The 41,974-nt window shown below is 36.0% G+C and carries 37 protein-coding genes, 9 tRNA genes, 1 rRNA gene and 1 pseudogene (1 of these 48 only partly in view); 6 read left to right on the top strand and 42 right to left on the bottom strand.

What is annotated here, in order from left to right:
- The 11 genes from BN1242_RS02625 to BN1242_RS02575 all read right to left on the bottom strand — a co-directional run.
- Positions 1-127 (bottom strand): 16S ribosomal RNA (locus BN1242_RS02625); the annotation flags it as partial.
- Positions 128-206: 79 nt separating this feature from the next.
- Positions 207-280 (bottom strand) — tRNA-Gly (locus BN1242_RS02620).
- Between the two features lie 288 nt (positions 281-568).
- Positions 569-642, bottom strand: a tRNA-Pro gene (locus tag BN1242_RS02615).
- A gap of 13 nt (positions 643-655) precedes the next feature.
- Positions 656-732, bottom strand: a tRNA-Arg gene (locus BN1242_RS02610).
- Positions 733-797: 65 nt separating this feature from the next.
- Positions 798-880 (bottom strand) — tRNA-Leu (locus tag BN1242_RS02605).
- Positions 881-947: 67 nt separating this feature from the next.
- A tRNA-Lys gene (locus tag BN1242_RS02600) sits at positions 948-1,023 on the bottom strand.
- A gap of 83 nt (positions 1,024-1,106) precedes the next feature.
- Positions 1,107-1,181: transfer RNA gene (locus BN1242_RS02595), tRNA-Gln, on the bottom strand.
- A gap of 70 nt (positions 1,182-1,251) precedes the next feature.
- Positions 1,252-1,323: transfer RNA gene (locus BN1242_RS02590), tRNA-Glu, on the bottom strand.
- Positions 1,324-1,339: 16 nt separating this feature from the next.
- Positions 1,340-1,431: transfer RNA gene (locus BN1242_RS02585), tRNA-Ser, on the bottom strand.
- A 3-nt stretch (positions 1,432-1,434) separates the two neighbouring features.
- Positions 1,435-1,509 (bottom strand) — tRNA-Asn (locus BN1242_RS02580).
- A 729-nt stretch (positions 1,510-2,238) separates the two neighbouring features.
- Positions 2,239-2,697, bottom strand: a complete 459-nt coding sequence (locus BN1242_RS02575) for a SprT family protein (RefSeq protein WP_062350891.1) — start codon at positions 2,695-2,697, stop codon at positions 2,239-2,241.
- Between the two features lie 205 nt (positions 2,698-2,902).
- Here BN1242_RS02575 and cmpA point away from each other — a divergent pair, with 205 nt between their 5' ends.
- Positions 2,903-3,016 (top strand): cortex morphogenetic protein CmpA, encoded by a 114-nt coding sequence (gene cmpA / locus BN1242_RS13460; protein WP_087941714.1) that lies wholly within the window; start codon positions 2,903-2,905, stop codon positions 3,014-3,016.
- Positions 3,017-3,419: 403 nt separating this feature from the next.
- On the opposite strand, the gene BN1242_RS02570 is transcribed toward cmpA, so the two are convergent.
- From BN1242_RS02570 to acpS, 14 genes are all read right to left on the bottom strand, one after another.
- Positions 3,420-5,567: a Tex family protein gene (locus BN1242_RS02570; RefSeq protein ID WP_203226031.1), complete on the bottom strand. Its 2,148-nt coding sequence runs from the start codon at positions 5,565-5,567 to the stop codon at positions 3,420-3,422.
- 126 nt (positions 5,568-5,693) lie between these two features.
- Complete coding sequence (locus BN1242_RS02565; RefSeq protein ID WP_062350885.1) at positions 5,694-6,296, bottom strand: PP2C family serine/threonine-protein phosphatase; 603 nt, start codon at positions 6,294-6,296, stop codon at positions 5,694-5,696.
- A complete protein-coding gene (sigB, locus tag BN1242_RS02560; RefSeq protein ID WP_062350882.1) occupies positions 6,293-7,087 on the bottom strand; it encodes an RNA polymerase sigma factor SigB in 795 nt (264 codons plus the stop codon). Before sigB ends, BN1242_RS02565 begins: the two co-directional genes overlap by 4 nt.
- Positions 7,062-7,541 (bottom strand): anti-sigma B factor RsbW, encoded by a 480-nt coding sequence (rsbW, locus tag BN1242_RS02555; RefSeq protein ID WP_062350879.1) that lies wholly within the window; start codon positions 7,539-7,541, stop codon positions 7,062-7,064. Before rsbW ends, sigB begins: the two co-directional genes overlap by 26 nt.
- Positions 7,538-7,870 carry an STAS domain-containing protein gene (locus BN1242_RS02550; protein WP_062350877.1) on the bottom strand — a complete coding sequence of 111 codons (333 nt, stop codon included), beginning with the start codon at positions 7,868-7,870 and terminating at the stop codon, positions 7,538-7,540. Before BN1242_RS02550 ends, rsbW begins: the two co-directional genes overlap by 4 nt.
- 58 nt (positions 7,871-7,928) lie before the next feature.
- A complete protein-coding gene (locus BN1242_RS02545) occupies positions 7,929-8,939 on the bottom strand; it encodes a PP2C family protein-serine/threonine phosphatase (protein WP_062350874.1) in 1,011 nt (336 codons plus the stop codon).
- A 74-nt stretch (positions 8,940-9,013) separates the two neighbouring features.
- Positions 9,014-9,409: an anti-sigma regulatory factor gene (locus tag BN1242_RS02540; RefSeq protein ID WP_062350871.1), complete on the bottom strand. Its 396-nt coding sequence runs from the start codon at positions 9,407-9,409 to the stop codon at positions 9,014-9,016.
- A gap of 3 nt (positions 9,410-9,412) precedes the next feature.
- Positions 9,413-9,769, bottom strand: a complete 357-nt coding sequence (locus BN1242_RS02535; RefSeq protein WP_062350868.1) for an STAS domain-containing protein — start codon at positions 9,767-9,769, stop codon at positions 9,413-9,415.
- Positions 9,766-10,599 (bottom strand): RsbT co-antagonist protein RsbRA, encoded by an 834-nt coding sequence (locus BN1242_RS02530; RefSeq protein ID WP_062350864.1) that lies wholly within the window; start codon positions 10,597-10,599, stop codon positions 9,766-9,768. Before BN1242_RS02530 ends, BN1242_RS02535 begins: the two co-directional genes overlap by 4 nt.
- A gap of 160 nt (positions 10,600-10,759) precedes the next feature.
- Entirely contained in the window at positions 10,760-11,110 is a 351-nt protein-coding gene (ndoA, locus tag BN1242_RS02525) for a type II toxin-antitoxin system endoribonuclease NdoA (RefSeq protein WP_062350861.1), read from the bottom strand.
- 4 nt (positions 11,111-11,114) lie between these two features.
- A complete protein-coding gene (locus BN1242_RS02520; protein ID WP_062350858.1) occupies positions 11,115-11,396 on the bottom strand; it encodes a CopG family ribbon-helix-helix protein in 282 nt (93 codons plus the stop codon).
- 353 nt (positions 11,397-11,749) lie between these two features.
- Complete coding sequence (gene alr, locus BN1242_RS02515; protein ID WP_062350856.1) at positions 11,750-12,895, bottom strand: alanine racemase; 1,146 nt, start codon at positions 12,893-12,895, stop codon at positions 11,750-11,752.
- A 233-nt stretch (positions 12,896-13,128) separates the two neighbouring features.
- The gene (locus tag BN1242_RS02510; protein ID WP_062350853.1) at positions 13,129-14,148 is read right to left on the bottom strand and encodes a LolA family protein; all 1,020 of its coding nucleotides are present in this window, start codon (positions 14,146-14,148) and stop codon (positions 13,129-13,131) included.
- Between the two features lie 102 nt (positions 14,149-14,250).
- The gene (gene acpS, locus BN1242_RS02505; RefSeq protein WP_062350850.1) at positions 14,251-14,607 is read right to left on the bottom strand and encodes a holo-ACP synthase; all 357 of its coding nucleotides are present in this window, start codon (positions 14,605-14,607) and stop codon (positions 14,251-14,253) included.
- A gap of 152 nt (positions 14,608-14,759) precedes the next feature.
- Here acpS and BN1242_RS02500 point away from each other — a divergent pair, with 152 nt between their 5' ends.
- The gene (locus BN1242_RS02500) at positions 14,760-15,338 is read left to right on the top strand and encodes a rhomboid family intramembrane serine protease (protein WP_062350848.1); all 579 of its coding nucleotides are present in this window, start codon (positions 14,760-14,762) and stop codon (positions 15,336-15,338) included.
- A gap of 272 nt (positions 15,339-15,610) precedes the next feature.
- Here BN1242_RS02500 and BN1242_RS02495 read toward each other — a convergent pair whose 3' ends face one another.
- From BN1242_RS02495 to BN1242_RS02460, 8 genes are all read right to left on the bottom strand, one after another.
- The gene (locus tag BN1242_RS02495; RefSeq protein WP_062350845.1) at positions 15,611-17,167 is read right to left on the bottom strand and encodes a PH domain-containing protein; all 1,557 of its coding nucleotides are present in this window, start codon (positions 17,165-17,167) and stop codon (positions 15,611-15,613) included.
- On the bottom strand, positions 17,157-17,639 hold the full coding sequence (locus BN1242_RS02490) for a PH domain-containing protein (RefSeq protein ID WP_077216078.1): 483 nt from the start codon (positions 17,637-17,639) through the stop codon (positions 17,157-17,159). Before BN1242_RS02490 ends, BN1242_RS02495 begins: the two co-directional genes overlap by 11 nt.
- A 96-nt stretch (positions 17,640-17,735) precedes the next feature.
- Positions 17,736-18,704 carry a UV DNA damage repair endonuclease UvsE gene (gene uvsE, locus BN1242_RS02485; protein WP_062350842.1) on the bottom strand — a complete coding sequence of 323 codons (969 nt, stop codon included), beginning with the start codon at positions 18,702-18,704 and terminating at the stop codon, positions 17,736-17,738.
- A gap of 261 nt (positions 18,705-18,965) precedes the next feature.
- Positions 18,966-20,396, bottom strand: a complete 1,431-nt coding sequence (gene cshA, locus BN1242_RS02480; RefSeq protein WP_062350840.1) for a degradosome RNA helicase CshA — start codon at positions 20,394-20,396, stop codon at positions 18,966-18,968.
- 285 nt (positions 20,397-20,681) lie between these two features.
- Positions 20,682-21,452 (bottom strand): alpha/beta hydrolase, encoded by a 771-nt coding sequence (locus tag BN1242_RS02475; RefSeq protein ID WP_071435409.1) that lies wholly within the window; start codon positions 21,450-21,452, stop codon positions 20,682-20,684.
- Between the two features lie 161 nt (positions 21,453-21,613).
- Positions 21,614-23,002 (bottom strand): UDP-N-acetylmuramoyl-tripeptide--D-alanyl-D-alanine ligase, encoded by a 1,389-nt coding sequence (locus tag BN1242_RS02470; RefSeq protein WP_062350837.1) that lies wholly within the window; start codon positions 23,000-23,002, stop codon positions 21,614-21,616.
- A gap of 90 nt (positions 23,003-23,092) precedes the next feature.
- Positions 23,093-24,169 carry a D-alanine--D-alanine ligase gene (locus BN1242_RS02465; RefSeq protein ID WP_062350835.1) on the bottom strand — a complete coding sequence of 359 codons (1,077 nt, stop codon included), beginning with the start codon at positions 24,167-24,169 and terminating at the stop codon, positions 23,093-23,095.
- Between the two features lie 665 nt (positions 24,170-24,834).
- Positions 24,835-25,599: a hypothetical protein gene (locus BN1242_RS02460; RefSeq protein ID WP_062350832.1), complete on the bottom strand. Its 765-nt coding sequence runs from the start codon at positions 25,597-25,599 to the stop codon at positions 24,835-24,837.
- Positions 25,600-25,812: 213 nt separating this feature from the next.
- On the opposite strand from BN1242_RS02460, the gene mgtE reads away from it, so the two are divergent.
- Positions 25,813-27,171: a magnesium transporter gene (gene mgtE / locus BN1242_RS02455; protein ID WP_062350829.1), complete on the top strand. Its 1,359-nt coding sequence runs from the start codon at positions 25,813-25,815 to the stop codon at positions 27,169-27,171.
- Positions 27,172-27,498: 327 nt separating this feature from the next.
- Here the strand turns inward: mgtE and BN1242_RS02445 are convergent, their stop codons facing one another.
- On the bottom strand, positions 27,499-28,743 hold the full coding sequence (locus BN1242_RS02445; protein ID WP_062350066.1) for an ISL3 family transposase: 1,245 nt from the start codon (positions 28,741-28,743) through the stop codon (positions 27,499-27,501).
- 365 nt (positions 28,744-29,108) lie between these two features.
- On the opposite strand from BN1242_RS02445, the gene BN1242_RS02440 reads away from it, so the two are divergent.
- Both BN1242_RS02440 and BN1242_RS02435 read left to right on the top strand, forming a co-directional pair.
- Positions 29,109-30,461 (top strand): hemolysin family protein, encoded by a 1,353-nt coding sequence (locus BN1242_RS02440; RefSeq protein WP_062350823.1) that lies wholly within the window; start codon positions 29,109-29,111, stop codon positions 30,459-30,461.
- A 525-nt stretch (positions 30,462-30,986) separates the two neighbouring features.
- Complete coding sequence (locus BN1242_RS02435) at positions 30,987-32,162, top strand: FtsW/RodA/SpoVE family cell cycle protein (protein WP_062350821.1); 1,176 nt, start codon at positions 30,987-30,989, stop codon at positions 32,160-32,162.
- Between the two features lie 37 nt (positions 32,163-32,199).
- On the opposite strand, the gene BN1242_RS02430 is transcribed toward BN1242_RS02435, so the two are convergent.
- The 6 genes from BN1242_RS02430 to BN1242_RS02405 all read right to left on the bottom strand — a co-directional run bounded on the left by BN1242_RS02430 (position 32,200) and on the right by BN1242_RS02405 (position 40,530).
- Positions 32,200-33,096: an HAD family hydrolase gene (locus BN1242_RS02430; protein WP_062350818.1), complete on the bottom strand. Its 897-nt coding sequence runs from the start codon at positions 33,094-33,096 to the stop codon at positions 32,200-32,202.
- 390 nt (positions 33,097-33,486) lie between these two features.
- Entirely contained in the window at positions 33,487-34,311 is an 825-nt protein-coding gene (locus BN1242_RS02425; RefSeq protein WP_062350816.1) for a carbohydrate ABC transporter permease, read from the bottom strand.
- Between the two features lie 262 nt (positions 34,312-34,573).
- Positions 34,574-35,551, bottom strand: coding sequence for a carbohydrate ABC transporter permease (locus BN1242_RS02420; protein ID WP_062350813.1), 978 nt, complete (start codon positions 35,549-35,551; stop codon positions 34,574-34,576).
- A gap of 50 nt (positions 35,552-35,601) precedes the next feature.
- Positions 35,602-36,873, bottom strand: coding sequence for an ABC transporter substrate-binding protein (locus BN1242_RS02415; RefSeq protein ID WP_062350810.1), 1,272 nt, complete (start codon positions 36,871-36,873; stop codon positions 35,602-35,604).
- A gap of 1,029 nt (positions 36,874-37,902) precedes the next feature.
- The gene (locus tag BN1242_RS02410) at positions 37,903-39,555 is read right to left on the bottom strand and encodes a hypothetical protein (RefSeq protein WP_062350807.1); all 1,653 of its coding nucleotides are present in this window, start codon (positions 39,553-39,555) and stop codon (positions 37,903-37,905) included.
- A gap of 192 nt (positions 39,556-39,747) precedes the next feature.
- The gene (locus BN1242_RS02405; protein WP_062350804.1) at positions 39,748-40,530 is read right to left on the bottom strand and encodes an ABC transporter ATP-binding protein; all 783 of its coding nucleotides are present in this window, start codon (positions 40,528-40,530) and stop codon (positions 39,748-39,750) included.
- Between the two features lie 232 nt (positions 40,531-40,762).
- On the opposite strand from BN1242_RS02405, the gene BN1242_RS02400 reads away from it, so the two are divergent.
- Positions 40,763-41,110: a hypothetical protein gene (locus tag BN1242_RS02400; RefSeq protein ID WP_062350801.1), complete on the top strand. Its 348-nt coding sequence runs from the start codon at positions 40,763-40,765 to the stop codon at positions 41,108-41,110.
- A gap of 271 nt (positions 41,111-41,381) precedes the next feature.
- Here the strand turns inward: BN1242_RS02400 and BN1242_RS02395 are convergent.
- Positions 41,382-41,576 (bottom strand): annotated as a pseudogene (locus tag BN1242_RS02395) (zinc ribbon domain-containing protein); the annotation flags it as partial.
- 57 nt (positions 41,577-41,633) lie between these two features.
- Positions 41,634-41,974 carry the 3' end of an acyl-CoA synthetase gene (locus BN1242_RS02390; protein ID WP_238985071.1) on the bottom strand. Its footprint extends 1,156 nt past the window's final position, so the window shows 341 of its 1,497 coding nt (coding positions 1,157-1,497); the start codon falls outside the window, past its right edge — the gene reads right to left on this strand; the stop codon is at positions 41,634-41,636.

The following is a 41,974-nucleotide window of genomic DNA, read 5'->3' as shown; positions in this document are numbered from 1 at the left end:
TTGCCCACGTGTTACTCACCCGTCCGCCGCTAACCAGTAAAACCGAAGTTTTATTGGTTCGCTCGACTTGCATGTATTAGGCACGCCGCCAGCGTTCGTCCTGAGCCAGGATCAAACTCTCCAAAAAGTGTTTGATTTGCTCATTTAAAATACTAGCATGTTTAACGCTTTGTCTTGTTCAGTTTTCAAGGTTCAAGTTACTGTTTTGGAGCGGGTGATGGGAATCGAACCCACGACAACAGCTTGGAAGGCTGTGGTTTTACCATTAAACTACACCCGCATTATAAAATTATGGATATTTTTTAAGTATTTGTTCTTGAGAACGGACAGCCTTCCTTGTCATGCCTCTTCCTCTGATAGCTTATTCGAAGAGGATGGATGCGTCGAGGCAACTCGTAGATGATTCACGGATGCGTCGCTCGTGGCTGTGGTTTTACCATTATGCCCCTGCATCTTCTAGCTTTTTCAGAGGTGATGGGTGCTTCGGGGCAACTCGTCGTATTTTCAAAGATGCTTCGCTCGTAACTACACTCGCATTATATGTTATAATATTTTTTGGAGTCACAAATCGGGAAGACAGGATTCGAACCTGCGACCCCATGGTCCCAAACCATGTGCTCTACCAAGCTGAGCTACTTCCCGTTAACTGACATAATGGCGCGCCCGAAAGGAGTCGAACCCATAACCTTCTGATCCGTAGTCAGACGCTCTATCCAATTGAGCTACGGGCGCTCGAGAAGCGAACTATTATATTATAGTAGAAATCAAATCAATTGTCAACTGCTTTTTATTTTTTATGCGGCCGAGAGGACTTGAACCTCCACGGGGTTGCCCCCACTAGGCCCTCAACCTAGCGCGTCTGCCATTCCGCCACGACCGCTAATTTTGACAGCGACAATATAATAATATCAAATTCATAGATTAATTCAAGTGCAAATTATTACCAATGGTGAGCCATGGAGGATTCGAACCTCCGACCCTCTGATTAAAAGTCAGATGCTCTACCGACTGAGCTAATGGCTCGTAATAAGTATTAATATAGGCGGTTGTAAAATATCAACCTTGCTTCTCCTAACAATAGTGTGAAAAAAGCAAAAAGAAAAAAGTGGCTGGGCTAGCTGGATTCGAACCAGCGCATCACGGAGTCAAAGTCCGTTGCCTTACCGCTTGGCTATAGCCCAATAATGTTAGCTCCCCGATAGCAGGAGAGTTTATCTTACCACTGTCAAAGTGAAATTATAAAATTAATAATGACCCCTACGGGATTCGAACCCGTGTTACCGCCGTGAAAGGGCGGTGTCTTAACCGCTTGACCAAGGGGCCATAGTTCAATTAAACGTGGCGGAGAAGGCGGGATTTGAACCCGCGCACCCTGAAATAGGGTCTAACGGTTTAGCAAACCGTCCTCTTCAGCCACTTGAGTACTTCTCCAAATGGCTCCGCAGGCAGGATTCGAACCTGCGACCGATCGGTTAACAGCCGATAGCTCTACCACTGAGCTACTGCGGAATAATAATTTTCTTAATTGGACTCTTAGAATTATAATAAATTTTATTTTGCTTGTCAAATACTTTTTTAGTCGTTCTTTATTTTTTGAGGTACTCATTACAAAGTCCAATTCAACCATTCATGACGACAACTCTCTTTAAACTAACCTCATAGTTTATACATTCGTAACTGTCCAATAACGTATTGTGTTCAAATTAAAACTCATTATACATCACTTCGCAAAATTTATCTTAAAGACCATTTTCCATTGAATTGATAATTTAAGAAAAGCTCTCTACCACTTTAGCAGATGAGACAACTCAACTTACATATTCTGAACAGTCAATCCCAACCGATAAATGATTATACTCACTACCTTATTCAAAGAATCTTATAGATTATTTGATAAAATTCTTTAAAATAATTTTATCAACGCGATGGATTACTAAACAATCTATATACATTGAACAACTTGTCATGAAAATTGTTACATAGCGGTGGTGAACTAGACCTTCTTTATTATTGGGATCCCATATATAATCTTCGTTTAAAGTTCTTAAGAATACTAATGCTGCTCACTTATCCTCCAGTCTTCACTTATCTCCTTTTCAGTAATTGTTCTATTTACTTGTAAAAATAATAATTCCCTAACTCAAGCGATTGCTGTTTCCTCATTCAATTGAGTGCTATTCGGTTTATTCATCACATTTACGGGTATCCGGTAAACTTTTTTCTTGTTACATATTCCACTTAGCTTTTTACTAAAATAAGCTTACCCCGACACTTCCCACAAACAAAGCGACTCGTATTTATTCTCCGCTGTCTTTTATACGTTTGACTACATGTTACACATTGGTAAATATGAAATGGTTTATTTTGTTGTTTTGTTTCGTTTGGAATTGGTGTACAGAACCTTGGTGCGCCTACCGCTTTAGCCAACATTTTAAAGTCGCGGTCTTTGTGTTTGTATCCCTTTCCTAGCTGATGGAGATGATAATGACAAAGTTCGTGTTTAATAATGTTTATAAGTTCGGTTTTCCCATGATAATCAAAGTACTTTTTATTAATCTCAATATTACCGGTTCTAAGCATGTATCTACCGCCAGTTGTTCTTAACCGCGGATTAAAATAGGCTGTATGTTTAAATTCACTATGAAAGAACTGGAGAGAAACTTCCTCTACTAATTTTTGTAATTCATTATCGTTCATATTCGCTACCTCGATATTCCATTCAACTTACAAGCTATTGATTCATACAGTTATATATAACATACTTTTTTCAAACAGCATAATGTAGTCCATTCACCAAGTTTACAGTGAGAGATTTATATGCTTTTACTTAAAATAATACCATTTCATGGTGGTTATAGTCCTCTTATCAGCTTTTAACAATATAAATAAGGAGGTATTGTATATGCCTACTTGGTTGAAAAATCAAATACGCACCGCTTTTTTTGAAAAAAATAGATATAAAGTTCGTTTGTTAAATCAATGTTGGTATTTTTATCTCGATAAATACTGCTCTTAAACAATGATCTACCTAAAACATGATCGTAATCACTAATTTCATGCTTGATCCCCAAAAATAGTGCTTACGAAAACCAACTTAAGCATTCCATCTAAATCAAAAATGCTGATACGGAATTAATATCGTTTTTACCATTCCTTCCATCAACAGTGACCGAAAACTACTGTATTCAATTTCCATGATAGCTTTCCTGTAGCGAATGCAACTAATGGTTGATGTCTCACCTTTTTGCTTTTTCCACCTACAATTTGTCAGAAGAAACTCATAAAATCATCTAAAACATTCACTTTATCGTCATATAACACAGTAAAATAGGAGGGGCAATTGCATTCCCCTCCTCCTCTTTTGTCTTACAAGACAAACTGATCTTTAGAAATAGGGAACGAAGAAAACTCCTACGAAACTATACTTCACTATTTTTTAGCATAGTCAATGATATTCTCCCTTTTTTCACATCGACGTCATCTACCCATACGGTTATAATGTCGCCAACAGAAACGATATCCATTGGATGCTTCACATACTGATTGCTCATTTTGGAAATGTGAACAAGACCGTCCTGTTTAACTCCAATATCAACAAATGCGCCAAAATCAACTACATTACGAACAGTTCCTTGAAGTTCCATACCTTGTTTTAGGTCTTCCATTTTTAATACGTCTTGTCTTAATAGCGGTTTCGGTAAGTCATCTCTTGGGTCGCGCTCTGGTCGCATTAATGAATCTATAATATCTTTCAAAGTTAATTCGCCAATTCCTAATTCTTTAACCGTTTCTTGTATCGACAATTGTTTTAACTTGTCACTTAATTGTGGTGTCCCCAAATCTTCTGATGATAAATGAAGTTGTGCAAACATTTTCCGTACTTCTGGATAATTTTCTGGGTGAATGTTTGTCCGGTCTAACGGTTCATCACCATCAACTATTCTTAAAAACCCAATACACTGTTCATATGTTTTGGCACCTAGTCGCGGTATTTTTTTGAGTTGTTCTCGGTTAGTAAATTTTCCATTCTCTTCTCGGAACTTTACAATATTATTTGCAACAGATTTAGATAGACCTGAAACATATTGCAACAAAGAAGAAGAGGCCGTGTTTACATTAACACCTACTTGGTTTACGACAGTTTCTACAATAAATGTCAGTGACTCTTGTAATTTTTTCTGTGATACATCGTGTTGATATTGGCCGACACCAATAGATTTCGGATCAATTTTTACTAGTTCTGCAAGCGGATCTTGTAGCCTCCTTGCAATCGATACTGCGCTTCTTTCTTCTACATGAAGATCAGGAAATTCTTCACGTGCCAAGTCAGAAGCAGAATAAACACTTGCTCCAGCCTCATTCACAATTAAATAATAAATTTCTGTATCGATTTTTTTTAGCAAATCTGCGATAAATTCTTCCGTTTCTCTTGAAGCCGTTCCATTTCCAATTGCCACCATTTCAATATGAAAGTTTTGCAAAATGTCTAGCACTTTTTGTTCTGCTTCTTTTCTTCTTGGTTCAGGTGGATGAGGATAAATAACATCGATTTTTAATACTTTTCCTGTTTCATCAACAACAGCTAGTTTACAGCCTGTTCGATAGGCAGGATCCACTCCTAGGACAACTTTTCCTTTTAAAGGTGGTTGCAAAAGTAAATTCCGTAAGTTTTCCGAGAAGATATGAATTGCTTGTTCCTCTGCCTTTTCTGTCAGCTCATTTCTTACTTCTCTTTCTATAGATGGTTGGATTAATCTTTTATAACTATCATCAATGGCGGATTTTACTTCTTCCACAACAATGGATTTTTCATTTTGAATAATGTTTTTATATAAGTAGATTGTAATTTTTTCAACATCGGGACGAATTGCGACACGTAAAATTTCTTCCTTTTCACCCCGATTGATTGCTAGTATGCGATGGGGAACGATTTTACTAACCGGTTCCTCATAGTCGTAATACATTTCAAATACTTTCTTCTCGTCCTTTTCAGCATCTTTAACAGCAGTTTGAATCGCTCCATGTTTCAACGTTTCAAAGCGAACCCATTTTCTTATTTCTGCTTGATCCGAAATAAACTCTGCAATAATATCCTTTGCCCCAGTAATTGCCTCTAATGTCGTATGTACTTCTTTTTCTTCATTAATATATTTTTTTGCTTCTTCTTCCAAGCTACCGGAGAGCGGGAAGGTCAAAATCCAGTCTGCTAACGGCTCTAAGCCTTTTTCCTTTGCAACCGTTGCTTTTGTTCTGCGCTTTTGTTTATAAGGACGATACAAGTCTTCTACTTCTTGCAATTTCGTAGCTTGATTTATATTTGTTGCCAGCTCTTCTGTCAGTTTTCCTTGTTCGTCAATAATTCGTATTACTTCTTCTTTTCTAGCCTCTAAGTTTTGTAAATAATTCCATCTTTCTAAAATATCACGAATGACGACTTCATCTAAAGCCTCTGTCCGCTCTTTTCGATACCTAGCGATGAATGGAATCGTATTTCCTTCCTCGGTCAATTCAATAACACTTTTTACTTGTGATTGTTTAATTTTCAATTCTTTCGTAACTTGATTCATTAAATCTTGACGTCGATTTTGTACAGCTTCCAACTAAGTTCACTCCATTCTTTTCAGCAACAAAGAAAAAACTCCTTATATAGGAGTATTTTAACATGTTAACAACTTAATTATATATTCTTTCCGTCAATCTAATAATTTTCCAACAATAAAAGTGATATCATCGTTATTTTTCTTCATATAATCAGCTGTTACTTTATTGGCAATACTATCCACTGTATTATATTTTGAAAGTACTTCCTTACTATTATTGATCTCCAAACCGTCAGTATAAAATAAAAATAGTGAAAGTGGTTCGTAGGAAAACGTTTGTTTGCGAAAAGTAAGAGGTTTACCGCATATATATCCAGTAACAGGAAGTGGGTGTGTAAACTTGCCCGATGGTGAATACATAGTAAAACGAATATTTCCAATACTGCAATAGTCAAATTGTTTTTTATCAAAGTGAAATTTTAAAATTGTAACTGCGGCCCCACGTTTGAGGAATAGTGCTTCATTACAAAATTCCATTAAAGTTACGACATCTAAGTGAGGATTTTCTTTTACTGTTTCGATAACTATAGATGAGGATTCAAAAGCACCTTCACCGCTACCTAGACCATCCGCTAATACACAGACAAATACATCGTCATCAACATAGTAAAAATAACTATCCCCGTTTACATCATTACCCTTTTTGACCATTTGCGATACGAGCAGATTTATTTTTTTTTCTACTATCCTTTTCATTGCAAACACTCCGGGTTCGATGCATCTGTATTAGCTGCTTCTTTTAATTTTTTTATCGCACGTCTTTGAATTCGTGATACATGCATTTGTGAAATTCCCAATTTTTCTCCACATTCTTTTTGACTCATATTTTCAATAAATGTATAATAAATTACTTGTTTTTCTTTTTCATTTAATATGTGCAGAACTTTTTCTAGCGCAAGACGTTGATCTACTTTCTCATAACCGACATCTTCCATTCCAACGATGTCCAATATAGTAATTGTTCCTCCTTCTGAATCAGCTTCTAGGGCATGATCAACCGAAAGAGCACGATAACTCTTGCCAATTTCCATCGCTTCTAATACTTCTTCCTCCGAAACCGCTAATTTTTTTGCAATTTCGGGGATGGTAGGTGACCTACTTAATTCGACAGATAATGTTTCAACGGTCGATTTTATTTTCGGTCCGAGCTCCTTAATTCTTCTAGGTACATGCACACTCCATGTTTTATCTCGGAGAAACCGCTTAATTTCTCCAATAATTGTTGGTACTGCAAATGCCTCAAAACTTTTCCCGTAATTATCATCGAAGCGCCTTATAGCACCTAATAAACCGAGCATTCCTACTTGATAAATATCATCAAAGTAACTGTGATCTTTTGCATATTTTCGGGCAATCGCTTCAACTAATTTTTGATAATGTAAAACTAACTGATTTAGCGCTTCTTCATCACCTGATGTTTTAAATTTATCGAGCCACTGATGGATATCCTCTTTAGAATACTCAGGAGGTTGAGATTGTTTCAGCATCCCTCTCCACCTGCTCTCTTTCTAAAAACTTCGCCATGCATACGATGGTACAGCCATTTTCTCGCAGTATTTCTACCTCATCCATCAATGTTTCGATTAAAAATAAGCCAAGACCTCCCTCACGCATAGATTCCACTGGCTCATTATTGCTATAAGTGCTCTTTTTCTGCTTAATATGATGGTAATCGAAACTATCACCACGATCCAACACATCAATTTTCAGCTTGTTGCGAAAAACTCTGAATTTTACCATAACATCGCCGGAATCACCGTCTTTGTAAGCGTGTTGAACCGCATTAGTGATTGCTTCACTTACGGCTATTTTTATATCCTCAATATCTTCATAGCAAAAACCCATTCTACTCGCGATTCCCGACAACGTTAATCTGACAATACCTACATATTCAGGTTTGGGCGGTAACTTTAATTCAATAATATCGGTAGGTTGGTTCATTCCGCTTCACCTTTCGTTTCCCCTTTAATATCCATAATGTCCGATAACCCTGTAATAACAAATAATCTTTCAAGGCGATTAGATAATCCAGTCAAGGAAAAAGTGCCCCCATTTGCTTTAACTTTTTTGAATGCGGCAACAAACACTCCTAGTCCAGTACTGTCCATATATGATACATCCGCTAAGTCAATCTCTAGATTAATATTTTCATTGTTTATTATAGGAAATATAACATCTCTAAGTTGAGAGGACGTATATGCATCGATTTCACCCTTGACCATCACAGTTGTTAATGTTCCCGATTCATATACATCAACTGTAATATTCATCCAGTTCCCCACCCCACATCATTCTCTGCGTATTTTATTTACCCAATAACGTTTACACTTAAACTTTTCTTCTTAAAATAATTAATGTAAAGTCATCCCGTAGCTTAAATTCTTGTAATCTTTCTAACTCTTTATATATGTTATTAACAATTTCCTGTGCACTTAAATGTATGTATTTTTTAATATACTTTGAAATCATTTCCCGCTCTAAAAAGCCGTTGTTAATTCTTGTCTCCGTTACACCATCAGATAAAAGAACAATCATGTCACCTACTTCAAGGTTTTTTTCATACATCGGATATGTCACATTTTTATCTACACCTAAGATTAATCCTTTCGTATCTAGGTCGGAAAATTCATCTAATTTACAATTATAAAAAAATCCGGGTTCATGCCCCGCAGAAGCGTACTGGAAGTGGTGTTCACTCGGATTATAACTTCCATAAAACATCGTTATAAACATTCCTTGTTCTAGATTTTGTTCTATTATCCGGTTAATATTTTCCAATACGACATTCGGTGTCTCATCTGATGAACATTTCAAACTATCCATTGCGAATTTAATCATCGACATGCAAAGGGCAGCTGGAATCCCTTTACCGATAATATCTGCAATTGCCACTTTTAACGATTGACGAGAATCTGTTACAAAGTGATAATAATCCCCATTCATTATTTTAGCGGGCACACTTATAGCACCAATGTCTAAAAAGTCGAGTTTCGGAATTTTTGTACCAAGTAACGTTTTTTGTACTTTCGCTCCGATCTCTAACTCCATTCTCAATTCCATTTGTTTGTTTCTTAGCGATTGATGTTCACGGTATGCGAGCCCGTAGCTCATCATTATTTCTAACAGTATGTCAAAGGAAGTGTATATTTCATCAGGTACATCCATTATTTCTCTTAACATATTCCTGTGGACACTAATAACTTCCTCGGGCGATACATGATGTTCTAGTAGTTCTTTACTTAACTTTTCAGAAAGATATAATGGCTGTTCCGTTTGCTGTTGTATATAGCTCGTTAGTATTTCTTTATACTTCGTCTCCACCCTCTTATAAAAATCCATCTCATATCCCCCTATCGAAGCGCCAATGCAATTATGAAATTAATAACTCTTCAGTCATATTCACTTAAAAATTTTTACCGTAGCCAGCGAATAACTTGAATAACCGTCCCTTCTCCTGGAATCGATTCTATATTAAATTCATCCATCAACCGTTTGACACCAGGCAACCCAGCACCCAATCCACCTGATGTCGAATAGCCATCCTCCATAACTTTAGCGATGTCCTCAATTCCTGGCCCGTTATCTTCTGCAATAATTTGCAGGCCTACCTTTTCATTTTCAATTTTTTGAACGATAATTCGTCCATTACCTGCATATAAATATATATTTCTTGCCAACTCGCTAATGGTCGTAGTAATTCGAGCCTGATCAACTGTTCCGAAGCCAAGCTCCTTTGCTACATTTCGCCCAAGCTGACGAGCAGCAACGATATCCCACTCATTAATTATTTTTACGAAGGATTGGGCCATTAGTTATGCCCCCAATTCCATCTGTATTTTCTCCAGACCCTTTTCTAAGTCTAAAGCGGTTTGGACATTATCTAATGTAATGCCTAATTCAATTAAGGTAATTGCTACTGCAGGTTGAATACCGGTAAGCACAACTTTAGCACCCATTAATCTTGACATTTGTACGACATCACCAAGTACTTTTGCAATATATGAATCTATCATGTCAACACTTGTAAGGTCGATAACGACTCCTTTTACATTTGTTTCATGAATTTTATTTAATAAATCTTCTTGAAATTGTAAAGCAGATCGATCATCAATTTCCCATTGAATGGAAACTAATAAACAATTATACAGCTTTAAGATTGGGATTCTCACTCCAGTCCCTCCACCTTTACAATTTTTCTGTTCGTCATTTCCAGTGCGGCTTCTATTCCAGTTTTTAATGTATTTTTCGTAATTAAAGAATCGAGATTAATTCCTATCGTGACAATTGTTTGTGCAATTTCTGGGCGAATGCCAACTAACATACACTTTGCCCCTATTAATCGGACTGCTTCGGCAGCTTGAATTAAATAATGTGCAACCATAGTATCGACAATTGGCACACCGGTAATATCAATTAAAACAACTTCTGCCCGATGTTTTACAACCCCTTCTAATAGATTCTCCATCAATTGTTTTGCACGTTCTGTGTCGATCGTTCCGACTAGCGGCATAACAGATATTCCTTCAAAAACGGGAATTAATGGTGCGGATAATTCTTTTAGTGCCACTTTTTGTAATGATACTGTTCGTTCCCAAGTTTCTGAGTAGGTTGATAAAATTTCATCATTCATCGGACTGAACCATTTATCAAATCCCTCATTGAATTCAACAAAGTTTTCTTTCGTTACGATTCCCTCTTCCATCATGCCCTCAAATACGATTCGGTTGAAGGTTTTTATTCCATTAGATACGAAGATTAATGGCCATCCTAAATGAACGACATTTTCTGCAAATTCATGCAAACGTTCATTAAACTCTCTATTGGTTTCTTTTAAATTAGAAACTATTAAATCTATAAATTGACGGCTAGCTTTGCCATAAACTTTATCAGAAAGGACATGAACAAATTGCTTGTTCGTTTTCGCTTTCATTTCTGCTTTCCACTTTGTTAATATTTCCTCTTTATGATTACGAATATAATTAGCAATTTTTTTATCCATCCAATCTCCTCCAAAACCCCTATATAATTTTCATTGTAAAAAAGTATTCACAAAAAAGCAAATAAGGGAATAGGTAAATGAATTTATTTAATTTTTCGAATTGTTGGGGACTGTCCCCAACGCAAACAAAAAAACGCTCCGTTTTGTTGAGCGTTTTATTTTAAAAATCAATTAGTCCTAGGCTGATTTGTAATGCTTCGTCTACTCTGTCCATCATTTCATCATCTAAATGAGTGATTTTATCTGTCAGACGCTGTTTATCTATTGTACGAATTTGTTCTAGCAATATTACCGAATCCCGTTCAAAACCATACTTTTCTGCATTGATTTCCACATGTGTCGGTAACTTTGCTTTTTGAATTTGTGCGGTGATTGCTGCAACAATGACAGTAGGACTAAACCGATTCCCAATATCATTTTGTAACACGAGGACAGGACGAACCCCACCTTGTTCTGAACCAACAACAGGGGAAAGATCGGCAAAATAAACGTCACCACGTTTAACAATCAAAGGATTATCCCCCGCTCACAAGTCGTTCAACAGTATGTTCCGCCTCATATTCCGCGTGAAAACTCTCTGATGCAATGGACAAATTAATTTTGGCCATTTCTAAATAACCCCGTCTCATTGATTCACGAATGTGTCTCTTCTTTCTTTCTCGCAAAAACATTTTCGTTGCCTGATAAATTAACTCATCCCGATTCACGTTTTCTTGTTGAGCATAGCCTTCAATTTCTAACAACAAGCTTTCTGGTAAGCTTACTAAAATCTCTTGGGTAGCACTTGATTCAGACACAAAAGACACCTCCACCAAACTAAGGCACAATGTACTCATACCAATAGTACCATTTATCTGATATTATGGAAAGAATTTTTCCTATTTCCCTATTTTCTATTTAGTATCAGCCAAAAAATATTAAAATTATGCATAATAAAACAATGTTGCTTGCGCCGAAAACAAACAACACTATATTGTATTGTTTTTTTCTAAAAATAGAACAAAAGCAAAAAAATAAAACAGAACTAATCAGTATTTTCCTCTTAATTAAGAGTTTATCATAGCATAAATTATTATAAAAAGAAAGTTGCTTTAATTGAGCTTGAACTGCTTAAGCTTACTTATAAAAATTTGCTATTGGAGGAGCAGAATTACCGGAATAATTCATTTTTTATTTGTACGATTTTTTTACCTTTTTTATATACTCTCGGGAGTCTATGCGACAAAATGCAAATAACCTCATAATTGATTGTACCTAATTTTTCAGCAATTTCATTTACCGTAATATGTTCCTCGCCTTGATTACCAATTAATGTAACCAATGAACCGACTGGGTATTTTTGTGGAAGCTTTATCATACATTGGTCCATACAAATACGCCCAACAATTGGTACCCTAATACCATCAATTAGTACCGACTGTCCTTGTAATAAACGGAGCCAGCCATCAGCGTAGCCAATCGGAATCGTACCAATCCATTCATCCTCTTTCGCTGTATATGTGCCGCCATAGCTAATTTTGGCGCCTTTAGCTACTTTTTTCACATGGGTTAATCGGGTATGCAGTGATAATGCTGGTTGAAGCGGAAACGGTAATTCTGAAACAATATCTATAGAAGGTGTTAAGCCGTACGTAGATATACCACTTCGCACCAAATCAAATAGGCCATCCGCAAACCTTAAGCTTGCTGCACTATTACTCGCATGTATCCACCTTGGCTTCTCCTTTACTATTTCCAAAAACGATTGAAATTTCCTTAATTGCTGCAAATAATAACTGGAATTTTGTTCATCTGCTGCTGCAAAGTGGGTAAAAATACCTTCCAAATGGAAAAATTCGTTTCGCTTAACACTATTTAACAATTCCTCTAACTCTCTCACTGTTCGGACGCCGAGCCGCCCCATACCAGTGTCACATTTAATATGCACTGGCAAGGAACTAGTTAAAACTGTTTTAGCAGTATCCACCCATTCCTTTTGAAATACAGTTAGTGAAATATTATAGTCAGCAGCAATTTGGGCATAATTCGGGGGAACGTATCCAAGGACTAAAATTGGTGCGGTAATACCTTGTTTCCTTAAATATATCGCTTCATCTAAAAGTGCTGTTGCAAGGGCTGTCGCTCCAGACTCCAATGCAATAGTCGCTGTTTCATAAGCACCATGACCATAGCCATTTGCTTTTACTGCTACCATTAAATCTGTATCATTCGGTAAATGGTTGTACATGTTTTTAACATTACTGCTAATCGCATCCAACTGTACTTCTATCCACGTTTCACGATAAAATTCATCCATTAAAGGCACTTCCTTTAATTTATTGCTATCTTCCCGACAACAATCACAACATGTTTATCATTAAATTATGTAATTGATTTTTTTATCTGTCAATGAATTATTTATGTTAATATATGGAAAGTGTAAATTACGCTTTATTCATAATATGATGAAAAAAATATGTTAGAAAGGCTATGCCCATTCTAACATATTCTTTGATGGTATAAAAATACTGCCTGTTTTCGTGAACTTTGTTATTTTTCTTCTGTTGCTTGGACGGAGCGGGCTAGCATAACCATTTCCTCTTTCGTCAAATCTTTTGAAGCAATCATATATTCTACTCCATCATACGTCCATGTAAGTGAATGATCTGTTAATGCACCGATCGTAAATCCTAAATCAACTGGATCACCATTCATCGTTGTTGATGCGAAAGAACTTGTTTCTATTACCTCTACTTTTTCTTGCATCAAAGTGAATGATTTCTCCCCTTCATATGTGAGAACGTAACGTGATCCATTTGCAGTCATTACTTCTTTTTCGCCTACTAAGTCTGTACCTGGTATTTCAGCAGCAGGTATTTTAACTGTAAAGTTTTCGTCTCCATTATTAGAAGTAACTGGTATTTCAATTTTTGCACTCGTCATATTGCGATCTAAATCAAATGAACTATTATCAAACTCTGCATTAAATTGCATTTTTGAAAATTCAACTGCCAACATTGTGTTGCGATCTTGGTCCATAATCTTTAGTGATATTGGTGATAAATCTTTTTTATTAAAGGTAATCTCTTGGATTGGCATCATTTTATTGTACTGATATCTCGTTTTTGTTTCAAACACATAATGCTCTTTAGAATCCTTCATAATAGCCTCTTTATCATTTGCTAAGTCCGCTACTAACGATTCATATAAATATGGTTGGCTACCATTTTTTGGCCAATCACTTTGGAATTTAAAGCTTTTTTTCAAGGCTGGGGTCAATACATATACACCATCTTTATTGCGCAAAATCAGCTGACTTTGCTCCTGTTTTCCACCATTCTTTAATTGAACACGATAAAAATCTGGCTTATTATACCAAACATCGACATCATACGTTTGTGGTTCAGTACCCATCGTTAATGTCATTTTCGCCGTAAGCTTATAGCCTTTTAAATCTTCCACCTTTGATTGAAGATCTTTCAACACATCTTCTTGTGTTTTTGCACCGCATCCTGCAAGTAATAACATGGCAAAAAATCCTGTTATTAGGAAGATCCATTTCTTTTTCATCTTTCCAACTCCTTTAGTCTCTTTTCACTTTTCCATACGAATATATGAGACAAACCTTCCGTTTATGATAGAAAGTCGGAGAGGAATTTTCTATGAGACGAGCTAAGTTACTTTTTCAATAATTACTTGAGCTAGGGCGTTTTGACTACTATGAGTGATAGTTAAATGAACTCCTTCTGATTGTGGCTCTTTAATAAATGGCTTGCCTAATTCATCGGTAGCTACTTCAATATCCTGCAATGAAATTTGCGCTCCAATCCCTGTTCCAACTGCCTTTGCATATGCCTCCTTTGCTGCGAATCTTCCTGCTAAAAACTCTACTTGACGCTTGAATGACAGGTTTTTAAAAACCGCATACTCATTTTCAGTCAAAATTTTTTCACTTAATCTCGGATTTCTAGCCAACTTTTCCTCCATTCGTTGCAGTTCTACAATGTCCATTCCTATTCCTATAATCATTTGCACACCACCTGCCTTTTTCAGTTATTACTTATGGTTTCTCGAAAGATCGTGCATTTTAAAATTTTTTCCATCAACATTCCTTCTATTTTTTCACTCTTATTCATATATTGTACAAGCAAAAAAGAAGAAAACAAACAGGTGGGCTGAATATGATAATAAAAAGTTCTAACTTAAAAGAATACGCAGAAACTTATCCAATCACCTTTTCCTTATTAATGATAAATCTAATTTTTTTCGTTTTACTGACTGTACCTGTATTCCCAAATCAACTACTATTCGAAAAAACCGTTGGTGTAAATATTTTAATCACGATTGGTGAATGGTGGCGACTAATCACTCCGATTTTCGTTCATAATCATTTGACCCATTTATTGTTTAACTGTTTTTCCTTGTTTTTATTCGGCTCGCTGTTGGAAGGAATGTTGAAAAAATCCACATTTTTTCTTTTATATTTAAGTTCAGGTATTTTCGCAAATGTAATGACTTATCTTTTAGCGCCACCAACGTATGTGCATGCTGGTGCTAGCGGGGCTATTTTCGGCATTTTAGGAGTCATTTTTACACTTATATTATTTAAAAGATTGCCGAAACGTTTTGCTCAAACTTTCATCGCAATATTAGTCATTAATCTTCTCTACACTTTTTTACAACCAGAAATTAATCATATTGCACATATTTCAGGTTTTTTATGGGGAATGATTGGCGGGTACTACGTTTTGCGGAGATAAACGTAATGTCATTTAAAAAACGGCAGTCGTATTTTTTTAGTCTGGAAATTCGAAAAAGATTTTCCGACTTACAAAAACGACTGCCCTTCTTTTTTATTAAAAACTCTTTCAATAAATAGTTAAAGTGGGCCAAACTATTTTTCCTTCGACCAACAAGTAAAAATTTCTTTCCATTGTTCTTCATTTTTTATTTATTACACCGAAAACGAAAAAAAATGTTTTACCTTTGTTTTTAAGTATCGTGTAAGCAAATCTCCATCTCTTAGAAAAAACTAACAATCCTTGTGAACATCCGAAGTTTCATTGAATTTTTCCAATTCCTTATTTACATTTGCTAGTTTAGATTGTTGTTCTGTTTTGCTATACCACATAAAGATTTGCATTGCCTCATCTTTATCCATATCAATCGTATCGCCGCCAGCACCGCCTAATCCTGACATAATAACAGCAGAGACTGAACGAAGTGATTTTCTCTTTTGTAACCAATTTTGGGAAATATCTAATGACTGAATTCGATGTTTAAACATATAACTCGTATTAGCATTCAAAAATCGGTGGCGTAAAACGAGTTGATTACCAGTAATATTCCAACCAGCAAATTGGTAACTCAAATAGCCAAAAAACATAAAAAGTGGTAATAGTAAAAACAATAAGTATCCCCAAGGATTGAAAAAATAAGCGCCGATAATCACTGGAATAATGAGACGATAAAAAGGCCGCATGATATAGCGTGTTTTTGCTCGCTCTGGGACTGGGTGGAATGAAACATTGATTTGATATTCAGGTAAACATTTTTGAATAATCGCCGCTATTTCCACCTTTTTTATTAACGGGCTAATCATAATAGCACCTGATTCTCCGTCAATAGTAGACCCGCCTGCACTTATTACATGTATCGCTGCATAGCCAAACATTCGCCGAAATAACCCCTCTTTTATTTCAATCCCTTGAACCCGTTTCAGGGGAACGGTAACTTGTTTTATTTCTAGCAAGCCGCTCGAAATAATTAAATTTTCTTCTGTCTTTTCCACTCTGAAGTTGGCATATTTTAACATGGTACGGATAATAGCAATAATATAAGCGACTACAATGGCAAATAAAGTAACGATGGCAACCATAACTATCCCATGTTTTACAAAGTCTTGGAATTCAGTAATAATCGTATCGACTGGCAATATTTCATCAAACTGTAAAATAAATGCAACTAAAGCACCAATAATACCTAACGCCCCACCACTTGTTAATGAGAAGATAAAAATATCCCGGTAACTCATCGAATAAATAAATTGTTTTTGTTCTTCTACTACCGAAATTTCTCTTGACTCATCCGTTTCCTCTATCTCAGTTTCCGCTTTCTGCTTATGTTGGTCTTTCGCCTTTTTCACTATTTGCTTAATAGTATTCGCTTCTTCTTTCGTAATAGCTGTAAGAGCTGCTTCCGATTCACCAACTCCACCACCAGCTGTTTCAATATTAATTTTTACAAGTCCGAAAATACGATGTAAAATTCCTTCTGAAGTAGTAATACTTTGCACTCTTTCAAATGGTATGTAGCGTTTTTTCCGTACAAACAGTCCGTGTTCAATCCGTAGCTCCCCTTCTTCTAACCGGTAAGTGAAACGGAGCCATTTAATTAGACCAGAAATTATGGAAAATGAAAAAATAACTGCAGGGATGATAAAGACGAATAACTTATCTAAAAAACTAGCATCTTCTCCTTTACCCCCGATGACAACTAGCATCACAATCGGGATAATGGAGTCTTTTAATTCTTTAAGAATATTCGTGATTAGAGCAACCGGATGCATTCGTCTCTTTTCAGATATCATCTTCAGCAATCCTCGCTAATCTTGAAATAAAATGTCTTAATTCCTCTGCTTCCTCTTCTTCAAGAGCAGGAATTTCATGGACTGTTGCTGCTGTGGAAATAGAAATCGATGCTAGTTTATATTTTTTTAAAAGCGGACCTTGGCTAGTGTCTACGTGTTGTACCCGAATCATCGGAATTAATGTTTTTGTGACAACGAATAAGCCATACTGTAATTCAATTTCTTGATCACGAACTTCATAACGCCAACGTTTCCACCGTAATTTCGGGCTGAAAAAGATGCTGTAATAACTTTTCAACACCCATAAAACTACGATGATTGGAATAATCCATTTTGGCCAATCAAAAATATTAATTAGAATGATAGCTGTTATTGATATGGATAAATAAATAGCTGAACTAATTGCTCCTGAAATTTTCCACACTTTTAACGCTTTCTCTGAAATGCGGTTACGTGGTTCCCCTATTGCCAACTGCCTCTCCCCTTCCAGTATGTATTCTCTAGTAAGTGGTACATTCTATATACGTATTAGTATATAAAAAGTTTTCATTCCCGACTAGTTTTTGTTTTACCTTACCAAAAAACTCGCCTGATTAACTTTTTCATAACCTGGTAAGCCTTGCAAATCTTGAGCGAGCCGAAACAAAGCATCGTCTTTTTGTTTCGCTTCAATCATTATGTCTATTTGATCAACGGTTCCTTTAACCGTTTGCAAAAACTCATGCAATTGGGTTACTTCGATATAATCCGCATGGGCTCGAAAATTTGTTGGTGATTTCGGACTCGATATATGCATTTTTAACGGAAGAGCCGAAGTATTCCATGTTGCAACTATCCGCTCCCAATTACTTTCCCAACTTTGTCCATCATTATTTGCTTGATGGTGGTGAAGGTCAAAAATGATTGGAAGACCTAATTTTTCACATAAATACAATGTATCTTGAACAGTAAAAACTTTATCATCATTTTCCAACATGAGCATCGACTGAATTGGTTCTGGGATAAAAGCAAAATTATGCACGAATTGTTCTAGTGCCTTCTCTTTATTTCCATATCCGCCTCCAACATGCAACACACATCGATGCAACGGATTCAATCCAAAAGCTTGTAACATTTCCAAATGGACTTGTAAATTATCGACCGATGCTTGCAAAACACCTGCTTTCGGTGAGTTGAGAATAACAAAATGATCTGGGTGAAAGTCTACTCGCACGTGACGATTCTCTCTTAAAAAATCCCTTATTTTAGCAAACGATTCTTCTAGTGGTGTAAGGTAATTCCAGCCTAAAAGCGCTTCATGAGTTGCAAGTGGGATTAATCGAGAACTCAATCGAAAAAAATGGATATCGTGTTCTAAGTTATAATGCAACAGTCTTAAACAACTTTCTAAATTACTCATCGCTATTCTAACCAGTTTTCTTCGGGCCGCTTCTTCATCTTGTAATTTATTGTAGTGGGCAAATGTCATCGTATGTGATGGAGAACTGTTCGGCAAGTGAACACTCATGGCAACATACCCTAATCTAATTAATGTCATCGGTTAACCTCCTTGCTTTTATCGATTACTGGAATAAAGTTATCGCTTCCAAATGGAATTTTCAGAGCTATAAAAAATATGTAGCTTTAACAGTTATCATGGTGAATTTTTTATAAGTGCCTACCTATTTTATGAAGTTGTGATGTTCAAAAGAACGAAAGCAGTGTTAGGTCTTCACTGATTATCGCAAAGTCATGTATTTTCTATATAAAAAAAATAGCGTTCAGCTAAGTTGTACTGACGCTATTTTTTACTATTTCCTTATTTCTTATTATATTTTTTCGGACCGCGATTTTGATAATTACGTCTTCGGGAGTCGCGGTTATTGCGAGACGTATTACGAGATTCGGAACGGAATTTTTCCCGTTTTACTGGTAGCGGTGCTTCATTCGTTATTCTGACTGGTGTAGTGTCTGGTTCTTTTGTTAACATTTTTAAAGCCGCAGCTATTATTGCTTTAGCTTCATGTTCATTCAATAATTCTTCTGCCGCCTTTTTATATAGCGATAAATCATTAGCATCAATAATACTATTGAGTTTGTCCATTACGATTCGTTGTTGGCCTTCAATTGCCTCAGCAAGCGTTGGAATTTGCATCCGTTTCATCCGCTTTTTCGTTGTTTCTTCCACAAATTTTAAATAGCCCATTTCTCTTGGCGCAACAAAGGTGATAGCCATCCCTGTTTTTCCGGCACGACCAGTTCGCCCAATCCGGTGAACATAACTTTCTGGATCTTGTGGAATGTCAAAGTTGTAGACATGAGTTACACCAGAAATATCTAATCCACGAGCAGCCACATCTGTAGCTACTAATACATCAATAGAGCCTTCTTTAAATTTACGTAATACGGATAGACGTTTTGCTTGCGATAGATCACCATGGATTCCTTCTGCAGTATAACCACGAATCGATAATGCTTCAGCAACCTCATCCACCCGACGTTTCGTACGGCCAAACACAATTGCCAAGTCTGGTGATTGATAATCAAGCAAGCGTGTTAAGGCATCGAATTTTTCACGTTCTTCCACTTTAACAAAAAATTGATCAATTTGTGGAACGGTCATTTCTTTCGCTTTCGTTTTCACGAGTTTCGGATCCTTCATAAACTTCACAGCAATAGCGCGAATTTTATCCGGCATTGTCGCTGAAAATAGTAAGGTTTGTCTGTCACTCGGAATTTTTTCCAAAATCGCCTCAATATCATCAATAAAGCCCATATTTAACATTTCATCTGCTTCATCAAGAACAACAGAATGAATATGAGACAACTTTATCGTACCTCGGTTAATATGATCGAGCAGTCGGCCAGGGGTACCAACAATAATTGCTGGTTGTTTCTTAAGTGCACGAATTTGTCTAGAAATATCTTGACCACCATAAACAGATAGGACATGGACTCGTTTATCATACCCAATTTTATACAATTCTTCGGAAACTTGAATAGCCAATTCCCTCGTTGGCGCTATTACTAAACATTGTATATTTTTGCTTTTCATATCAACTTTTTCCACTAGCGGAATTCCAAAAGCGGCTGTTTTTCCAGTACCTGTTTGTGCTTGACCGATAATATCGTGGCCTTCCATACTTAACGGAATTGTTTGTTCTTGAATTGGTGTTGTCTCTTCAAAACCAATTTTTTTCAGTGACCTTAATGTAGTTGTACTTAAATGTAAATCTTCAAATTTTGCCAATATGTTTCATACTCCTTTGTGTTTTAAACAAAAATTTATTTTATTTTTGGCCCTGTTAAGTAGTATTGCCGAAATAAAAAATATATAATTATGCAATCAAGCAGATAGTCAAGCTTCAAGAATTTTTTTAGCGAAAAGCTATACTTAGCCAATTGAAGGCTGCAAATTTCAACAAGTTTTTTAACAGAACCAATGTATTCCTAACAGAAAAAATACTCTCAGCACTTGAGAGTATAAAACTGTACTCAGTATATAAATTTCCATTTTGTTCAATTAATATTACCACTAAATATCGTTAAAAGCAATTTTTTCAAAGTTTGTTGAGTGGCGTAACTTCTCGTGCTTATGAACGATTGGATTTTCTACACTTTCTAAATCTAAAAAAGATAAAATTTCATGAAATAGTTGGGATGTATAATCGCCATAACAAATTTGGTGATCGGCCTCTTCAATAAAAAGCAATCTTTTTTCTATAGACTGGATGCTTTTAAATAAAAAGTGGGCACTTTTTTCTGGAACGACCGGGTCTTGTTTCCCTTGAACGATAAATGTTGGGGTAGAAAGTTGTCTTAATAATGGTCTAATTGTTTGTACTAACTTTCGAAACTGAAGTACGGCCGATAGCGGCGTCATTGCTACTTTTCTTTTAAAGTTTGTATATATTTCAGTTCGAATGCCGCGAGTACTCTCACGGAAAGTAAAATATCGAAGGATTTGCCCTTTTAAATATTCCGTATTTAAATAATAGGCGGCCGGACTTAATAGTACAAGTCGTTGAACAGGATAACGTACCGATAAATAGCTTGCTATTAGGCCGCCCATAGAAAAACCGCAAATATAAACTTTATCACATTGCTCTAATAATTGTTGTAGCTCCATTTCAGTATGCTCAATCCATTGCTGATAGTGGATTCCTTTCAGCCGTAAATGTTCTCCGTGCCCCGGTAATGTTGGTGTTTTTATGAACCAATTCGTATGTTTTTTTAGAAATTGAACAAGTGGTTCTAATTCTTTTGGTGAACCGGTGAAGCCGTGAATACATAAACAACCGTTCATTTTACCCATCCTTCTTTATAATATCAACTATTGATAATGTAACCAAGACTAGAAAAAATAGTCGATATTAATCGTTACTATATATTGGATGGTATTTAAAATGAGCTGTCAATTTGTGGCTGCCATACGTTCTGTTTTACAGTCGGCATTTTATTTTAAGGTTAAACACGATGATTGATAATCGATAAAACTACTTCTTCCAGTCTCATTCCCCTGGATGCCTTCACTAAAACTATTGTTCCATCTTCTAATTGATTCTTTAAATGTTCGATTAAACCCTGTTTATTTGTAAAGGTATGGATTTTATTAGGAGAAAGCTTATTTTGTTTAGCACCTTCAGCAATATGTGCCGCTAATTTTCCATACGTATAAAGTAAATCAATTTCATTCTTGTCAATTGATTTACCGACTTGTTGATGAAAGTGTGCTTCTTGTTCCCCTAATTCTAACATATCTCCTAAAACAAGAATTTTCTTATCGTATCCTTGTAAATCCGTCACAAGTTGAATAACTGCTTTCATTGAAGTTGGGCTCGCATTGTATGCATCGTTAAGAATAGTCGATCCATTCAACCCTTTCATTAATTCCATCCGCATTTGGGTAAGTCTTAATTTTTGAAATGCTGCATTCATTTGCTCATATTTAACTCCCCATTCTTGGGCGACACAAATACAAGCAAGGGCATTAAGAACATTATATTCTCCTAAAACTGGCAAAAAGAAGCTTTCCATTGATTGATTAATATGAAATTCCGAACCATTTTCTTTCATCGTAAATTGTTTAATATAAAAATCATTCGTCGGATCTTTGCCAAAGGTTAATGTTTTCCAATCATGTTTCCTTGTAGATAATTGTTCAGAAATTAGAGGTTCTTCACCAGGATAAACGAATAATCCATCTTCCCTTAATCCGTTTAAAATTTCCATTTTCGCCTTTGCTATTCCTTTTCTTGAACCTAACTCTTGGAGATGGGCTTCGCCAATATTTGTAATGATCGCTGCGTCTGGTTTGGCCATATTAGTAAGAAAATCTATTTGCCCAAAATCATCCATCCCCATTTCTAAAACAGCCACTTCTGTATCTTTATCTAAGCCAAGGATAGTCAGTGGTAACCCAATATGGTTATTAAAATTACCGATTGTCTTCTGCGTTTTATATTGGATAGATAGTAACTCCGCTAAAATATCCTTTGTCGTTGTTTTTCCGTTACTTCCGGTGACGCCAACTACTTTTACCTCTAGTTCTTCTCGATATTTTCTCGCTAGCTCTTGCAAGGATTTTAACGTATCATCCACGATGAGAACAGGGTAATCCGTAGGTGGGTTAGGAACATCTGCTTGCCAAAGAACGGCAGTTGCCCCTTTTTCAAAAGCATCTCCAACAAATTCATGACCGTCCCGCTTTTCCCCTTTTAATGGAATAAATAAGTTTTCTTTCGTAATTGTTAACGTGTTTATAGATGCTCCGTGAATCGTCACATCTGCGAATGCGGACACATCATTTTTTACATCGAGCATAGCGGCTAATTCTTTTATCGTTTTTTGAATCATTAGTAACCTCCTTGCTAGTTAATGCGGGATAAAAATATTTCATCTAAACAATTTTCCAGTATGGATAAGCAATGTTTAAATGTGGAATCGCTAAAAAGTATATCTAATTTTCTTTTTATCATTGTATCGTTCTAAGCCAAGTTGTATTAGTTGATCAATTAATTGGGAATAGTCAAGTCCTGTATGTTTCCATAATAACGGGAACATACTGACAGGTGTAAATCCTGGCATCGTATTCACTTCGTTAATAAACACTTCCCCATCATTTGTTACAAAAAAGTCCGCACGAACAAGACCTGAACAATCTAAAGCTTTGAACGCAGTAATTGCCGCCTGTTTAATTTCTTCGTACGTTTCTTCACTCACTTCTGCTGGTATGATTAAGGCAGTATCTCCATCCTCGTATTTTGCTTTATAATCGTAAAACTCTTTTTTAGGAACGATTTCACCAATGATAGAGCATTGTGGGTCTTCATTTCCTAACAGACCGATTTCAATTTCACGGGCTACAACCCCTTGTTCCACAATCACTTTTCGGTCAAATTGAAAAGCCTCTTGGAACGCTGTTATTAATTCATCACGATTTTTACATTTGCTAATCCCGACACTAGAGCCTAAATTAGCCGGTTTTACAAAACAAGGGTAGCCGATAGCTGTTTCGACTTTTTCATACGCCGCAACTTCAGCAATTTCCCATTGATAACGGGTGAAATGCACGTATTTTACTTGTTTTAAGCCTGCTTCAGCAAATAAATTTTTCATAATCACTTTATCCATACCAGCGGCAGATGCTAATACGCCATTCCCTACATATGGTAAATCTAGAACTTCAAGTAAACCTTGTACTGTACCGTCCTCTCCATTCGGACCATGTAGTAATGGGAAAATAATCGTCTGTTCGTTCTCATTATGGTGATCAAACAATTCCGTTGTAACAGCCATTCGTTGAACTGTCGGTGTATTGGGCGCTAATTTTAATTCTTCCACATGTTGACAAGGGCTTGACAATGCTTCTCGTTTAATCCAATGCCCTTCTTCTGTAATATAGATAGGATTTACTTCATATTTTGAAAAGTCCAATGCTTGAATTACCGAAAGAGCTGTGCGCATGGAAACTTGATGTTCTGCTGATTTCCCGCCATACAATAAGAAAATTTTTGTTTTCATATGAGACCTCCGTGAAAAAATTTGGCATTCGCCAAGCACATCATTTATATTTAGTTATTTTACCATTAATTTTTAAGTAATGATTAATTTACTGAAGATTTTTTTCCTATTCTTTTATTTTATTAAATTGCTGCATGTATCATGCTTTTACATATATGTTATTCGGAATTTAAGGGTAGTTGGACAAATGAGATGGTAGAAGGAGATGGTTTATGGTGGTATTTGTTTTTATAAATATTAGTGACTAAATGCAAATATTGGTAAGTGTCAGCTGTTCCTGCTGGACAAGGAACGCAACGGCCGCGACGCATCGCACGAAGGAAAAAGCGAATGCTTTTTTCGAGGAGTCACCGCCTTAAACTACAATTAACAACTGCTTAAAAATCAATAATAAACAATAACATAGACACCCATGAAAGCGAATTTTCACCATGGTGAATGAAAATAGCTGTATATTAAGGGTAGCCTTAGGAATAAAAATATATGTTATTACGTGTTTTTATTTTCTTGCGACTTTTTCCAACGATGTCCTCAACAAGGGTACTATAATAACCTTTTTTCCTCCATCATTTTCTCCAATTTTGACTTTAAGGGGTTACCCAATAAGAATAACCCCACTAGACTAATGAAATGGCGTTAGCATAAGTTGGAAAATTACGGCTGCACTACTTCCCTTCCAATGTTACCGACCATTCTCGCTGTTTCTTATCCAAGATGATCGAGCCAACCGGTGCATTCATTTTTTTCTCGTGATATACTTCAAGCATAGCGTCCATATTATAAAAATCCCCGATTGGCCAAAAAGGAATCTCGACTAAGTTCCGTTGTGGGCGTATATTTTGAAAAGAGAAAACGACACCGGAAGACAACATACTGCGAATCGGGCGGAATGTGCTAGCTTCTATTTGCGGATAAGTTTTCTTCTTTCGCAAATTTAAGAACGATTTTTCCATTTTCATTTGTTCTAATTTCTTTGGAATAACGTTCCCTAATATGTGGAAAAAATCATTTAGATTTCGGTAATAAATTTTATTATGCCAGCCATCTGCTTCCGATAAATAAACGAAGCGATTATTTAGTTTCTGATAGAAAGGAGTGGCAAAATGTTTTTTCATATGTGCTAAATATAGTAATTCCGCAATTTCCCGCGGTTCTAATGAGTCAATATTAAATAAATCCTCAAAATCAATCCAGCAAAATTGACCATATTTCCTAACATCATCTTCAGTTAGCTGAGCAACTTGTTCTTCGGTAACATAGCTAAATTGAGTTCGTGTATGAAATTCGCTATCATGGAATTGGTGTTTTAATAACAGTAAATTCACTAATTGATTCGGTAAAGCATGCATAAAGTCTGCAAAGCTTATGCCATGGCTAATCACATGATGTTCGTGGGCATTTACAAGAACATAGACTAAATCTTTTACCAATATACTCACTCCTATAAGGACACTGCATTTAATCAAAATCCTCATAATAAAAAATCATTATGTATTCTAAAAAATACTTAGTTTTATTCTAGCAAATTTTTGACAAAATATCTTATAACTACTGTACCTTTTCATAAAATCCTGCATAATATAGTTTGTGATATTTTTTCCATATAGTCTATTTTTATTTTACAAGAAAAGGGGGAGGCTCCAATGACCAAAAACTTAACTTCCGAACAAATTTTATTCATTGCCTTAAAATATTTAAAAGAAAATAAAAAAACAGAGATGGAAAGGTTCCTTGATGAGCTTCAACCTTATGATATTGCCGCTATTTATAAAGAATTACCACAAAAATTTAAAACAAGGTTTTTATTTTTCCTAAATAATCATATTTTGGCTGATGTCATTCAAGAATTAGACAGTGACCTTCAATTTGAAGTTTTAAATAAATTAACGACAGATAAAAAAGCAGAAGTCCTAAATTTAATGGATAACGATGACTTAGCATCGTTACTTCATGATTTACCAGAGGACAAGTCCATCTCGCTTCTTGCGGAAATGGAGCACGAAGAGTCAACTGCAGTTAAAAATATTATGAACTATCCAGAAGAAACTGCGGGACGGTTAATGACAAACCGCTTCGTCTGGATCCGTAATTATTATACCGTACGTGAAGCAGTTGATAAGCTAAAAACTTTTGCAGATTTTGCCGAGACGATAAACTATTTATATGTGATCGATGAAAATCGCCGTCTAGTGGGGGTTGTATCCTATCGCGACTTATTAATCGCTGATGAAAAGGATTTGATAAAGGATATTATGTTTGAGCGGGTAATTTCAGTCAATGTAATGACAGACCAGGAATTTGCAGCTCGCATTTTGGAAAAGTACGACTTTCTAGCTTTACCAGTTGTCGATGACAATAATGTGTTGCAAGGGATTGTAACCTTTGACGATATGTTCGACGTAATTATCAGTGAGGCAAATGAAGATATCGAAAAATTATCTGCCTCTGGTAAAGCAATTGACTTTGATACGAAAGCGATTGTTGCTGCTTCAAGAAGACTCCCATGGTTAATTTTACTGTTATTAATTGGCATTATTTCTGGCAGTATTATAAGTCATTTTGAAGATACGCTAGATCTTGTTGTAGCGCTAGCTTTCTTTATGCCACTTATTTCTGGTATGACTGGAAATACAGGTACTCAATCGTTAGCAGTTGTCGTCCGTGGGCTAGCAGGTCGTAATCCGGATAAAAAAGCAGTTATAAAGTTAGTTATGCGGGAGTTTATCGTTGGTTTAATCATTGGAATTATTTGCGGTATTTTAATTTTCCTCATCGCATTTATTTGGAAGGGCAATGTTTATTTAGGCTTTGTTGTTGGGGTCTCGTTAATTTTAACGTTAATTATCGGAACGCTTGCTGGGACCATTATTCCACTCATTCTTTACCGTTTCAAAGTCGATCCAGCAGTAGCATCCGGACCGCTCATTACAACGTTGAATGATATTTTTTCATTAATTACGTATTTCTCCATAGCTACGGCATTTTTAGATAAATTAATGTAAGTATATGAAATTTTTTAAGGAGAATTGGTTGCTCATGTAGGTTGCCAATTCTTCTTTTTTATTACTGCCAAAAATCCTTGGTTGTCTGCTCATGCTTCTATTATTACAAAATGTGTCCCAACAATTGTATTTTATTTCGTTTGACTGAATATAATTTATTTTTGGCTCTTCGCTATTTAGTGTGGGTATAAAAGAATCTCGGACCATAATAAGTGGTAAGCCTCCTTCTCAACTTTTGATAGTTTTCCATTTTACGGGGAGGCTGTCAAGGAAAGCACTTGACAACCTCCCCGTAAAATGGAGCTGGGTCTGTAAGTTGAGAAGGACCTACCCTAGCTTATGTGGTTCTACACTAATCAATAACTTATTAGCTGTTGCGTAGATCATCGCAATAAAGTTCTTTGTGGTTCTGTAGCCCCTAGCTTTTCTCTTTGCAGCTTGAACTAGACTATTGATACCTTCGAGTAGACCATTAGTCATTTTTGAAACGAACCATCTTAATATCCCTTGTTCGTGTTTCTTTAATGTTTGGGCAACCTTTATTATTGGTTCTAACTGAGAACGGGTGGCCCATTGGTACCACTCATTAAAATGAAGGGTGGCAAAGCGTTCAGTTTTGGTCCACATTTCTTGAAGCGAAAGCTTCAATCTATAAGCTCTAGCTGTTTTTAAATTGGTATCCTTTAATTTTAGGATCTTTTCCTGTTGTTCGGTGTTTAGATTTTTATGGTTTTTTAACCATAAATAACGTGTCTTTTTAAGGCCTGGTTGTTCAATTTGCTCATTGCGTCGTACCTGATCTAGCGCCTCATTCATAAGTTTCATGACATGAAATTTATCAAAGGTTATGTGTGCTTCTGGAAATTCTGTTTCGACACCCTTTTTGAATGCTGGGGACATATCACTACAGACTTCTTTAATGTTATTAGGCTCAACATTATGATCCTTTAAGAAGGAAGAAAATTTTTTAAGAACATTCGCGTCTTTTCCTTCTGTAGCGAATAAAACAAGCTTTGTATCCATATCTACAAACAGAGTGACATATTCATGTCCTCGCCGGCTAGATGTCTCATCAATGGCTATTCGCTTAACATTGGAAAAGTCCAATTCTTTCATGGCTTTATCAACATAATAATGAAAGACACGCCACAACCTAGTATCATGTTCACCTACTTTTCGGGCCACTGTAGCAACGGGCATTTCTTTCATTAATTGCATTAATTCAGATTCAAAAAACCATGTAAACCCAGCACCAGGGCGAGACCATTCTACATGAATGGTACGAATCTTATTACAAAGATTACATTTTGTTCGAGGCAATCTTGCGTGTAAGATGGTTTGATACTGCCAGAAATTAAGGTGCCTCCACGTACGATCATCATTTACTATGTCATGAACTTTTGCCTGAGGATGACCACAATGAGTGCATACAAATTCAGAACCACGTCTAAAATCTAAATAAATATCAAGAATATAATCATTTTGGTTCAATTCGTAATCAATAACATACCATGGATCTTCAATACCTAATGCCTTTTGGAACACACTATATTCTTGGTTAAAATCTCTCATTTTGGGCCACCTCGGATAATAATATTTTAATTTATTATCCATTATGGTCTTACCTAGGAATCTTTAAACCAATACTATTTAGCGAGGAAGCTTATTTTTTATAATTACTAGTAATATATAGATTGTGGTTTTTTACATTTTTTTACAGTTGTTAAAGTAACTAAAGCGATTACATTTTTATTGGACAAAATCGAAAAATCTTAAATTATTCGTCTTTTTTTCTAAAAGTATAGTAAAATAAAATAAAGAGGTGATTGCTATACACTTATAGACACTTCGTTAAGATTTTCGATTAAAATAATATTAGAAAAGTTTTAGGAGGTGACTCCCTACTCGCCTCATTTTGCGAGTTATGGGAAATTTTATTGGACGATATAGTAGGCCTGAGTTATATTGTCGTATTAATCGCACTCACTGCATTTTTTGTAGTTTCTGAGTTTGCGATTGTTAAGGTCCGTAGTACAAGGATTGATCAATTGTTGGAGGAAGGAAAAAGAGGAGCGAGCTCTGCAAAAAAAGTACTTTCTAATATTGATGAATACTTGTCAGCTTGTCAATTAGGGATTACAATTACTGCTCTTGCCCTAGGTTGGATGGGAGGGCCCATAGTTAAAGCGATGATTGAACGGGTAATTGGGGAGCTGACCCTTTCTGAAAGTGTTGTTAACGGGATTTCTGTTGGAATGGCCTTTGCCATATTAGCATTTATCCATGTTGCGATGGGGGAGCTTTCTCCAAAGATGTTAGCCATTCAAAAAGCGGAAAGAATTACGTTACTCGTTTCTAGACCGTTAATTTGGTTCTACACCATTATGTACCCGATTATTTGGCTTTTAAACGGAGCTGCCCGCATTTTCACAAGACTTTTAGGGTTGAAGCATACCCCTGGTAATGACAATGCACATACGGAAGAAGAACTGCGCCTCATTTTATCGGAAAGTTATAAAAGCGGAGAAATTAATCAATCCGAATACAAATATGTCAATAAAATCTTTGAATTTGATAATCGGATTGCAAAGGAAATTATGGTTCCCCGAACTGAAATTGTCAGTTTATCGATTGACGATACGTATGAAAACTTCTTGAAAATTGTTCGTGAAGAAAAATTTACCCGTTACCCGATTATAGATGGGGATAAAGACCATATTATCGGGCTTATAAATATTAAGGAAATTTTAACTGCACTTATAACGGGGGAAAAACTTTCAAAAGAAATGATAGAAAAATATGTCCGCCCAATTATACGCGTCATTGATTCTATTCCAATTCACGATCTTTTATTGAAAATGCAAAGAGAACAAATTCATATGGCTGTTTTATTAGATGAATACGGCGGAACATCTGGTCTAGTGACGGTAGAAGATATTGTCGAGGAGATTGTCGGAGAAATCCGTGATGAGTTTGACTTAGATGAAATTCCGTTAATTCAAGTAATTGGTGAACATCATTATATCTTTGATGCGAAAGTTTTAGTCAGTGAAATTAATGAATTGCTTGGAATAGATATTGACGATGAAGATGTTGATACAATTGGCGGCTGGATTTTAACAGAAAATTTTGAGGCTAAACAAGGTGATGTTGTAACATTTGCGAATTATCAATTTAAAATTTTAGAAATGGAAGAACATCATATTAAATATATCGAAGTGAAAAAATTAGAAACGAATAGGGCTATACAGCCGATCAGTATGCAAACGGCAGATTCAAAAGCGATGTAATTTGTTGAAATTTGTTATCTTTTTAGAGTATCGTCATCTCCCACTTAATGGGAGATTTTTTATGTGTTAAAATGGAATAAAATATGTGCGGTTCACATGTAAGGATTTCGGCATTTATTTCGGAATTGTTTTACTGATTGCTACCTGATTGGACTGGAACAACAGTAATTATTATTGAAGTTCGTTCTAGTTTGTTGTTCGTTGTATAGTGTAGACTATGTGAAATTGTTTATTGTTCGTGGCGGTTTAGAACCGCTTGCAGTCAATCTGCAACGTCTATCATGGAAGGTGAAAAGGATGATTTCCTTACATTTCCGATTGTAACAACTCATTTATTTTGCTAACATTAATAAATTGATAGTGGATTTTTGTCTGTTGATTATCATGAAGGAGAAATGATGAGCTGTAGAAATGATTTTTTCTTAAAGAATGTAATGAAACAAGCTATAATAAGATAGTTATGTAGCGATTTGAAATTGTTACGCTTTTTCAATAGATTGGTTATAGATATTGCAGGTGAAGCAAATGGTAAATGAAAAAAAACGAGCAGATCGGTTTGACTGGACGTTGGCGTTTATACTGTTTTTATTTTTTATTACGAGCATTGTTGGTATTTCTAGTGCTCAAACAGATGCCCAATATCCAGGGAATTACCTTTTTATGCAGGCAGCCTATTATGTTATTGGGGCTATCATTATTGCCTGTGCGATCATATTTGATCCAGATCAATATAAAAAATTGGCATGGTATTTGTACGGCTTCGGTTTATTCATGTTGATTGGGCTCCACTTCGCCCCAGAATCAATTGCACCTCGTAAAGGCGGAGAAATTGGTGCGAAAAGCTGGTTTCAAACACCGTTCGGAAATATACAACCTTCCGAGTTTATGAAAACATTTTTAATTATTGCTTTAGCCCGATTAATCGTCGACCACCATGAAAAGTATATTCGGAAATCAATAAAGACGGATTTTTTCTTGTTGGCAAAAATTGGTATAACTGTTATAGTGCCAATGTTCTTCATTTTGAAGCAACCTGATTTAGGTACAGGTCTCGTATTTATCGCCATTACAATTGGAATTATTTTATTGTCTGGCATCTCCTGGAAAATCATTGTACCTACTTTCACTGTTGGTGCGGTGGCTGGGACGATTATTATTATCATTATGTTGTACTATCCAGATTTGTTACGGGAACATCTAAGCGGATATCAGTTTGGACGAATTTATTCTTGGCTCGATCCATATAGCTATTCTTCCAATGAAGGACATCATTTAATTAGTGCATTACAGGCCATCGGTTCGGGTGAAATTTTTGGTAAAGGGTACTTCGGGAAGGAAGTATATGTTGCCGAGCGCCATACGGACTTTATTTTTAGTGCGATAGCAGAAGAATGGGGATTTATCGGAGCTAGCTTTGTAATTAGTTTATATTTTTTACTAATATACCATATGATAAAACTTTCATTTGCTACTAATTCACCATTTAATGCCTACGTTATTGCAGGAGTCATTAGTATGATTACATTCCACGTCTTTGAAAATATTGGAATGAACTTACAATTGGTACCAATCACTGGAATTCCGCTTCCTTTTTTAAGCTATGGTGGTAGTTCCTTAATGGGGAACATGCTCGCCATCGGTATCATCTTCAGCATTAAGTTCTATCATAAAAAATACATGTTCTCCAGTGATGACGAATAACGAAAGGTTGGGGACAGTCCCCCACTACACTAACGCGTTAACGCGGTGAAGCGGTGGGGGACTGTCCCCATTCCTGTACGATGGATAATATTTCGCTTGTTGAGTGGATGATGTGGTCAGGGAGCCCGTTAGCTTTTTTTAGTTCTGCGATAAGTTCCGGACCATTCCGTTCTGTACGTTCCTTTTGCTTACTATCCTCGCTCGCCAGTCGGTTTTCCACTATGTTTCTATTTAACACCATTTCTTGCTGTTTTATTTCCTCCTTCCACTTTTTTGCACTTAATAATTGTCCGTCATATGTTTGCATTCTCTGTACCGGCTTAATCGACTGTAAATTTTTTGGCAAGTCTTTATTTATCCAAATTGAAATACTGCCGAATTCGTTCGCTAACATAACATCATGATCAATACGATCACCAACATGCATCAATACATTCCCTTTTTTTAGTAAAGTACGGAATATCCCTACATCCGGCTTTGCATACCCGACGTGATCAGGAGTTATTATTTCATCAAACAAATAGTCGATTTCCAAAGTTTCCATCACTGGTATTTGATAATCATAAAATCCATTTGTAACTGCCGCCACTAAAAAATTATCCACTTTTAGCTTCTTTAACACTTCAGGAATGATTCGTTCAAGCAAATATACTTTAGATGGTGTCGCAAATGTTCTTACTAACTTAGCTATATTTATTTCAATGTTTATACCTTCATTTATTAAAAATTCATCTAACATGTTTTGCCAGTCATAGGCTGCGACGAACTCTTTCTTACCCATTCGTCGATAATGCTCTGTCACTAACGCCTTAACAACTTCAGCAGAAGGTTTTTTCTCTTTTACTTTCCTCTCAATTTCAGGAAATACCCATTTGCTAAAGGGATTTTGCATTAATGTCCCGTCCAAATCAAATGTAATCCACCCTTTTTTCATATACTAAACCTCCAGTTGGTATTGATTTCCAACCATACTAATGTGGATACTTCTTTTTTGATACGTCGCCATACTTATTATTCTTACCGTGGTTTTGCGTCTACTAGAGGCAAATAACCTCCCCTGCTACGGATGTGCCTCGACCTTTGCAATTAAGCCCATACCCAACACGGTTACGCTTCCCATTCTGCAATACGATGATGCCCCTTCTTCTATCAAATACACCCCTACATATCGTGATAATGCTCCTTCTCGCCCAAATATAACTTTCACAAACTGCAGTTACACATCTTTAATTCTATTAGACATAAAAATGCAATTTATAGCCATTAGTCACTCACCATTACAGTTCCAATTTTTTTGTAAAAACACCTTAGCATGAAAGATTCATTATTTCATCGCCCCCGATGTTAATCCATCAATGAACACCCGTGATGCAATTAAAAAAGCGATAAGAAGTGGTAACGAAGAAATGGTTAGCCCAGCAAATAGTAAATTCCATTCCGTATCATACTCCCCGAATAAAGTCAGCATCCCTAATGGTATTGTCCTACTTTCCTCACTTCTAATAAAAATAAGTGGGTAAAAAAAGTCATTCCATACATTTACTAAGTTTAAAATCCCAACTATTGCAATCGGTGGTTTCATTAGCGGCAATACAATATGATAATAAACTTGAAATTCATTACAGCCGTCTAGTCTCGCTGAATGTTCAAAGTCTTTCGGAATCGTTCGAAAAAAGCCGTAAAATAAAAAAACAGCAAACGGAATTCCTCCTGCACAATAAACAAAGACGAGAGAAAAAATCGAATTTAGTAACCCGAAGTCCCGCATAATTAAATATAGTGGAATGATCGCCAATTTCATCGGTAACATCAGCCCGACCATGAAAAAAAATAGCACAGCTCCATTCCATTTAAAGGAATATCTCGCCAAATAAAACCCCGCTAACGAAGAAACAAAGATAACAATTGTTACAGAAAGTACACTAACGATAACCGAGTTCCAAAAATACCCTGAAAAGTTCACCTTATCCCAAACATCGATATAATTTTGAAAGGAAAAGGAAGTAGGCAAGCTTAGTGGTGAAGTGAAAATCTCCAATTTCGTTTTAAATGATGACGTGATCATTAAAAATATCGGGTAAAAAAAGGTAAATGTAAAAAATAATAAAATCGCATACTTTAACCCTTGCTGATACCATTTTGTCCGCACCGTTTTACACCCCTGTCTTGACAAATTTTTCCGCAAGTTCAAGCGAAATAACTAAAGAGTGACCGTACAACAATTGTCCTAAAAACGCGAAATGAAAAGGAGGAAAGCGTCCGCCTGTTCCTGTCGCTGAGATTCGTCACAAATAAATTTGAAACAAAAAATCAAGACCAATCTTTTAACATAGACACCCTTGAAACCGATTTTTCACTCTGGTGAATAAAAATAGCTGTATTTTCAGGGTAGCTTAATTAAAAAATATACCTCATCTTTGAAAATCCTTTTTCTTAAAGTAAAATAGTAAAATCGCTGTTGCACAGGCGATAATCATAAAGAGAATAACCGCTACAGCCGAACCTAAACCGATAGATTGTCCACCGTCAGCAGACCCGAAAGCTAGCCGGTAAAAATAAGTACCGAGTACATCAGTAGAATAATATGGTCCTCCTGATGAACCTTGCATTGCATAAATAAGTTCAAATGTCTCAAAGGAGCCTATAAATGTTAAAATCGTCATAACCATAATGGCATTCATCGTCATAGGAATCGTAATTTTCGTTAACATTTTCCACCCGTATGCCCCATCAATTTTGGCTGCATCAAAAATTTCTTTATCAACTGCTTGCAAACTTGCCAAAAATATTAACATAGAAAATCCAATTCCCGCCCAACTGTTAACTAAAATAATCGTCATTAATGCGGTATCTGTACTACCAAGCCATGGATGAGCTAAAAAGTCTAAACCAAGTGCTCTAAGTAATGTATTTAATGCACCTGTTGTCGGGTTCAAAATTAAACTGAATAAAAAACCAATTACAATGACGGATAACATTTTTGGTAAGAAAAAAACGGTCTTAAAAAATTCTCTCCCTTTAATTCGGCTATTAATAATTAACGCTAAAAAATAGGCAATCATTAATTCAGAAAATACGTTCACGAAAAAATACGTCCAATTATGTTTAAACGCATTTAAAAACGTGTTATTGTGTGGTTTTTCTGTCAACAGTGTAATAAAATTTTGCAGGCCGATAAAACTGTCACGGTCAAATCCGTTCCAGGAATAGAGGCTATTAATAACTGCGGACATTAACGGGTAAAATTGAAAAACTCCGTATATGAGTACCGCTGGCAATAAAAACAAATGCACAAGATGTTTTCGCCATTTGAAGTTCTTTTCCCGCTTCGGCTTCCCATCATGATGACTAAGTTGATCCACCTCACTATGTATCACTTCCTGCTCCATCAAAACTCCCTCCCTTAACTCAAGGGGGACTGGGGGACAGTCCCCTAATGTTAGTTTGATTGGCTACGTTCGTAGTTTTCCTGGGCTTCTTGAATGACGTCCTCTAATGTTATTTCACCAAGGTACATGCCTTGCAATGCATTTTCAAAGGTTGTTTTCGTTGTTGGCTCTCCTTCACCGAAGTGGACGAGCATTAAATATGGTGTAAAACTTTTCTCCATATCTTCCGTAATTTGTTTTACAATCGGATGTTTTGGTACGACCCCTGTTATCGCACTTAAGCGATTCACCTCATCACTAAACAGTTGGCCGAATTCCTTAGATGCTAAGTACTGTAAAAACAATTTCACTTCTTCTGGATGTTTCGTATTTTTCACCCCAGCATAAGAACCATCAACCCATGTCATCACATTTTTCACACCGTCACTGCCAGCAAAACCGGATATCACTCCCAAATCCATATTTGGCGCAGTGCTTTCAAATGTGGCTAACCGATAATCACCGTTAATATACATCGCTGCTTGTTCTGAGAAAAATAAACTTTGTGCATCATTATCTTCTAAAGCGATAAAATCCTTTGGAAAATATTTCTCTAAACTTTGCATTCTTTTTACAGATTCAACGAAACGCTCATCCTCTAACGTCGTTAGTCCGCCTACAACATCCTCCACATATTCATTCCCGTTATAGGCAGAAGGCGCAATAACCCCATGTGTCATCGATAGTAAATAAGCCGCACGACCTGATTGGGCAATCGGGGTAATACCTGCTTCCAACAACTTTTCATTCACAGCAATAAATTCATCCCAAGTATTTGGTACAGATATTCCATGCTCTTCAAAAATTTTCTTATTATAAAAAACTACCCCGGAATTTAAAGAAAGTGGCACTCCATACACTTTTCCATCACTACCGCTCGCGGCATCTAAATACACCTTTTCAATATTTTCGATTCCCTTTAAATCATCCAGGGGCATTAAATAACCATTATCTGCTATCGTCGTTGCACCAGAGTACGGTCGTAGTTGTATAATATCCGGTCCTTCGCCTGACACAAGTGCATTCGTTAAAATCGTATTATATTCCGTAGACTTATATGGTTGAAACTCAACCTTAATATTTGGATGTTTTTCATTAAATTGCTTAATGGCCTTTTCATACATCGCTCTGTCTTCTGGACGCCAACTGTACATCACCAACTTAACTTCTTCATCTCCCGACTTTTCATCGCTCGTCTTTTTTTCCTCCTTACTATTACAACCCGAAATAACGACTACCGCTGATAATAAAAGTAGGAACAACCATTTTAACTTTCCTCTCATTTCCATCCCTCCACAAATTAATATTGAAATCGGTTTCATACTGGCCTACTGTTACAATGTTCAAAGGTTCATAGCTTCCAAGATAAAATAATGCTAGTTTCGTTAATTTAAATTTATTCATGAAATAATATTTCATTACTAAAATATGTCCACTAATAAAAGTTTTTTATTATCCAATCATAACCTCCATTAAAGTGTCGCTCGTGTACATTTTAATAACCTCTTAAAAAACACCGTAAATATGTATTTAAAATATTTATATATATGAAGTTAAATTGTCTTTATAGTAGAAATGTTATTCTGGTGGGGATTTCGTTGGTGGATTTATGTCAATATTTAATACCGAAGCCGATATCCGTTCATTTGGGAGGGATCAAGCTTTCAGTCACTTGATTCCAATGGGGTATGACCTCCAAAAATTTGATTGGGTTACAGCTTTTGGAAAAAGAATTGGTAAAATTATTTAACGTGGGAATGATAAAAGGAGCTAGCGATGTAAATTAAGAATTTTTAGCTGTTTTCTCTACTGAAAAAGGATCGGAGCGATTTATCCATAAGGATAGTTGTAGTGATCTATTATTTATGCATCATCCATTATTAATGGAGTGCAGGCTTCCTAAAGGTGCATGGGGTATAGGATTTTTACAAATAAAAAAATCTCACAAGTAAAATGGTAGTTACAAAATAATAGAGCTTGAAATCAAAAGGTAACTGTAACAAGTGAATTAGTACTATTCATAAACGAGGCTTTTAGTTGCAATCGTGATAAAATCTGTTCGATTGTTAGTCTTATTTACGTACTAGACCATGTTCAGTTACCTCCGAAAACAAAGCTCTAATTTATTGGTTCATATGTCCATGCAAAACTTGGACTATCACCTAAATTTTTCCGTAAAAACCTTTGCTTATTTTACATCTTTTTCCTGCCAAGAGCACTTCTAAGAAATTCCAACTAAGCAACAAAATGCTCCTTTTCTAAGAAACTACCATCCTCTGACGTACTCACAATTCAATTTTTCATGACTCTTTTCAACTTTCTCTTTGCACTTGCTCCCAGCTAACTTTTAAACTTACATGCCATATCGAAACTAGGACAATGAGAACCGCCAACATGTACAAATAAACACCATATTCAACGAATGTGCTCATATAATGTAAGAGCCAAAAAAGCGGAACAATTAAAAATAACAAGACTGCCTTCAAATTATCATTTTGACTAGCTGCAGTAAAACTTTCCGAAAATGGTAATGATTTTTTTAATAGCAAGAAGCAAATAACAGTATATACACACGATGTGAGAAAAATAACTATTAAATCAGGGATTATTTTAAACCGAAAAAGATACACAAAAATAATGCTAATAAAACTATATAATGGTAAATATAGTTTTACTAAAAATGCTTTAATCGTACCCGAAAAAACGTAGCGTAAGTCGGTAAGCGGGGCAGCCTTGTATATCCAAGCACCTTTATATTTACCTGAATATCGCAACATTAACACGACTGTGGGAATGATTAACATTGAAAAATATATCGATAAATACCATTTACTATCGAAAATATCGGCAAAGTCTAACATCATCCTTTGATTTATGATAAAAATAAATGGAACAATAATCGAAAATCCGAGGGACGGATACACTTTTAACTTAAAATCGCGCTCACTTTTCATCATTAAGCTAGCGAACCGAAAAAAGCTTGCCTCCAACGGGTTCCTGCAGAGAATCCTTGTTAATTTCTTGTTAATTGTATTCTTTCTTTTCCCCTTTTGCACAGTCGTAGTAGATAATTTTTCCAAATTCCTTTCAAAAACTGGTGCCATGTGTAAGTAAATGTAAAAAGACAAAATTGGCATGATTACCGCTAAAAGGGAGAAAACAATTAGTATCGATTGCCAGTTTCCGTTTAACACCGATTCATAAATGGATGCAAACCACATCGGCACAATAGCCACATGCCACCATTCCACATGTATAACAATGGTTAAATCAATTAACTCAAAGGAACGGATAAGCAATTGATAACCGATTAAAATCGATAGTGATAACCCGATTTGTACATAATTAATAATGTCTTTCAACTTTTCCCCATCGAAAAACTTTAAAATGGCTAAATATATTAACGCTGTAAAAACGACGATAAATAATGACAAAAATATTAAATTAAACAGGGAAATGAGGAAAAAGCCAATCCCATGTTTGAATAAACCGACAACAAGGGGAATCCCTGCTAGCGACCCCGTTAAGTAAATTAAGTAAATGATTATATGTATCGTTTTTGCCATATTAATCGTTTTTTGATTAATCGGTTTCGACTGTAAAATCGACTTATCCCGTAAATCCAATAACACAGAGGAAAAATCCGAAATCATCGCCGTCATAACGAAAAACATAATCATCCCGAATACTAAACTCATTTGGAATAAATAATTATCGCCCATTACAATAAAAGGAATAAAAAACAAACTAAAAATCGCATAAAATAGGAGCGAGCTAATAAAAACATTCCGCTCCTTCTTTTGTTTTTGACTTTGGTTGCGTTGCTGGAATATCGTTGGTACCCTTCGCCCATCCAATGTTAATTTCACTTGCAATATTTTACGCATCGCGCGATAATCAACGCCGAATTTTTCAAATATACGACTAAATGAATCAAGTAACTGAAGAACAAAAAAATCTTTCACAAAATCACCTCACATAGAATGATCTCACTTTGACAATCCAGGACATATATCATTGACTTTACATCCTTCTATCAAACTATTTCCACTAAATACGTAAAACTTGTTACCTTCTTACTGTATGATTTCCGAGACATTACCATTCTTCCCGCGAGCTCAGACAGCAACAATAGGCTACCTATTTCTCTCGTTATCCTAATTCTCCGTAACTAAATGAACAAACTTCTGTCCTATTTCTTCATGATTCGTAAAGCCCGTTAATTGGTTGAAAATTTCTTCCAGTGTACCTTGCTGGGCATTTTTCTGTTTAATTTCATCAAAAGTTCCATCCGCTACAATTTTTCCGTCATTTAATAAAATGATTCGATTACTTATCTTTTCTACGACATCCATAATATGGGAAGAGTAAAAAATGGTCTTTCCTTCCTTTGCCAATTGAGCAATTATTTCTTTAAAGATCATCACACTATTTGCATCTAATCCATTAATCGGTTCATCTAAAAACAGTAAATCTGGATTATGAAGCATACTCGAGATAATTAATATTTTTTGTCGCATCCCTTTAGAATAGGAGGCAATCCGTGTATGGAACACTTCCCCAATACCAAATAATTCCATCAACCCTTTTGCTTTATACTCCGCTACATCTTGAGAAAGACCATATAGTTCACCAATAAATGTTAAATATTCTTGACCAGTTAAATTATCATATACTTCCGCAATTTCTGGGACATACCCGATGTTTTTCTTATATAAACCGTCATTATGCCGTATATCTTCGCCAAATATTTTTACCTCTCCTGAATAATCACTTTCAATCCCTAGTAATATTTTTACGGTAGTACTTTTACCAGCCCCGTTTGGACCAATATAACCGATAATTTGGCCGCTACCTACATGTAAATCAATTCCTTTTAACACTTGATTTTCCCCGTAACTTTTTTGTAAATTTTTTATCGATAATATTGCCTGTTCCATCATACACTCACCAAACCTTCCACGTTCGTATCTAATTATCTTCTATTTTCCCTACGTAAAGTCCTTCTAAGGAAAATAATTATCCCCTTTTTTGAAAATGTTTCCAATCAATTATCTTTATCCGTTATAATTAGAATGTAACTATATTTACATTTTTTGTTAAAATTTATACTATTTGCCCGCTACATTAAAAAAGACATTCGCTAATATTGCCTTCGTTGCAGTTGAAAACGTGAAAGTTATTGGCAAAGTGGCAAAAGGGGAAATGACCGTTCAAGAAGGGTTAAACAAAATGGAGCAAATTGTTGTCAGTACGGTTGCAGGTATTGCTGCAACCGCAAAAGGAACTACTATTGGAGCAACAGTCGGTTCTGTTTTCGGACCTGCTGGTGTTGCAATTGGCGGCTTTATCGGTGGTACGATTGGTTATACGGCAGGATCTGCAGCTGGTGAAGCTGTTGTAAAAGGTGTACAAAAAATTAGAGAAAAGGCTCGTGATGTAGTTAAAAGGACAGGAAACCGAATATTGACTGGTACGGTAAATGTTCTAAACAGTGTAAAAAACCTACTATTCACTTAAAAAGGACTTAGCCATGTCACGCATTACTAATTAACTTGTTACAAAGGGGAGTGCTTAATACAGGCACCCCCCTTTTTTGTAAAGCGAGTTTAGGGAAAAAACCTTAACAGATAGTGCAATCTTGCTACTTACAGCCTTTTACCAAGTGAACTACCCACCACTTAGTTAACCTTACGGTCTACTTGAAGTGGGGGCTTCTCGACTTATCGTTGCTTTTACTAGCCAACGAAAACTGACCGAGCTAACCCTCTTGTTCCAAGAGTTTTGTTACTTATGATAACGCTAATAAGCGTAATCCCTCATTTTTGATATTGATGGCTGAATTATAGTCACGATCTGCAACGTAACCGCAAGAACATTCATAGGTGCGTTCAGATAGTTTCATCGGTTTTTCTGCACCACAACAAGAACATTTCTTTGTGGAGGGGAACCACTTATCCATTTTCACAAGTTGTTTCCCTTGTTCCATTGGGCTATCACCCTTCACATTCCTTGAGGATGGGAGACTTCTTTCGGAAATCCGTTAAATAAACTGCTCATATTCACTTTGCAGAGCCTGCTTACTAATTTTTCCAACATGGGTTTTTGGTAGTTCATCTAAGACATAAAACTTTTTCGGAATTTTATAGGAAGCAAGTTTATAAGAACAATGCTGTTTTAACTCTTGTTCGCTAACAGTCGCGCCTTTTTTCAACGTAATAAAGGCAGTTATCACTTCTCCCCATTTTTCATCAGGCAGACCAATTACTACCGCTTCATTTATTGTCGGATGTTCCGCAAGCCAATGTTCTATCTCCAACGGATAGACATTTTCCCCACCGGAAATAATCATATCTTTTTTTCTCCCGACAATATAATAAAACC

The organism is Bacillus kwashiorkori, assembly GCF_001375515.1.
GTDB lineage: Bacteria > Bacillota > Bacilli > Bacillales > Caldibacillaceae > Bacillus_BK > Bacillus_BK kwashiorkori.
Note: the sequence above shows the minus strand (reverse complement) of the source record. Positions and strands in the feature narration are given on the sequence as shown.

Bases quoted from the DNA above. Each gene is read 5' to 3' on its own strand.
- BN1242_RS02500 (WP_062350848.1), top strand. From the start codon at position 14,760: ATGATAATAAAAAGTTCTAACTTAAAAGAATACGCAGAAACTTATCCA.
- BN1242_RS02420 (WP_062350813.1), bottom strand. From the start codon at position 35,551: ATGGAGCAGGAAGTGATACATAGTGAGGTGGATCAACTTAGTCATCAT.
- BN1242_RS02470 (WP_062350837.1), bottom strand. From the start codon at position 23,002: ATGATTCAAAAAACGATAAAAGAATTAGCCGCTATGCTCGATGTAAAA.
- sigB (WP_062350882.1), bottom strand. From the start codon at position 7,087: ATGCTGAAACAATCTCAACCTCCTGAGTATTCTAAAGAGGATATCCAT.
- BN1242_RS02510 (WP_062350853.1), bottom strand. From the start codon at position 14,148: ATGAAAAAGAAATGGATCTTCCTAATAACAGGATTTTTTGCCATGTTA.
- BN1242_RS02545 (WP_062350874.1), bottom strand. From the start codon at position 8,939: ATGGATTTTTATAAGAGGGTGGAGACGAAGTATAAAGAAATACTAACG.
- uvsE (WP_062350842.1), bottom strand. From the start codon at position 18,704: ATGACATTAATTAGATTAGGGTATGTTGCCATGAGTGTTCACTTGCCG.
- BN1242_RS02495 (WP_062350845.1), bottom strand. From the start codon at position 17,167: ATGATATCTGAAAAGAGACGAATGCATCCGGTTGCTCTAATCACGAAT.
- BN1242_RS02445 (WP_062350066.1), bottom strand. From the start codon at position 28,743: ATGAGAGATTTTAACCAAGAATATAGTGTGTTCCAAAAGGCATTAGGT.
- acpS (WP_062350850.1), bottom strand. From the start codon at position 14,607: ATGATTATAGGAATAGGAATGGACATTGTAGAACTGCAACGAATGGAG.
- BN1242_RS02550 (WP_062350877.1), bottom strand. From the start codon at position 7,870: ATGAATATTACAGTTGATGTATATGAATCGGGAACATTAACAACTGTG.
- BN1242_RS02415 (WP_062350810.1), bottom strand. From the start codon at position 36,873: ATGAGAGGAAAGTTAAAATGGTTGTTCCTACTTTTATTATCAGCGGTA.
- BN1242_RS02530 (WP_062350864.1), bottom strand. From the start codon at position 10,599: ATGGATAAAAAAATTGCTAATTATATTCGTAATCATAAAGAGGAAATA.
- rsbW (WP_062350879.1), bottom strand. From the start codon at position 7,541: ATGAACCAACCTACCGATATTATTGAATTAAAGTTACCGCCCAAACCT.
- mgtE (WP_062350829.1), top strand. From the start codon at position 25,813: ATGACCAAAAACTTAACTTCCGAACAAATTTTATTCATTGCCTTAAAA.
- BN1242_RS02570 (WP_203226031.1), bottom strand. From the start codon at position 5,567: ATGAATCAAGTTACGAAAGAATTGAAAATTAAACAATCACAAGTAAAA.
- BN1242_RS02575 (WP_062350891.1), bottom strand. From the start codon at position 2,697: ATGAACGATAATGAATTACAAAAATTAGTAGAGGAAGTTTCTCTCCAG.
- BN1242_RS02465 (WP_062350835.1), bottom strand. From the start codon at position 24,169: ATGAAAACAAAAATTTTCTTATTGTATGGCGGGAAATCAGCAGAACAT.
- BN1242_RS02540 (WP_062350871.1), bottom strand. From the start codon at position 9,409: ATGGCCCAATCCTTCGTAAAAATAATTAATGAGTGGGATATCGTTGCT.
- alr (WP_062350856.1), bottom strand. From the start codon at position 12,895: ATGGATGAATTTTATCGTGAAACGTGGATAGAAGTACAGTTGGATGCG.
- BN1242_RS02435 (WP_062350821.1), top strand. From the start codon at position 30,987: ATGGTAAATGAAAAAAAACGAGCAGATCGGTTTGACTGGACGTTGGCG.
- BN1242_RS02430 (WP_062350818.1), bottom strand. From the start codon at position 33,096: ATGAAAAAAGGGTGGATTACATTTGATTTGGACGGGACATTAATGCAA.
- BN1242_RS02475 (WP_071435409.1), bottom strand. From the start codon at position 21,452: ATGAACGGTTGTTTATGTATTCACGGCTTCACCGGTTCACCAAAAGAA.
- BN1242_RS02405 (WP_062350804.1), bottom strand. From the start codon at position 40,530: ATGGAACAGGCAATATTATCGATAAAAAATTTACAAAAAAGTTACGGG.
- cmpA (WP_087941714.1), top strand. From the start codon at position 2,903: ATGCCTACTTGGTTGAAAAATCAAATACGCACCGCTTTTTTTGAAAAA.
- BN1242_RS02565 (WP_062350885.1), bottom strand. From the start codon at position 6,296: ATGAAAAGGATAGTAGAAAAAAAAATAAATCTGCTCGTATCGCAAATG.